At 45.0% G+C, this 57,671-nt stretch carries 46 protein-coding genes and 2 pseudogenes (1 of these 48 running past the window's edge); 14 read left to right on the plus strand and 34 right to left on the minus strand.

Going from position 1 to position 57,671, the window contains the following annotated elements; translation table 11 throughout:
• Positions 1-96: 96 nt before the first annotated feature.
• Positions 97-1,425, plus strand: a complete 1,329-nt coding sequence (locus ACE04G_RS11185; RefSeq protein WP_338539556.1) for an IS3 family transposase — start codon at positions 97-99, stop codon at positions 1,423-1,425.
• A gap of 64 nt (positions 1,426-1,489) precedes the next feature.
• Here the strand turns inward: ACE04G_RS11185 and ACE04G_RS11190 are convergent, their stop codons facing one another.
• From ACE04G_RS11190 to ACE04G_RS11200, 3 genes are all read right to left on the minus strand, one after another.
• Complete coding sequence (locus ACE04G_RS11190; protein ID WP_405131454.1) at positions 1,490-2,638, minus strand: S1C family serine protease; 1,149 nt, start codon at positions 2,636-2,638, stop codon at positions 1,490-1,492.
• Positions 2,639-2,652: 14 nt separating this feature from the next.
• On the minus strand, positions 2,653-3,897 hold the full coding sequence (locus ACE04G_RS11195) for an FxLYD domain-containing protein (RefSeq protein ID WP_486094441.1): 1,245 nt from the start codon (positions 3,895-3,897) through the stop codon (positions 2,653-2,655).
• 217 nt (positions 3,898-4,114) lie between these two features.
• Complete coding sequence (locus ACE04G_RS11200) at positions 4,115-4,531, minus strand: VOC family protein (RefSeq protein ID WP_237178160.1); 417 nt, start codon at positions 4,529-4,531, stop codon at positions 4,115-4,117.
• A gap of 380 nt (positions 4,532-4,911) precedes the next feature.
• On the opposite strand from ACE04G_RS11200, the gene ACE04G_RS11205 reads away from it, so the two are divergent.
• Complete coding sequence (locus ACE04G_RS11205) at positions 4,912-5,400, plus strand: SRPBCC domain-containing protein (RefSeq protein ID WP_339182056.1); 489 nt, start codon at positions 4,912-4,914, stop codon at positions 5,398-5,400.
• An 84-nt stretch (positions 5,401-5,484) separates the two neighbouring features.
• On the opposite strand, the gene pbp4 is transcribed toward ACE04G_RS11205, so the two are convergent.
• Positions 5,485-7,593: a penicillin-binding protein PBP4(5) gene (gene pbp4, locus ACE04G_RS11210; protein ID WP_221818785.1), complete on the minus strand. Its 2,109-nt coding sequence runs from the start codon at positions 7,591-7,593 to the stop codon at positions 5,485-5,487.
• Positions 7,594-7,770: 177 nt separating this feature from the next.
• On the opposite strand from pbp4, the gene ACE04G_RS11215 reads away from it, so the two are divergent.
• The gene (locus ACE04G_RS11215; RefSeq protein ID WP_047840578.1) at positions 7,771-8,175 is read left to right on the plus strand and encodes a CBS domain-containing protein; all 405 of its coding nucleotides are present in this window, start codon (positions 7,771-7,773) and stop codon (positions 8,173-8,175) included.
• Between the two features lie 100 nt (positions 8,176-8,275).
• Here the strand turns inward: ACE04G_RS11215 and ACE04G_RS11220 are convergent, their stop codons facing one another.
• From ACE04G_RS11220 to ACE04G_RS11250, 7 genes are all read right to left on the minus strand, one after another.
• Complete coding sequence (locus ACE04G_RS11220) at positions 8,276-8,716, minus strand: hypothetical protein (RefSeq protein ID WP_221818784.1); 441 nt, start codon at positions 8,714-8,716, stop codon at positions 8,276-8,278.
• Positions 8,713-9,162 (minus strand): hypothetical protein, encoded by a 450-nt coding sequence (locus tag ACE04G_RS11225; protein ID WP_449005129.1) that lies wholly within the window; start codon positions 9,160-9,162, stop codon positions 8,713-8,715. Before ACE04G_RS11225 ends, ACE04G_RS11220 begins: the two co-directional genes overlap by 4 nt.
• A 181-nt stretch (positions 9,163-9,343) precedes the next feature.
• Positions 9,344-9,559 (minus strand): GyrI-like domain-containing protein, encoded by a 216-nt coding sequence (locus ACE04G_RS11230; protein WP_313771402.1) that lies wholly within the window; start codon positions 9,557-9,559, stop codon positions 9,344-9,346.
• Between the two features lie 321 nt (positions 9,560-9,880).
• Entirely contained in the window at positions 9,881-10,948 is a 1,068-nt protein-coding gene (locus ACE04G_RS11235; RefSeq protein ID WP_449005130.1) for a hypothetical protein, read from the minus strand.
• On the minus strand, positions 10,945-11,820 hold the full coding sequence (locus ACE04G_RS11240) for an ABC transporter ATP-binding protein (protein ID WP_036668291.1): 876 nt from the start codon (positions 11,818-11,820) through the stop codon (positions 10,945-10,947). Before ACE04G_RS11240 ends, ACE04G_RS11235 begins: the two co-directional genes overlap by 4 nt.
• A complete protein-coding gene (locus ACE04G_RS11245; protein WP_449005131.1) occupies positions 11,801-12,649 on the minus strand; it encodes a hypothetical protein in 849 nt (282 codons plus the stop codon). The genes ACE04G_RS11240 and ACE04G_RS11245 overlap by 20 nt, the downstream gene beginning before the upstream one ends.
• A complete protein-coding gene (locus ACE04G_RS11250; protein ID WP_260632551.1) occupies positions 12,624-13,196 on the minus strand; it encodes an RNA polymerase sigma factor in 573 nt (190 codons plus the stop codon). Before ACE04G_RS11250 ends, ACE04G_RS11245 begins: the two co-directional genes overlap by 26 nt.
• Positions 13,197-13,371: 175 nt before the next feature.
• On the opposite strand from ACE04G_RS11250, the gene ACE04G_RS11255 reads away from it, so the two are divergent.
• The gene (locus ACE04G_RS11255) at positions 13,372-13,974 is read left to right on the plus strand and encodes a hypothetical protein (RefSeq protein ID WP_449005132.1); all 603 of its coding nucleotides are present in this window, start codon (positions 13,372-13,374) and stop codon (positions 13,972-13,974) included.
• 233 nt (positions 13,975-14,207) lie between these two features.
• Complete coding sequence (locus ACE04G_RS11260; RefSeq protein WP_449005133.1) at positions 14,208-16,451, plus strand: S-layer homology domain-containing protein; 2,244 nt, start codon at positions 14,208-14,210, stop codon at positions 16,449-16,451.
• A 144-nt stretch (positions 16,452-16,595) separates the two neighbouring features.
• Here ACE04G_RS11260 and ACE04G_RS11265 read toward each other — a convergent pair whose 3' ends face one another.
• From ACE04G_RS11265 to ACE04G_RS11275, 3 genes are all read right to left on the minus strand, one after another.
• Complete coding sequence (locus tag ACE04G_RS11265) at positions 16,596-17,582, minus strand: phosphotransferase enzyme family protein (RefSeq protein WP_339182034.1); 987 nt, start codon at positions 17,580-17,582, stop codon at positions 16,596-16,598.
• Between the two features lie 406 nt (positions 17,583-17,988).
• Complete coding sequence (locus ACE04G_RS11270) at positions 17,989-18,516, minus strand: hypothetical protein (protein WP_449005134.1); 528 nt, start codon at positions 18,514-18,516, stop codon at positions 17,989-17,991.
• A 4-nt stretch (positions 18,517-18,520) separates the two neighbouring features.
• The gene (locus ACE04G_RS11275) at positions 18,521-20,104 is read right to left on the minus strand and encodes a glycosyltransferase family 39 protein (protein ID WP_449005135.1); all 1,584 of its coding nucleotides are present in this window, start codon (positions 20,102-20,104) and stop codon (positions 18,521-18,523) included.
• 175 nt (positions 20,105-20,279) lie between these two features.
• Here ACE04G_RS11275 and ACE04G_RS11280 point away from each other — a divergent pair, with 175 nt between their 5' ends.
• Positions 20,280-21,731, plus strand: a complete 1,452-nt coding sequence (locus ACE04G_RS11280; protein ID WP_449005136.1) for a CAP domain-containing protein — start codon at positions 20,280-20,282, stop codon at positions 21,729-21,731.
• A gap of 144 nt (positions 21,732-21,875) precedes the next feature.
• Here ACE04G_RS11280 and ACE04G_RS11285 read toward each other — a convergent pair whose 3' ends face one another.
• Both ACE04G_RS11285 and ACE04G_RS11290 read right to left on the minus strand, forming a co-directional pair.
• On the minus strand, positions 21,876-22,406 hold the full coding sequence (locus ACE04G_RS11285; RefSeq protein WP_221818773.1) for a cysteine hydrolase family protein: 531 nt from the start codon (positions 22,404-22,406) through the stop codon (positions 21,876-21,878).
• A gap of 28 nt (positions 22,407-22,434) precedes the next feature.
• Positions 22,435-22,836, minus strand: coding sequence for an iron chaperone (locus ACE04G_RS11290; RefSeq protein ID WP_221818772.1), 402 nt, complete (start codon positions 22,834-22,836; stop codon positions 22,435-22,437).
• A 184-nt stretch (positions 22,837-23,020) separates the two neighbouring features.
• Between ACE04G_RS11290 and ACE04G_RS11295 the strand changes: the two genes are divergently transcribed.
• Both ACE04G_RS11295 and ACE04G_RS11300 read left to right on the plus strand, forming a co-directional pair.
• Positions 23,021-23,341, plus strand: coding sequence for an ArsR/SmtB family transcription factor (locus ACE04G_RS11295; RefSeq protein ID WP_017690570.1), 321 nt, complete (start codon positions 23,021-23,023; stop codon positions 23,339-23,341).
• Between the two features lie 99 nt (positions 23,342-23,440).
• A complete protein-coding gene (locus ACE04G_RS11300) occupies positions 23,441-24,523 on the plus strand; it encodes a Rossmann-fold NAD(P)-binding domain-containing protein (RefSeq protein WP_221818771.1) in 1,083 nt (360 codons plus the stop codon).
• Between the two features lie 116 nt (positions 24,524-24,639).
• Here the strand turns inward: ACE04G_RS11300 and ACE04G_RS11305 are convergent, their stop codons facing one another.
• Positions 24,640-25,302, minus strand: a complete 663-nt coding sequence (locus ACE04G_RS11305) for a M48 family metallopeptidase (protein WP_449005139.1) — start codon at positions 25,300-25,302, stop codon at positions 24,640-24,642.
• A gap of 153 nt (positions 25,303-25,455) precedes the next feature.
• Here ACE04G_RS11305 and ACE04G_RS11310 point away from each other — a divergent pair, with 153 nt between their 5' ends.
• Complete coding sequence (locus ACE04G_RS11310; protein WP_221818770.1) at positions 25,456-26,223, plus strand: GNAT family N-acetyltransferase; 768 nt, start codon at positions 25,456-25,458, stop codon at positions 26,221-26,223.
• Between the two features lie 111 nt (positions 26,224-26,334).
• Here the strand turns inward: ACE04G_RS11310 and ACE04G_RS11315 are convergent, their stop codons facing one another.
• Complete coding sequence (locus ACE04G_RS11315) at positions 26,335-28,713, minus strand: GH36-type glycosyl hydrolase domain-containing protein (RefSeq protein WP_221818769.1); 2,379 nt, start codon at positions 28,711-28,713, stop codon at positions 26,335-26,337.
• Positions 28,714-28,840: 127 nt separating this feature from the next.
• A pseudogene (locus ACE04G_RS11320) lies at positions 28,841-29,259 on the minus strand (ester cyclase).
• Between the two features lie 303 nt (positions 29,260-29,562).
• Between ACE04G_RS11320 and ACE04G_RS11325 the strand changes: the two are divergent.
• Positions 29,563-32,085: a transglutaminase domain-containing protein gene (locus ACE04G_RS11325; protein WP_339306871.1), complete on the plus strand. Its 2,523-nt coding sequence runs from the start codon at positions 29,563-29,565 to the stop codon at positions 32,083-32,085.
• A gap of 70 nt (positions 32,086-32,155) precedes the next feature.
• On the opposite strand, the gene ACE04G_RS11330 is transcribed toward ACE04G_RS11325, so the two are convergent.
• Both ACE04G_RS11330 and ACE04G_RS11335 read right to left on the minus strand, forming a co-directional pair.
• Positions 32,156-33,151, minus strand: coding sequence for a BtrH N-terminal domain-containing protein (locus ACE04G_RS11330; protein WP_221818767.1), 996 nt, complete (start codon positions 33,149-33,151; stop codon positions 32,156-32,158).
• 256 nt (positions 33,152-33,407) lie between these two features.
• Positions 33,408-34,310 (minus strand): SDR family oxidoreductase, encoded by a 903-nt coding sequence (locus ACE04G_RS11335; protein ID WP_017690578.1) that lies wholly within the window; start codon positions 34,308-34,310, stop codon positions 33,408-33,410.
• Between the two features lie 352 nt (positions 34,311-34,662).
• On the opposite strand from ACE04G_RS11335, the gene ACE04G_RS11340 reads away from it, so the two are divergent.
• Complete coding sequence (locus ACE04G_RS11340; RefSeq protein ID WP_221818766.1) at positions 34,663-35,667, plus strand: MerR family transcriptional regulator; 1,005 nt, start codon at positions 34,663-34,665, stop codon at positions 35,665-35,667.
• Positions 35,668-35,693: 26 nt separating this feature from the next.
• On the opposite strand, the gene ACE04G_RS11345 is transcribed toward ACE04G_RS11340, so the two are convergent.
• The 3 genes and pseudogenes from ACE04G_RS11345 to ACE04G_RS11355 all read right to left on the minus strand — a co-directional run bounded on the left by ACE04G_RS11345 (position 35,694) and on the right by ACE04G_RS11355 (position 41,934).
• The gene (locus ACE04G_RS11345; RefSeq protein WP_449005137.1) at positions 35,694-37,223 is read right to left on the minus strand and encodes an alpha/beta hydrolase family protein; all 1,530 of its coding nucleotides are present in this window, start codon (positions 37,221-37,223) and stop codon (positions 35,694-35,696) included.
• 198 nt (positions 37,224-37,421) lie between these two features.
• A pseudogene (locus ACE04G_RS11350) lies at positions 37,422-38,222 on the minus strand (amino acid permease); the annotation flags it as partial.
• Between the two features lie 193 nt (positions 38,223-38,415).
• Entirely contained in the window at positions 38,416-41,934 is a 3,519-nt protein-coding gene (locus ACE04G_RS11355; protein WP_486094444.1) for an S-layer homology domain-containing protein, read from the minus strand.
• Positions 41,935-42,227: 293 nt separating this feature from the next.
• Between ACE04G_RS11355 and ACE04G_RS11360 the strand changes: the two genes are divergently transcribed.
• Together ACE04G_RS11360 and ACE04G_RS11365 are read left to right on the plus strand one after the other, a co-directional pair.
• Complete coding sequence (locus ACE04G_RS11360; protein ID WP_017690584.1) at positions 42,228-42,593, plus strand: DUF6713 family protein; 366 nt, start codon at positions 42,228-42,230, stop codon at positions 42,591-42,593.
• Positions 42,594-42,665: 72 nt separating this feature from the next.
• Positions 42,666-43,658, plus strand: a complete 993-nt coding sequence (locus tag ACE04G_RS11365) for a DUF4003 family protein (RefSeq protein WP_449003590.1) — start codon at positions 42,666-42,668, stop codon at positions 43,656-43,658.
• Between the two features lie 113 nt (positions 43,659-43,771).
• On the opposite strand, the gene ACE04G_RS11370 is transcribed toward ACE04G_RS11365, so the two are convergent.
• The 3 genes from ACE04G_RS11370 to ACE04G_RS11380 form a co-directional block, all read right to left on the minus strand.
• Positions 43,772-44,761, minus strand: coding sequence for a phosphotransferase (locus ACE04G_RS11370; RefSeq protein ID WP_449003591.1), 990 nt, complete (start codon positions 44,759-44,761; stop codon positions 43,772-43,774).
• A gap of 164 nt (positions 44,762-44,925) precedes the next feature.
• Positions 44,926-46,701 (minus strand): SulP family inorganic anion transporter, encoded by a 1,776-nt coding sequence (locus tag ACE04G_RS11375; RefSeq protein WP_449003592.1) that lies wholly within the window; start codon positions 46,699-46,701, stop codon positions 44,926-44,928.
• Positions 46,702-46,867: 166 nt separating this feature from the next.
• Positions 46,868-47,197: an ArsR/SmtB family transcription factor gene (locus ACE04G_RS11380; RefSeq protein ID WP_017690603.1), complete on the minus strand. Its 330-nt coding sequence runs from the start codon at positions 47,195-47,197 to the stop codon at positions 46,868-46,870.
• Between the two features lie 197 nt (positions 47,198-47,394).
• On the opposite strand from ACE04G_RS11380, the gene ACE04G_RS11385 reads away from it, so the two are divergent.
• The gene (locus tag ACE04G_RS11385) at positions 47,395-48,339 is read left to right on the plus strand and encodes an alpha/beta hydrolase (RefSeq protein WP_449003593.1); all 945 of its coding nucleotides are present in this window, start codon (positions 47,395-47,397) and stop codon (positions 48,337-48,339) included.
• Between the two features lie 110 nt (positions 48,340-48,449).
• On the opposite strand, the gene ACE04G_RS11390 is transcribed toward ACE04G_RS11385, so the two are convergent.
• From ACE04G_RS11390 to ACE04G_RS11420, 7 genes are all read right to left on the minus strand, one after another.
• Positions 48,450-50,027: a glycoside hydrolase family 43 protein gene (locus ACE04G_RS11390; protein ID WP_339181992.1), complete on the minus strand. Its 1,578-nt coding sequence runs from the start codon at positions 50,025-50,027 to the stop codon at positions 48,450-48,452.
• Entirely contained in the window at positions 50,024-50,923 is a 900-nt protein-coding gene (locus ACE04G_RS11395) for a carbohydrate ABC transporter permease (protein ID WP_017690606.1), read from the minus strand. Before ACE04G_RS11395 ends, ACE04G_RS11390 begins: the two co-directional genes overlap by 4 nt.
• A gap of 15 nt (positions 50,924-50,938) precedes the next feature.
• Entirely contained in the window at positions 50,939-51,913 is a 975-nt protein-coding gene (locus ACE04G_RS11400) for an ABC transporter permease (protein WP_221818759.1), read from the minus strand.
• A 136-nt stretch (positions 51,914-52,049) separates the two neighbouring features.
• On the minus strand, positions 52,050-53,723 hold the full coding sequence (locus ACE04G_RS11405) for an extracellular solute-binding protein (RefSeq protein WP_260632549.1): 1,674 nt from the start codon (positions 53,721-53,723) through the stop codon (positions 52,050-52,052).
• A 175-nt stretch (positions 53,724-53,898) separates the two neighbouring features.
• The gene (locus tag ACE04G_RS11410; RefSeq protein WP_221818758.1) at positions 53,899-55,473 is read right to left on the minus strand and encodes a response regulator; all 1,575 of its coding nucleotides are present in this window, start codon (positions 55,471-55,473) and stop codon (positions 53,899-53,901) included.
• Between the two features lie 11 nt (positions 55,474-55,484).
• Positions 55,485-57,287 carry a cache domain-containing sensor histidine kinase gene (locus ACE04G_RS11415; protein ID WP_449003594.1) on the minus strand — a complete coding sequence of 601 codons (1,803 nt, stop codon included), beginning with the start codon at positions 57,285-57,287 and terminating at the stop codon, positions 55,485-55,487.
• Positions 57,288-57,486: 199 nt separating this feature from the next.
• Positions 57,487-57,671: the 3' end of a GNAT family N-acetyltransferase gene (locus ACE04G_RS11420; RefSeq protein ID WP_449003595.1), read on the minus strand. The gene runs 664 nt beyond the window's last position; only the last 185 of its 849 coding nucleotides appear in the window; its start codon lies off the right edge, out of view — the gene reads right to left on this strand; the stop codon is at positions 57,487-57,489.

The raw sequence follows: 57,671 nt of genomic DNA on the forward strand, positions 1-57,671 counted from the left end.
CTACACTGGTACCCATAGACTGGACACTTTGAAAAAAGGTGTGCGGACTGTGGGTACCTTTTTGTATACTGAAGAAGCAATGGAGGGGATTACATCGTGAGCAAGAAGCGATTCACAGAAGAAGAACGTGAACAGATATCAAAGAACAGATATGTAAGGAATGTTAGCGACAAAGCGATAACCTATGCAGATGAATTTAAGCAGTTATTCATTGACGAATATATGATGGGAAAGACACCTAGAGAGATCTTTGAAACTCATGGGTTTGATGTTACCGTAATTGGAATGAAACGAGTAGAACAATCTGCCGGACGTTGGAAAAAAGCCTATGACCTTGGAGGGATTATTGGGTTGTCTGACTCCCGAAAAGAAGCCTCGGGTCGCCCTTTACATAGAGAGTTATCGCAGGAAGAAATCATTGCAAAACAAGAAGCACGGATTCATCTACTCGAATCTCAAGTAGAACTGCTAAAAAAGCTAGATACGAAAGAAAGGTTGCTGGTAGCAAAGGGAATGAACCTAAGCAAGATTAAGTTGTTCGAGCTCATAAAGGAAGCCGTGGATCAAGGCTTGGAACGTATGACGGGATACCTCTGCTCATTGCTTAACGTATCTCGTTCGGGGTATTACAGCTACTTACAAGCTGCAGATTTACGTTTAGAGCGGGTCCGTTCGGATGCTGAGGCAGGGAAGCTGATTAAGAAGGCTTTCGAACGAAGGGGTTACAAGAAGGGCTCACGCTCCATCAAGATGATTCTTGAGCACGAGTTTGGTGTCATCTATAACCTAAAGAAAATCCGTAGATTGATGAAGAAATTTAACATCGTATGTCCGCACAGAAAAATCAACCCTTATAAACGCATGGCCAAAGCTACGCTGGAACACCGAACCTTACCCAATACTCTGCAGAGGGACTTCAAGAAGGGCATACCGGGTCTGGCCTTGCTTACGGATATCACGTACCTTCCATACGGCCGATCCGGGATGGCCTATTTGTCGACCATACTGGATGCCTCAACAAGTGAGGTCCTCTCTCACAATATATCCCATCGGCTGACATTAGACATTGCCACGGATACTGTTGACGCTCTCAAGAAACAGAAACGTCTAAAGCTCCAAAAGGATGCTTTCATCCACTCAGATCAGGGCAGCCATTATACCAGTCCCATCTATCAGGAGTTGTTAAAGAAGAATGGGTTAGGCCAGTCGATGTCCAGACGCGGGAACTGTTGGGACAATGCTCCCCAAGAATCGTTCTTCGGCCACATGAAGGACCATGTCGATCATCGTAGTTGCCGTTCCCTTCAAGAGTTAAAGCAAGAAATCGATCGTTACATTCGCTATTACAACAACCACAGATATCAATGGGGATTAAAAAAGATGACCCCTGTTCAATACAGGAATCATCTATTATTCGCCTCGTAAATCTTTAATGCCACTCTTTTTTTAGTGTCCTTGACACGGGGGCCAGATTACTCTCCCTCCACAATCATTTCACTTTTTTACCTTTACCATGCAATATTTTCAGTTGACCATTTTCATAACCCAACTGATACTCGACCCGATATTGCGATAGTATATATTCCCCATCTTTGCGTTCATTTGCTTTAATCATTGCCTTCACTTCCATCTCGTCATCGCCTTTATTAACTGAGGATACCTCACTGATGGTCACCTCACTTGTATTCAGATATCCTTCTCTGAACTTGGCATATGTTGTAGCACTCTGCCACTCGCTTCCGAGCAGTGCATAAGCGGTGACATAATCACTCAGATTAAGACTTGCATAAAAGTCCGTTACAATTCCTTCTGCTTGCAATGTCTTAGTGGCTGAACCCAAGTGAGTATCTCCAGCCGTCCGCACCGACGTTGTGCCAGAAGGATTTTTGGACCATGCCTGAACCTGCTTGAGCACACTAGTCATAGGAATACTGAATCCTATTCCCCCCTCCTGTTCCACGACCGCCGAATTAATGCCGATCACTTCACCAGTCTCCGCACTAATGAGTGGTCCACCACTGTTGCCATGGGTTATTGGTGCCGAGATCTGATAGAGGTTACTATAGATGTAAGGCGCTATTTCAAAGCTACGCCCCAACCCACTGATGATTCCGGTTGTTACGGTGTTCTCTAGCCCAAGTGGACTACCCAATGCCAGAATCTCGTCTCCGGTCTCAGCTTTGGATTTGGCGATGATTAACGGCTTAACTTTTTTCAAATCAGGAACCCTGACCACAGCTACGTCTGTTTCATCCCCAATACCAATAACCGTCCCCTTATATTCCTCATGGTTCAAGGTCCGAATAGTTACTTCATTCGCCCCCTCCACCACATGTGCATTGGTCACGACATCTCCCTGATCATTGTAGAGAAAACCGGAGCCCAGTCCGCTGTTACTCTCGATCGTTACGACTTTCTTCTGACTTTCTTCTATAATCTGTTTGCGTGTCTTCTTCACAGGTTGCTTGGAGGCAGTCGTGGCTGCCGCATTTTCCGTTTCCTTCGCGGCAACAACTGCCAGTCTGGGCCCATCCTGCAACTGATCTGCTGAATGCTGGTGTATCCAGAACACGCCCCCTGCTCCAGCACCAATGATAATAGCACTGGATATGATCATACTCCATGTTCGTTTGGTCATTCCAACCTGTCCTCCTATTCGAGATACCACGTTGCATTCACAACAGAGATTTCCGCTTCCTCGTACACACCATAATAATAGGTTTCAAAAAAACCTTCTTCCCCCACATCCAGCCATCTTGGATACACATCTGCATAAGTTTGGCCCAGATATATACCGTCTATATTATAAATATCAATCAACACTGTAATGGAAGAGATCGGACGAGTTGCATTATTGATCAATGAACCGCTAATATAAAGATCCCCGTACATATCAAGCGTCGCATCAACGTTCACGACACTTACTGCCGCCGTTCGATTCATCAGATCTTCTTCTGCAGCCTGTTGCTCCGCCAGTTGAATCCGATCCGCTTCCGCTTTTTCAAATGCCTTTTTTTCACTGAGCACCCGTTCACGATACGAAGTCAGTTTTTCATTTTCCGGCGCATAGGACAATCCCTGGTCGACCGTTTGTAACGCAATTGTGAAATTCTTTTGCTTTACCTGCTGTTCCGCCTCTTTATAACTTATGCTTGCGAGCTTGTCGACAATTTGCTTCTCTACTGTCTCAGCTTCCTTGCCTTTCAAGTCTGATATGGTGTCCAACTTCTCGGCTAGTGCCTCAATTGTTGTCAAACTGTCGATTTCCTTTTTCACCTTCAATACGGCCAGTGTTACCTTTCTGTTGTTTAATACCGCACGCACTTTGGCAAAAACAGGTTCTTCTCGCTCCATCAACGCTTTGACTACAGCCTGAATGGCCTTGTCTCCTGCGGACAGCTTTCCTGTCTTCAGACTTGTGGACGCCTCATCCAACTGGTTCATCAAGTTGAACGCCTTCGCCGTAATTTGCCGATCCTGTATAAGTGCATCATAGTTCGGTCGTTTCGTTAGAGCGCTGTCCAGCAGTTGGAGAGCCTCTTTATATTTCCCCTCTAGTGCAGCCTGTTCCGCCTGTTGGTGCAGTGATTTAACCTCTGCATTTATACCTGTTTCCTGCTTGTAATAATACGTTAGCAAAGCTCCTACAACTACTGCCAGAAGTATGGGAATAATCCAGCTAAATGCAAGGCCTTGACCCGTATTTCCCTGTTTGGAAGCTGGTTGCTGCTGACGGGACAACGAATCAATTGCTTTTTGCGTTCCTTTATCCAAGTCAATGGCTGTTTCTGCCCAGATCTGTTCCTCTGTAGAGCTTGTTTCTTTCAATTTGGTTCTACACTTTCTGCACGTGTTATCCGCCGGACTGTTTTTGGTCCCACATACATGACAATACACCCTGATCCCTCCACTTAAGAACATATGTATACTTCGCTTTCCCGGGGTTCGCCTATCGCATCAATTGCTAAAAAACACCAACATGAATCGATAATTATCATATAGCAAAAAGGAATATTACACCATATGTTCTGTAGATATCATGTTTAAACGAGTCATACTGGATGCAAAAAAACCTTCCTATTAATCTAGGAAGGCTCTAGTTATTTTCATTTTATTACTCCGAAGGAAAAGCGCTGAGATCCATATAGGAAACTTCCCACAGGTGATCATCCAGATCCTGAAAACTCCATCCATACATGAATCCGTGATCTTGTGGTTCGTTGGATGGCTTCGCTCCTGCATCGAGGGCAGCTTGTACAATCACATCTACCTGCTCACGGCTATCTACAGACAGGGCAACGATAACTTCGGTTGTATCGGCAGCATTGGAGATTTTTTTCGAAATGAAGGATTGGAAGCGTTCCTCCACCAGAAGCATGGCATAAATATTTTCCCCGATGATCATACAAGTAGCAGACTCGTCCGTAAAATTGGCGTCAAACTCAAATCCCACCTTGGTAAAAAACTCAACGGATTTCTTCAAATCTTGAACAGGTAAATTGACAAAAATCTGCTTAGCACGAATAGCCACCATGGATCACCTCGAACTCATAGAATAGATTCCACCTCAAAATAACACCTCGCGTATACGCTGTCAATTGAATATAATTAATGATATTCCAACTTGTGAGGTGACATGGATGTTGCTCCGAATGGTTCGAAGTAATTAGTCGTCGGGCTGGGTCAAAACGCGTACCAGCTATCAAGGGATACGTCTGTCCAATTTGATCCTATTCGCCCATGCACCCATCATTCCTGATTTCGGAAAGGTAGACACTGACTTCGAGCGATTCCAGCAGTTGGTGAAAGAACATCACGACGAAAAGGGCATTCGTACCAACTCGGCACGCTTTATGATTACTGCAAGGAAATAATGGCGAACTTTATCCTAAACCTATTGGAGGAAACACAATGTCAAATCAAGTTGAAATCTCTTATCGTTTCAATGCTCCACGTGAACTTGTGTTTAAGGCATTTACCGAATCAGAACATCTGCAGAACTGGTGGGGCCCAAAAGGTTGGACATTTACTGTTGCTAACTCAGATTTTCGTTCTGGCGGTGTCTTTCATTACAACCAGAAACCTGATGATGGCGACACCATGTGGGTTAAATTTGTGTACAGTGAGATTATTTCATCAGAGAAAATCGTGTACACCAGTTTCTTTTCTGATGAGAAAGGTGACACAGTCCGTGCGCCCTTTGACGAAAGCTGGCCTATGAAAACCCTGAATACTGTGCTGTTCAGCGAGTACGAAGGTGTAACAACCATTAAAATGATTGTTGCACCTGTATCTCCAACTGAGGAAGAAAATCAAACTTTTGAGGCTTCAAAAGAGATGGTACACACCGGATTTACTGGAACATTCCATCAATTAACCGAATACCTATCAAAGATATAAACCGTTTGATATAGCCTCAGACAAAAAAACACCGTCACCGGTGTTTTTTGTTATTTACAACTTCACTTTGTTTCTTCGCACACTTTATTCGTCTGCAAAGTTTACTTTATCCGCAATCTCCAACTTCTCCAAAAAAGGCTTTAATTTATCCACAACATAGTGGCTTCCACCTCGGCCGTTCACCTCTTCAATTACAGCGGATAACAGGAAGGTCGGAGAGTCAGTATCAAATACTACGAAGAATCCGTTTTCCTGCCCCTTCTCTCCCTTCTTTGCTTTCAGTTCCGCTGTTCCCGTCTTGCCCGCGAGTCCTCCAGGAATTGAATTCAAGGTATGGGCGGTGCCTCCCTGCCGGGAAACAACTTCTCCCAAAGCATCCTTAACCGTATTTGCGGCTTCCGGAGTAATGATTACCTCAGGGTCAGTGCTTTCTTTTCCCTCGATCAGAACAGGTTTCACTAGTTTCCCTTCATTAATAAAAGGTGTAAATGACGACGCCAGATGAATCGGGGACATCAACATCTCCCCTTGCCCGTAGGACGTATCAGCGAGTAACACCTCAGACGACAGATCCAGATGTGCTTCATTGGCATATTGGCTTGGCTTCAAATACAGTTCATCCAGTCCAAAGTTATCGCCAAAACCAAACTTCTGGATCCCATCAATAAACTTGGCGCTGCCCATCTCAATCGCTTCCATGGCAAAGTAAATATTGTCCGAGTATACTAGTGCATCGACCATATTAACTGGGGACAAACTCTTCACACGCTTGACATAATAACCACCCCAGCTATCGTCTTTACGCCATTGCAAGCCAGAGATATCATGGGTTTTGTCCGCTGTGGTCACCTTCTCCATCAGTCCTGCTGCGGCTGTAATGGCTTTGAAGGTTGATCCTGGTGCGTATCGGGTAGTGACTCTGTTGATAAAAGGAAGCTTCTCATTCGCCGAATAAGCATCCCACTCTGCCTGAGTAAGTCCTGTAACCATCTTGTTTGGGTTATAGGAAGGCGCACTGACCAACGCTAACAGGTTGCCGTCCGTCGGATTCATCAGAACCATCGCACCGGCGTCTCCTCCGCTGGATAATGTCTGATACAATTTCTTTTGCTGCTTGGAGCTAATCGTCAGCTGAACATTCTGTCCATCTACAGCATCCTTGCGAATAAGCTCGGAGCGGGAGTTACCGGATTCATCCGTGATTTCAATCAGACCTCCACGCTCACCGCGCAGCTGCTTCTCCATGGACTGCTCCAAACCTGCTTTCCCGATCCAATCCTCGGCGCGATAATACCCTTCCGTATCCTTATCCAGATCTTCCTTGGTGGCTTTGCGCACGTAACCAATCAGGTGCGCAGCCGCCTCGCCGAGTGGATAATAGCGGATTTCCTTGCTTTGCATCGTAACCCCGCTTAAAGATTCTGGTACGTCAAACTCCTCCGTTGAACCAATCGGGACAAAATACTCCGGCTTCACCCATGTCTGCGCAAGCGCCTTATGAATGGCATCTTCCGAAACCTGATAATGGTTCGCAATTCGGGCAATCATCTGGTCCGGGTTATCACCAAGTTTCTCAGGTACAATTCCCCATTCATTCATCGTGCCCTTGGTAGCGAGCGGCAAACCATCACGATCCACAATGTCTCCACGATCCGGGAACAGTGTCCTCACTCGTACCTTACTGCCCTTAACCATGTCATTCAGGATCAGCGAAGGCTGCCAGTTAATTTGCCAGTTTTTCCCTCCGTCCTCAAGCTCTTGTCGGACCAGTTTCAATGTATGCGTCTCACTGACTTCACCCAAAAAAGTTGTCAGTTGCAGGTTGTAATCCACCTCATACGTATCCGGGTTTTGTTTCTCTGTATCGGTCTTACTGCCATCGGAAGCCGTTTCGGCAACATCCACAGGTTTAACCTCCGCCTTGACGGTGGATACTTCCATACCCGAATAGATCGCATTGTATTTCTCAACAAATTGTTCCTTGTTCATGCCCGACTCTTGCAGCGAAGCAGGTGTCATCAAGGTGTACAACTGGTCAAATTCTTTTTTTTGCAGATGCTCTATGTACTGATTCACGGTAGTCTGGGGTTTGGCCTCTGCTTCTTTGTTGTTCTGCATGTATAGATACATTCCGATTCCACCTGCAAACAAGATGGGCAGCAGTCCGTACATTAATTTACGTTTGGATTTCATGGTTACATCACCTCTAATATACACTATAGATTTCCAGAGCCATTTAAACAATGAAACAAATCTGACGAATTTATCATTAAAAATAGCCGAAAGCTCACATAATATGTTTAAATAAGGAGAGTGAGATTACATACTAAAGCTTTTTTGCTATGCAAAAGGCTGAAAAGGAGCCCGATGATGGAAATCAGCTATTTTTTACTCCCCAAAGCCGAAGTGGCCTATATCAAGTCTACCGCTTCCATGAAAGATGCTATTGAGCAATTGGAATCGCAACACTACACCGCCATTCCCGTGATTGACCAGGATGGAAAATATGTTGCTACCCTGTCCGAAGGCGATTTGTTATGGAAAATGCGAAATACACCCGGATTGACTTTTGATACGATGGATCAGGTTCAGGTCCATGAGATTAACAATCGGGTATATAATGAATGTGTATTCATTGAGGCTGAAATGGAGGATATGCTGACACTTGCAGCAGACCAAAATTTTGTGCCCGTGGTGGATGTCGATCGTGTCTTCCTCGGTATTATCCGTCGTAAGGATATTATTGAATACTATACGCGTAACATTTCGGATTAGATGAAGCCAAACATCCCGTAATAATCGAAAGGGTACTCCAGTGGTGATATTTTGGCCAAACCGGGGTACCCTTTTTGTACATGGTATGGTCGGAATCACTCTACTTGCGCTTAGCCCGCTCTTCAATGTAATAACTCAACACGTCCCTCGGGCTTCCCTGAAATGCACGCTCTCTGCCGAACTCATACGCCTGATGCAAATACGAATACGCCTCGTTATGCTGTTCAAGTCTCATGCAGATCATGCCGAGATCGATCAACGGACTCGTATTTCTATCCGAACTCCGCGTACTTAACGATATCTCAGCCCACGGCTTCGCCAGTTCATACTGCTTCAGATCGATATGTGCATTCGCATGGCAGGATGCGATCCAGCTTGCAATCTCCCATTCCATCTTCGGCTCGGGCAACATGTCCCATGCCTGATCATAATAGATAAGTGCTTGTTCATGCTGCTGCGTCTCATCCAGTACATTACCGGCTTCTACCGTTTCTACAATTTGTCGCTCCAGTTCGGCATGTTCCGGTGTTAGATCTTTCATTGCACCGTCTCCTCCTTCAGGACGAAATACCATTCCAGAAAAGCATTGAAATCAGCCCACTGCGGCTCACTCTCGCCATTAAGAAAACGTTCGATGGATTCGCCCAGTTCCACCAGCACCACTTCTCCTGTCTGACGGTTGTAGAAAAATCCACCTTCACCTTCAAAACTGTCCAGTGGAATATATGCCTCGGGAAGTCCAAGTGTAAGCTGTGCTACATTCATGTCTTCCATATATACGGTGTTCTCCATAAACCAGCAGATCTGATACAACTCCTGATGCCTGCTGTAGAAAGTTGGTCCATCCTCTGCATGTAAATAAAATTGTGCGAACTCCGACTGAAAGTCGATCTCCAGCTTTTGCAATGCTTCTTCGTATGCTGCTGGAACATCTTCATGCCACCAGCCTTGCTCCTGGCAATGTTCAATCACTTTATTGGATAACATCGTAGGCCTCCTAATTCAATTTTGCTCATAATACATGTTCAAAAAGAGCGGTTTTCAGTACCAAGAAGATGGGATGACGGTAGAAATGGAGTAGCGGAGCGTAGGGAAACTACGTGAGCAACGGACAGTTCGGCTGAATGCCATATTCGATGCTGATGATGCCTCCAGGCATCCTTCGTAATCAAAAGCGGACTTTTTGAACAACTACAGGTATCCAGACTTGGGGAGGTGTGCCGTGACCTCTATACACTTCAAGTTCCGGAATCCCTGCATGCTTATATGTAGTGGAAGGAAACCACTCTGCCATAATATGGTGCCACAACCGTTGTATCGCCTCTGGCTTTAATTCATCCGCTTCAAATACAACCCAATGGGACGCGGGAAGTTCGATGGACACCAAACCTTCACAGATTCTCACCATCCACACAAGATAATGTTCGTTTGATTCCCACAAAGGTAAGGGACTGTTGTTCGATCACCTTATCATTCACATTCATTAGATGGACTCCTCTCCGAGAGCGAGATGGGGCACGGTTCTCCATGACCCATTCATGAAAGAATTGCTCCATACACGATATATACCTCCGAATGTCCTACAGATACTGTATCAAAAGAGTAAGTAGATTGGAAATAGTGCCAGTACTCCTGCAAATAAAAAAAGCCCGCAGTGATTGCGAACCTCATTTCCACAAAAAAAAGGAATTACTCATAGCTTCACTCAAGAAAACACTTCTCGGCCGTGGAATATACGATATGTGGCAAGTACAGTTGAAACCGTAATGAAAGCCATCACAACTATATATAAGGTTAAATAAGACATATTCAGTCCGAATAAGGAATAGTTTGTTGGTGTTTGATAAATCCCTGTTACCCGTATCATGGTACTTATCGAAAATTTTTCGACCCACTTTAATGACCCGGAATTTAAATTTAATACGTCAAAGGCCAAGTATGGCAGACCTACTATCACAGTATTCACAATTATAGCTATAAAGGATGTAGAACTGAGGACCGATACCAGTAAAACAATAGATGCAAAAACCAAGCTACCTGCTATATGAGTAAACAATTGAACTAAATAATATTGAAAGGCAGTAAAAGTATACGGTGAGAACTCATAATCAAAGCTGTAAACATACATGCCCACGCTCTGTATGGAAGTATTCGCCCCAGCCAGATTACCAAACCTTAACCAATATAAAATCAAGTTTACACCAGTAAATAAAACGGCACACATTACAACGTACAATATGGAAGCAATGCATTTTGCTGATACAAGCTTGCTTTTGCCTCTTTTGCTGCTGCGCAGTAATGATGCTGTACCTAGTGCATATTCTTCGGTAAATATTGGAGCCAGCCCTAGGAGAATCATAATCATCATAAAAACTACACCAAATTGATCAATGTATTCCAGTAAGTAGCCCCAAGGTTTATTATAATAAATTTCGGATACATTTACTGTACGCTCCATGATGTTGCCGCGATCATCATATCGTGTGCTGTTTTTAATCGTCTCTGGGGAAAAAAACACAATATCGTAGAAAGCACCATATTGGTATCTACTTTTTGTACTATCCCAAATGGAATCATATTGATTATGTGCGACTTTTACCTTCTCTGTTGTAATAACACCTTCATAAGGTTTGTAAAAGGCGGAACCATCCATTATCCCAGGATGCCTCCAAAATGAGTATACGACTAGAAAAACAATTAAAATAGACATTGCTATACCAATACTTTTACGCGTTATAATTTTATAAAACTCGAATTGAGTTAAACGAATCAAGACTTCGTCTCCTCTCCAAAATAATGCATATATACATCTTCAAGCCGAGGTGATTCTCGTACGGCTTGCGGGACAGGCTGTTCTTTGGCCAGTATTCTGGCTACGATTCCATCAGACTCATAAGACAAACCACTTACTTTGAAATGAGAGGTAAGATCAGCAAGTTGCTGCGGATTTAATTTCGCTTTCCATACGTTATTTTTCATCCGGTTCATAATCTCTTCCGGAGTATTATGGGCAATGAGCTGCCCTTCATTCAACAAAATCATCTCCTTACATGAAAACTCCAAATCAGAAATGATATGCGTAGATAACATTACAATACGATCTCTTCCCAGCTCGCCGATAATGTTACGAAATCGAATGCGCTCTTTGGGGTCCAATCCAGCTGTAGGTTCGTCAAGAATCAAAATTTGTGGATCATTCAACAAAGCTTGGGCAATTCCCAATCGCTGCTTCATTCCTTCGGAGAATGTGCGGATTTTATGTTGTGCTTGATTTTCAAGGCCCACCGTCACTAGCGTTTCCTGCACACGTGCTGAAGCTTGACTAATACCGATCCCTTTCAAAGAGCACATATACATGAGAAATTTATAAGCACTGAATCGGTTATAAAATCCAAATCGCTGGGGCATGTAGCCCAACAAACTTCGATAACGGTCTCCCATGTTTTGGATAGACTGCCCGTTCAACAAAATTTGTCCAGACGTGGGCTTGGAAATGTCTACAATCATGCGAAGCAATGTTGTCTTCCCTGCTCCATTCGGCCCAAGAAGACCGTAAACACCACCACTGGATAGTTCTAGTGAGACTTCTTTTACAGCCAACTTGTTCCTGTATTTCTTGGATACGTTATCCATGGTCAGTATCAAAGGAGTAACCTCTTTCTGTCTGTGATGTATATTTCCTTGCCATCTCATAGATCTGACTGATTAATAGTAAAACTCCGCATAGAGCCATTAATATAAGTACTGTGGGCTGGATCGATTGAAGCAGAGTCTTCAATTCGGGATTACTTAGTACAAGCCAAACCAGCGCGAACCATACAATTAAAAAGATACTGACGGCTGTCCCACCTCTGACACGTATCGCAAGCCATAGACTTGTACCTGCTGCGATCATAAGCTGTGTATACGAGAGGCCGATAGCAATCCATGATATGGAAACATCTTTTTCGCTTGATATAAGTAAATTAAGCAAAACAACAAACGCCATATTCCCAATAAGCACTACGATTAGACGGGTAAGCATCAGTTGCTGTGCCGTGATTTTGCAGGTCAGTTCAATTTCCATTAATCCTTGATCTCGACCTTTAAAAACTTCTAGCAAACCAAGTACAAATGGAACAGGAACTATAAAGAGCACACTCATGTACGGGTCTGTCGTACTGTGAGTACCTAGCCAATAGCCGAACAACAAGAGCATTGAACAAACTAACCAGTAAGATTTGTGGAAGACAGCGACCTCACCATAAACTAACTGGAACAATTCCTTAACTGAATTCCCAGATGATTTTTGTTTCAGGTGAGCATTCATGGGATCTGGCATATATGTATCCAGTATTCTAATTGTCTTGTCAATCTCCATCTCGGATGGAAATTCGACCGGATACTCATCCAGATATGAAGCAATTTCGTTGTACTCTTCTATTTCCAACTCTGTTACAGGATTCAGTTCATCTCCGTTTCCTCTGCTTTTCATCCCGTTCACCTCCCACAATAATCTCCTTTAATTTCGTTATCCCCAATCGAATGCGCGACTTCACGGTCGATTCGTTGGTTCCCGTAAGTTCAGCAACTTCCCTGATCTTCAATCCATTGTAATAGTTTAGAATGACTGCATCTCGCTGGTGATCAGGCAAACTTAATACTGCGCGCCTGACTTGCTCATTCTGAAATCGCTTATGAAAAATATTCCAAACATTCTGTTGTTCACTGGCAGGGAACGCATCCTCAGTTAATTCACTCTCTCTTTGTTGCTGCTTGAACTCCCGCCCACGATAATAATCTCTACAATGGTTCACTGCAATCTTCAGTAGCCAGTGACTGAATTGTCCTGTGTTCTGATACTTGTCCAAGGAATTCATCATTTTTACAAATACCTCTTGTGTTAGATCATAAGCAGTATGGTACTCTCCGGTTTTCCGGTAAACATAAGCAAATATCGACTTATAATGCCGTTTCACCAGTACTTCCATGGCAGCACGGCTACCTTCGCGAATCTCTTGAATAAGCTCTTCATCACTCAACGCTCCCTCACCCCCTCTACAAATAATTAACGAAATTTGGATAGTAAAAGATCAAAAGCATAGAAGTTTATTTTTCTGAATATAACAAAATCTCAAAAAATTAATACATTGACTCTGGTGCAACTTTATTCTTACTTGTTCGTCTAACTACTGACCAACAACTAAGGAGATGACTATGCGAATAACTTGCAGCCCTGGTTTCCCAGGAAGCATGATTGGATCGATTGATCTACAGCCATCGAAGTATTACAGCACACCATCCATGAACAGCAAGATCACAGATCATGTTGACCCCGAACTCATTACTATTCCCTATGTAGAAGATCCGGAATTCGGATTACACTTTGACGCCATGAAGGTTATGAACGGAACTTATAAAGATGAAATGCATGTAAGCTATGATGTGGAGTTTACGATTGATGTAGATAAAAAAGGTTATATTACACAATTCGAGCATACGTTCCAGCTGGAACGTTATTTGGATCTGGTGCGAACGCAGTCCTATAAAGTGATCAAGACAAACTGGCGCGGACAAACATTTCACGTGATGACATACAGTTACCTGGAGGAAGTCATTCATCCGAAAAATGTTCTTTTTAGATGTAACAATGCCGAGGATGTCTTCGTCGTGGCTGAACTTATGCCCCATCGTGTTGGTGGGATTGTAGTACAACCTAATAATCTTTATCTTCATTTCCGTGCATTAATCTCGGCACGAGATGATCTGTACCCATTAGATTATATGTGTGAGCCTGATTTCGACCTGAGTCTCGACTAAAAAGTAGATACATATGTAGAAAGAGCATAAGCTGCCCCGAATCAGCGGGGTGGCCTGTGCTCTTTTTTCAACAAATGAACCACTAACTTCCTAATTCCCCCCTCCTTCATACGCTCGGCCTTATGCTCCTATGCCTGGCTCTAAGCAAAACCAGCTGTAATGTCGATGAATATACCATAATGCTGAACTTGCATATGTTCTTCGTGCGTTCAGAAATGAGAGGGGTTGGAAACATGGTTTACCGGAAAAATAAAATGCATTCACTGTTCACTCTGCCGTTGGCAGGTTTACTGTTTCTGTTATGGGGTGCTCAAGCGTCACATGCAGAACAGGTCGACAGTTTGTTACCTGAGCGAAGTCAGCAGGAGATCGTTCAAAAGTGGAATCAGTGGATGATGAATGGCAATGATACATCTCCCCTGTATACAAAGACACCTTCGACAAGTGCTCCCTACTCTGCTGGTGTGGTAAGTGATGCCTATCTGGAGCAGGGGCTGAACGCAGCCAACTTTTATCGTTTTATCACGGGGCTACAGGGCGATCTAGTTCTTGATCCTACCTTGAATCGTCAAGCTCAGCATGGGGCTGTTGTGGTCTCCACGGGTGGATACCTGTCCCATTCTCCGAAACAGCCAGGGGATATGCCAAAGGATTTCTTTGACACAGGTTCAAAATCTGCCAGCAGCTCCAATCTGTACGTTACCAGCAGTGCCAAGAATAACGTCCTGACAAAAAGCATTCAGGCCTACATGGATGATTCAGATGCCTCCAATATTGATCGACTCGGCCATCGGCGCTGGATCTTGAGCCCACAACTGCAACGAATCGGTTTTGGACTCGCTACTCGTAGTGAAGCAGGCAAGACATATGATCAGTACTATAGTGCCATGCAGGTATTTGATAAAAGCAGAACGGGGGGAACTTCGTTTAACTACAGTCTGTTTCCGAATCAGGGAGCTTTTCCAATCGAAGCCTTTGGTAGTACACAGGCCTGGTCTGTTCAACTGAATACAGATGTATTCGCGAAACCATCACTGTCTGAGGTACAGGTCGAGATGACTCGAACTTCCGATCAACGTACATGGACCTTTAATGCCAAGAACCAGAACACTGGCTTTCCAACGGGTTATTTCAACGTGGACCCTGCGGATAAACAATGGTTTAATCAAGCCTATTTCAATGTAGAGACAGGTGGATATGGATATGGCTACGCCATCATCTTCCGTCCCGACGATGTGCAATTGTTAAAGAACGGCGATACGTTCAACATTCAAATTACAGGTCTGCAAAAGAAAAACGGTACAGCTGCGGAAATCTCATACTCCACACGTTTCTTCCATGTGGACGGTGTTCAAGATACAACACTTACCCGTATAACGCCAGAACAACCAAACCTGAAAGTCCGAGCAGGAGAACAGATTGATCTGCCTTCGATCACTGCCGTGAATGATAACGGAACATCCTATGTTCCACAGTCTAACGTTTCGTTCACCACGACGTCAGATCGCATTGCCATCAAGGATGGAAAAATCATTGGACTTCAGGCTGGTAAAGCCGAAATTCGGGTTCGTTTTGAAGGGAAAGAAGTGGTTGTCTCTGTTACGGTAACGGGAATCCCCCAATTAACTGATATCCGCACACATTGGGCGAAAGATGCCATTCAATGGGCCGTTCAACAGGAGATGGTCAGTGGATACGAGGATGGAACGTTCAAACCCAACAATCAGGTGAGTGAAGCCGAATTCCTCTCCATGTTGTTCAAGCTGTATGCGAATTCCCATGTCATTCAGAGCATCGATGCTGCAGAGGGACAAGCTATCAAAGGAAACATCTGGAGTGATCGTTATTATACCTATGCTTCCGCGTTGAATCTGAAGCTGGATGCCAGCAATCAGAATCCGAAGATGCGCAATCATGCCTTAAATCGAACAGAAGTAGCCGTAATCGTGGCGGGGCTTGGCGGTAAAAATTATACCCAGGATGAAGATGCCATCCGGTATCTGCTGAACATGGGATACTCTTCAGGCAAAACTGCAGCTACGGTGCAAGGTTATGCGGGACAAGAATCCTTGACCCGGGCAGAGGCCGTTGTTTTTCTCCAGAACCTGAAGGAAAAAGGCTTCGAATTATGGAGCAGACCGAAGAATGCAACTGAAGCTACCGAGAATGAAAAGAACGGCGGCCTACCGGATCAGACCATGAAAGCAGTATATTCTGCCGACCACACATTGGTCCTTCAAGGTACGCTCCCGGCGTATGCCAACCAGACGATGCCAATTAAAATTCATGGTCCTTCGCCTGCTGCAGAGCACATCCAAACCCAGCAGGTTACAACAGATGCCTATGGCAATTTTAAACTAACGGTAAGTAACCTTGATGCGAAGGAACTTAACCTCTATGTGGACGTACGCGAAGATTATTCCTACTGGATCAGTGTAGAAGCGGGGCGTACTGCGATAAGTGATTATACCGAGTAACATGTAAAAACCAGCTTAGGAATTCTACATTGAATTCCCAAGCTGGTTTGTTTGTTATGAGGACTGATTCTGGTATGAGTCATGACATACGTTCAATATTAAGTGTTCAAAGTATTGGTGGATATAACTTTTTATGTGTAGACTTTAAATTGGATGATTGAATTGCTCTGCCTTTTCTGTCATCTTCCTCTCCAACCTCGCTCTTAGTCCGCTCATCCACTCTGGCTCATGTGACCACTGCTCTGCAACAGATCGAAGCATACGCACATAGCCGTACAAGTTGGCAAAACGGCGACAAGCGGGGAACATACTCTCCAGATCATAACGTTCTCCTGTCTTCGACCAATACCCGTTCAGGAACAATTGTTTCTTCACTTCCCATTGCTCAGGCTCGATTTCCTCACGTAAACTATCCAGACTCTGTTCCACGTCCATCGCGTACCAGTGATACATCGAGTCATCAAAATCAATGGCATAACAAGACTTGCTTCCTTCGTCATAGAAGACATTGTCCGGTTCAAAATCGTAGTGGATGAGTCCGAAATTTTGCTGGGTCATCGGTAAAATCGCAAAATATGTTCGGAGGAACTCCACCTCGTTCAGAGCAGCCCTTTCACCAGGAAAAACCTTCAGGATCTCCTGCATCCAATCCAAAACATCCGTATAGGTCCAGCGTTTCTCCTTTTGCTCAGGCATGAATGTACGTGATAAATGATGCAGCTCACCCAACGCCTGACCATAGCTGTACAGGATGGTGTCATTCAAATCAATACTTCCTAACTGCGATCCGGGTACTCGTTTGAATACGGAAGCATAGTACGTTCCCCATGGGGTGTGAGCCTCTACAAGTTCTGTCCCTGAATGAGAAGGTACAGCCTCCATGGCTCCATACTGATTCGTTCGAAGATAACGGAGGAACTCCAATTCCGCGCTAAGGTTGATTAGATTTTTCTCCTCTACCGGAGCAAATCGAAGTAATCTCACTTCCCCCTGATCTCTGAACGGATACACGGCATTGGAGGATATACGATAATACTGAAACATATCCAGCGACTCAGGATCATAGTTCCAATTCTTTAAAATCATCTCGGCAAGATCATTATTTTGAAATAAATATTTTAAATTTAACATGGGCATTTCTCCTTTTTGGTCGTTTCATGTGCATTGCTTGTAGGCAACGAATGCCTATTTTTGCGCGCAAAAAGCCGCAGGCTATGCCTGCGGCTTTTAAAAATTCTGAGTGTATGAGAAATTTGCACAAGCAAATAAACCTCGCATACGCCAGAAAAATTGAGCAGTTATATCCCTATATATCGGCAAATCTCAGATCGGACTGGGGAACTGGATGTGTCCCACACTGTATCTGAATGGTCTGCCGGAATTATTCAGTTCATGCTTACCTTCATTGTAGTAATAGAACATACCATCTTAGACCGTCGTTTCATGACGCTCACTCCCTTCAAAAAACCAGTTGTTACCATAATAGCCGATAAGCCAAATGTAAGCAATTACAAAATGACGATAATCCCATCATTTTTTACTGGACAACCCTCACCCGTTCCACCGTCTCGGTGTTGTCCTTATACCACACCATCACGATGTTTTCTTTTTGAAGATCAGACACTTGAATGGACGAATTCGCACGTGGGCTGGAATTGCCAGAACTCGGCGTTCCCATGCCTTCAGTGATAGTAACATCATCAATTATATTCAATCTCATCTCCATTCCGGTATCCTTCCACTCCATGCTTGGAGATGAGGTATCCTGCACCTCAAGTAACGCCAGCGTAACTGTGTTTCCATTCACGGAGATGACTCTTCCATTAATGTCGGCATTCATCATCCCCTGCGTCATGCCCGGACTGCCTGTTCGATCATTCATGCCCGCGGTGCCTCTTCCACCTCTCGGTGTTCCACCATTCGGCATACCGCCACCGTTCATGCCTTGCACAGAACTGGTCTTAGTAATATTCTGGGCAGTTATCACATCACAGCCCGTAAGCATAACCGAGCAACCCAGCAAAAGGAGTATTGTAACCGATGTGAAATATTTATTTTTTCGCATATAATCACCTTTTTCTCAGGGAATATCTCTCCAAGGTACCTTTACGGTGGAGTATGAAATCATACGTATCTTTGAACCCCATATAGGACAGCACAACCAACAGCGGATATACAGGGTAGATGTATCTGGACTTAATCTCCCAGAGAATATAAAATCCAATGAATCCGAGAATGACCAGGATTATTGAGACTTCATCATACTGTTTACGACGAATTCCTCCGACCAACCGGATGAAAATAAAACAGTACATCAAAAAATTCATCACATATACAATCCAGAGCAAACTTGTCCGATAAACCGAATCCCCTTGCAACAGTTCTGTTATCGCATTGGTATAACTATAGGAGCCTGCGATTCCACCTACCCTTCCTCTTCCTGCACTCAAGGAACTTTCATTGCCAATTCCGTAGCGGTCCATCTGGTACGTCCCTTCGGTCCAGGTCCATATAATCTTTTTGTAATACATCTGTACCAAATCACTCACACTTGCTTCAGACAGCTTGTTGCCAATCTCTTGTTTAAATAAAGCTGTGCTCTCAGCCTTACTGTAGTTGGCCTGTCTCTGATAGATCTGATAACTCTCCATATTGTCCCAGAAGCCAAAACGCTCCAGATTAATCCCCATATTCAACCACATATAGACTGGTGCAGCATTCTCTCCGACAGGTTCGCTCACAGCACCCGAGGATTGAAGAACCGCATTCTGAGTCCAGGTTGGTACATTAAACAACATAGCTAGCACACCGATGGAAATGACAACTTTCTTCGCTCCAATACTCCGCATATTCAGCAGAATATATATGATGGCAGCAATTAGCACGATCACGCCGATGCTTCGGAAGTAGTTGCCCATCGCGAGAAAAACGGCGGCAATGACAATTGTTTTCCAAGACTTTTCACGTACAAAACGAATAACAAAGTATAAACAAGATGTCAGAAATGCTGTAGCAATCACATCGTTATAGATCAGGTTGTTTAGGAACAGGGAAGGCAGGTACGTTGCTGCAAAGATCAACACACCGTAATCACGTTCCGTGGATCTGTCATTCACTTGTTTATAAATAAGATAAATCATGAACGTTGTTAACGTTGAAAACAAAATATTAAATAGTTTGATGACCAGATAGTTGTCTGGAAACAGGTACAGCAACGTCTTCAAGTACAAAACAATCGAGTAGTTAAACGGGAACATGTGCAGATAACCACCCGTTTCAAACGAAGAGTAGTCTTGGTCATACAGCATGTTCATAGCAAGTGAAAGAACGGTCTGTGAATCATCGGTGGGCACTCTCGGAAATACAAAAATGATGATGACCTGAATGACCAGAGAACATAACAGCACAATCGGAATGACAACCTTCGGGCTGTATTTGTTCAGTTTCAGACATAGAGCATATAACCCGACACCTGAACCAAGAAGCAAAAGAATGACCGGGAGAAAAATACTCCACTGCTGCATGCCCAAAATGGGATTGTCCCCATACAAGGCGTAATTGTACTGTGCCCGAACCAACAAGGACGAAGAAATAAACACCGCAACAAACACGAGCAAAATGAGATAAAACGACTTATGCAGCACCTTAGACATGCAAAAACTCCTTTTCGAATACAGGATTCCGTGAGTATTATAAAGGCTCTGGCTGAAAAATCGCTGAATTCGAACAAACAATTCAATTCATAAATCTAACGAATTATCCCTCTAATGTCGATAATATACATCGAATACATAATATTAATATTTTTAACTAAAAGGAGATCAGAAGATGGTTATTCAAAAAAGGTACATCCGCTCGTTACTCTCTCTTCCTCTGGCAGGCCTGTTATTCCTGCTGCTCGGAACCCAGCAGATCGCTGCGGCCCCTGTCGACAGTTTGCTGCCTGAGCGAAGTGAACAGGAAATCAGTCAGAAATGGACGCAATGGATGAGTAGTAAGGACCAGACAGCCACTTTCACACAGAACCCCTCGACCAAGGCACCTTACGTTGCTGGTGTAGTAAGTGATTCCTCATTGAAACAGGCTCTAGGTGCAGCGAACTTCTATCGTTATCTATCCGGGTTAGAGGGCGATCTTGTCCTGGACGCTGCACTCAATCGTCAAGCCCAACATGGAGCAGTTGTTGTTTCTACCGGAGAATTGACCCACTTCCCGGTTCGTCCGGCAGATATGCCGAAAGACTTCTTTGATCTGGGAGCCAAGTCGACTTCAAGCTCCAACCTGTACGCTTCCTATACTGCTGCCGGCAACCTTGCAGTCAAAAGCGTTGAAGCATATATGGATGATTCCGATGCCAGCAACATTGCAGCACTCGGCCATCGCCGCTGGATTTTGAGTCCGCAACTGAAGAAGGTTGGCTTCGGGATTGCATCCCGGGACAACAAAAACTATGCAAGCCATTTCAGTACCATGCAGGTTATGGATACAAGCCGTTCAGGAAAACTCAATTACAATTACAACTTGTATCCAAACAAAGGGGCATTCCCGATTGAGGCATTCCATGTGTCTCAAGCCTGGTCTGCACAGCTGAACCCGGACGTCTTCGCAAAGCCTTCCAATTCCGAGGTACAAGTGGAGATCGTCCGTTCATCAGATCAGAAAACTTGGGTATTGGGATCTAAAACCCCGGTTAGCAGTGATCCTGCAAAGGCCTTTTTCAATGTAAATACTGATGGTTATGGGTATAACTATGCTGTCATTTTCCGCCCGGATAATTTGAAATCCTTGAAGGCAGGCGACACATTCAACGTTCGTATTACAGGTTTGAAAAGGAAAGACGGGGCCAAAGCAGAAATTTCATACCAGACTCGTTTCTTCTCAGTTAGCAATCCTTCACAAGAGCCTGTGACTGATCCACAGAATCCTGGGACAGAACCACAAGACCCTGGAACAGAGCCACAAAAACCGGATACGGGGAACGAAGATTATCTCGATAATCATCTGATGCAGTTCGAATATACAGCGGCTCGTACGCTGAAAGTACGGGGAACACTCGCGGCTTATGCGAATAAAACGTTCTCTTTCCAAATCCACGGTCCTTCTCCAGAAGAAAAACATATTCGTACGGAAACGGTGAAGCTGGATGCTAACGGTCGATTCAGTCTGACGGTTCCTAATCTGGGCGTGTCTCATCTGACCATCTATTTGCAAGTGGACCCAAGTTTCATGTACTTCATTCCTACAGCAAGTAATTCAAACGTCACCTATTCCTTTGAATAGAAGTGAAGGAAGAGAATAGGAACAGAACGAAGTACAGTGTAGTAACGACCAAAGTAAAATCTAAAAACACAAACAGTCGAATGCGTAGGCATCCGACTGTTTTTTGGTTTATGATATGAGCTTTTGAGAGATTGAACTCAAGAATTAAGTATACTGTTCCTTGAATTCATTCATGTATAGAACCTCAATACAACCTGACCAATTCAGAATCGAACCGATAAAATCCTGTATGTCTAATCCCTTCATTTCATACGTTTCTGCTGTATTTACTGTACCCGCCGCATCTTCAATCAGGGTTACTTTAAACCCCTCATGTTCAGCATTAATCGCTGTAAACAGACAACAATACTCCATGTTGAATCCAACAATGAATACATGTTGAATCTGATGATCCAGCAGCCACTTTATCAGTTCCGTATTACTGAACGCACTCGGTTTACTTTTCTCAAGAATAGGATGTTCATTGGTATCAACTACAATCTCCAAATTGGCACTTTTCTCATAATATAGAGAGGATTCTTCATTGTCCTGGTCCAGATGTTTGGTAAACACAATAGGCCAGTTCATCTTTTCAAAAATGGTAATAACAGACTGAATCTTTGCAATTGTAACAGATACATCCCTCAGACTTGTAAGCCCATGCTGCACATCAAGTACAATTAACCCTTTATTCACCCGCTATCTCCTTCCATAGACAGGCCTTTCAGCCTCCAGCGCTACCTTTTTTGCGTTTTTTTTCTGACGCGATCTCCACATTTTCTTTCACCCGATACTCCACAATCCGGCGGATCAGATCCTCCGGCAATGGCTGGTCCAGCGGAAACTGGACAGATCCCTTAGCCCCTTTGTACTTGGAGAGTTCCTCCTTGAACGCCAGAATCCCCGTGGGAGCAGGGTAAAACCCAATATGATGCTGGTATGCGGCAAAATGAACCAGATTCCCATGCTGTGCATACGTGGGCATCTTGTAACTGATCTTCTCTTCGGCGTTCGGAGCCGCTTCACGAATAATCTGTCTTAACGCCTGTAATCTCACCTGTACATCAGGTGCAAACTCCGAGATATATTCATCTACCAGCACCGAATAATGGTTACTCTCAGCCATCTTGGACTCCTTCCACCACGGATACATCAATGGATTCGTGGTACGGGCATATTTGCTTATATTGTACTTCAAATGGACAAACGGAACAGCTATTTTCCTGCAACTTGGAATGTTAAATTTGATTTTTAAGTGAACTAAGCCTTATAATACGTTTAAACAATTAAACATTATAACGGAGTGAGCCATGAACGAATCGATGGGTAACCAAAAAGTTATTGATATTTTCGAGAATCTAAGTCCTTATCTTCAAGGTTTGGGAGACCCCGTTCGCCAGCGAATCATATCGCTGCTCATTGATCAAGAGAGCATGAACGTATCGCAGATTGCAGAGCATGTCCCCATGTCACGCCCTACGGTCTCTCATCATTTGAAAATATTGCGTCAATCCGGACTGTTATCGGTTCAGAAAAAAGGTACGGAGATGTATTACAAGCTGGAATTCAACGATGCGATCGAATTGCTCAAACAGCTCGTTCATCTCGTAGAAGTGGAATGTCAGAGCTAGCGCGTACCGCGCTGGTGAACCGCATTCCTTTTCTTCACTCTATTATGTTCAATAGTTTAAACATATAAGTACATAAACATATCAACGGAGGTTTATCGAATGAATAGAAAAAGAGTTCTTATCGCTGGAGGTTATGGTGCTGTAGGTGCACAGCTTGCCCGCATTTTGCATGACAGGCATCCTGATCTGGAATTGGTATTGGGAGGTCGTTCTGCGGGTAAAGCAGCACCTTTTCCATCCAATCGTGTCCAAACGGTTGTTGTTGATACCAATGCAGACGATCCACTGATTCACGCAGGAGAGAATATATCGTTAATCATTAATGCAGTGAACGATCTGGATGATCGGCTACTGGTATCGGCAGTGCGGAGGAGAATCCCACTCATCGATATAACACGCTGGACTGAGGTGTTCAATCAAGCGATCCGTACAATAGAGCAGGAAGAGCTTCATGCTCCGGTAGTGCTGTCCTCTGGATGGATGGCAGGAACGGCGTCACTCTTTGCCATGATACTTTCTAACTCTCTGCAACATGTCGAAGTAAACATTCATGCCCTATGGTCGCTGCGGGATAAGGCCGGCCCTGATTCGGCAGCCTTCATGGACCGGATGAGTATTCCTTTTCAGATAACCGAATCCAATACACATCGACTCGTCTATCCCATGACAGATCCGATCAAAGTTCATTTCCCGAACGGGTATACGACTCCATGTTACAGATTGGATACACCCGATCACGTCACATTACCTCATACCAGTCATATTGATTCATCCAGCTTCCGCATTGCATTCGATAGTAAAGTATCTACCTATGCACTCACGGGACTGGTTAAAACTGGAGTCTGGAAGATGATCAGCGGTGAACGTTTCAAGCCATTCCGGCGAAAGTTGCTCTATAATCCAGGAACTGGAAGTGCACATCATCTGGTCATTCAATTGAAAGGGCTGGATGCAAAAGGAAACGACGTTAAACGAACGATGACAGTCTCTGACCCACTCGGTCAGACCCACATGACTGCACTCGGCGCTGCGGTGCAAGCCGAGAAGATACTGATGATGCCAACGGACAAGCCTATGGCTCCAGGCATCTATTATCCTGAGCATCTATTCGATGATCGAATGGATATGGATGCGGTTACTCATTTTTTCAAACAATACGGCGTTCAAGTAACCCACTCCTGATCCAGACATAACCAAAAATCCGCGAAGCCGCTCACTGCAAACAGTGGGACCTTCGCGGATTTCACAAATTATAATGGAGGTATCTATCGTGTCCAAGTGAAAGCTTGGGTCTGGAATTACAACGTCATGGCTCGACCATTGCGCATCAGATAATCTTCTTTTGTTTTGTAATCCGGCATGATACTGCCAATACGCCGCCAGAAAGAGCGATCATGATTCATGTGGTGAATATGGCAAAGTTCATGAATGATGACATAATCGATCACTTCCAGTGGCGCCATCGCCAGGCGATAATTGAACGTAAGTTTTTTGTCCCAGCTGCAACTGCCCCACTTGGTGGGAGAATCTACGATCTCTACTGACTTCGGCTTCACCTTCAACTCCTGCTGATAACGTCCAATGCGCTCCCCAATCATGCGTTTACACTCGGCAAAATAAAACTTCTTCAGATTCGCTCGCAGCTCTTCTTCTGTCAGACCCTCTACAGGGATTAATTCATGCAGTGCATGCTCCTTGCCAAAAAGCAGAAACTTTCCCTTGCCCTCATCTTCGTATTCCTTGGCTTGAGGACCATCGAGCGCCCGCTGCATCAGAGCGGATTTCTTCAAAATCACATCCCCGTGCTGCTCTACAAGTTGCCGGATCATGTCTTCACTGGTACCATTGGGTGCTTTGATTGTTACCATATAAGGTAAGTCCATCGTGATTGAAACTTTCTTGCGTTTGCCATATTCAATATGACAGTTAATACTGTGATTATTTAATTCTATAGTTAGCATAATGCGCTCCGCTTCTGAAGTTATTCTTTCAACCAAATCAAATTGTATACCATCTCCGGCTATAATGCATACTGTTCGACGATATATCTATCCTTATTGTATTTTTATACATTATTATGTATTATTATTTAATCATAAAATCGGAGGTTGGATATGACGCATACCATAGATTCAGAACACAAAACCATTGAAGAACTATCGCTTAACCACTGGCAACCCTTGTCCACCTTATTATATGACGGCTGGGTACTGCGTTTTGCCAAAGGATACACCAAACGTGCCAACTCCGTTCAACCGATCCACTACTCCACGCTAGATGTGCATGAAAAGATAGAGGAATGTGAGCGCATCTATGCTTCCAATCAGTTAAATACCATATTTAAAATCACGCCGTTTATTCAGCCGGATCATCTCGATCAACTTTTGCAAGACAAAGGGTATGCTGTAGTGGATCTCACCCACCTCCAGACTCGGAGTCTGGAACATATCAAAGAGCCTGAGCACCATGCTGTACAGATTGACGAGCAGTTGACCGCAACGTGGCTGGATCATTTTTGCAGGCTAAATCAGGTGAATGATCTGCAACGGGAAACGACCAAATTAATGTTGGACAATATCCGGACAAAGGTAGGTTTCATTTCGCTGTTGATCGACGGGCAAGTCGTCGCTTGTGGGTTCGGTGTAATTGAACGTGGCTACATTGGATTATATGACATCATTACAGACGCTAACTTCCGAAATCGTGGGCTTGCTGAACAGATGATCCTTCATCTCCTCCATTGGGCAAAAAGACAGGGCGCTACCTCCAGTTACCTGCAAGTGGTTGCGAATAATGCACCTGCCTTGAAGCTTTACGCCAAGCTGGGTTATTCCGAGATTTATAGCTATTGGTACCGAGTCAAAGAATCGAGCGAGTCCTGATCAAGCTGAAATTAAAAACTGCCCTCCTTCTATGAAGGAAAGGCAGTTTTTAATTTGCTTCGTGGTTGTTCAAAACTCTTCACATCGTTCAGCATTACTCCTTGCGCTTTTCTACAATGGCAGCTTCACCAGCACCTCATATTTCACGCCGGCTTGTATGTTCTTGATGATATCGCCTTCAATTCGTTGACCGTCAACATGCACTTCAATCGCTTGGACAGCTGCATCCTTCTTCATGTTCACGTTCAGCTCAGCCCCGCGGAACAACCGTGTAACCGACGCCTCGCTCCAATCCTCAGGCAGTTGTGGACGCACTTGAAGTCCTTGTGCATGACCTTGCAGTCCGAACAGGCCATCGATCAGGCAACGATACACCCAAGGCACCGTGCCGGTGTTGAACAGATGACTGGAACGCCCGGCTGTACGTGGGAATTGATGATAGGCTCCACGATAATAATTTGGGATAAATACAGGTAGCTGACCCCGTTGGAGAATATCCTCGGCATCGGGCCCCGGAATCATTTTACGCAGCAGACGATACGCCTTCTCCTTCTCGCCCACCAGGTACAACGCATAAATATAGAAAGCCGCCGCGTGATTGTACACTGCACCATTCTCTGCACTTCCGGGATGTTTCTGCGTAACACGTCCTACATCCTCCCGCATGGCTGTAAAGGACGGCGCAAGCTTTTCGACACCATATGGCGTCTCCAATTGTTCCTCTACGGCACGGATTAACTTCTCCTGTTTCTCCTGATCCGCAGCACCGCTCATAAGTGCCCAGCTCTGAGGATTGATATAGATGCGTCCTTCCACGTCTTTGCTTACACCAAACACGACGTTATCATCTGTAATTCCGCGGGCATACCAGTCTCCATCCCACAGATACTCATTGGCTACCGCATTGGTCTGATTGGCTTCCTGACGGAATTCCGCTGCAACCTCGGCATGCCCTGCCTGTTCACCAATATCTGCCCACACATTGAACGCATATGCCGTCGCAATGGTCAGCCAGCCGGATACGCCTTTGCCTTTGTATCCCACCATGTTCATCGGATCACACCAGTCACCCTGATTGATATAGTTCAACCCACGCGCATCACGCTCATGGATCAACCAGCGCATTGCAAGATTCATATGCTCCAGTACGGTAACCTTCTGTTCACTGTCTGTAAAAGCAACCTGTTCCTCCAAAATGCTATAGTCATTCGTTTCATCCAAATAGGTCTTCATACAGACCGGAAGCCAGATGCAGTGATCGGTATGAGGAACCTGGTTAATATATTTCAGTTCTGCGTCCGGGTGCAAAATAATGCCATCTGGCATGGCGCCGCTTATATGCTGCTGAGAGAGAGCGGTCAAGAACGCAGCCCGCGCAATCTGCGGCTGAATGTAACTCATGCCCATGTTGTCCTGCAAATAATTCCGCGTCTGCGGATCAGTTGTCAGACGATTCGTTTTGCCATGATAATACATCTGGCGAGGCAACCAGTGATTCACGACATTATCTAACCAGCTGTCCGGTGTCTCAATCTGGATGTTCCCTTGCCCTTCTGCAATATATTCAGCATATTCCTGCTCGGCTGCGGTGAAACCATCCTGTCCTGCCTCATTCTGCTTCACAAAATAATGCTGACGAATGCCCTCAATCTCTGTCTCATCATGAGCCGGGCCAAAAATAAATCGATATGCCTGCTCCGCTCCCGCTTCCAACTCTACTCTGTATTGCAATACGGCCACTGGTGTCTCATAACGTGCATCTCCACCAGCGAGTGTCTCCGACTGAAGGGCAGAAGGATTATGAAGTCCGCCTTCGCCTTCAAAGCTCTCATGATTCACTTCCCACGCGGTCGGCTGGTGATCTGCAAGCAGATAGGTTTTGTCGCTGTAGTTTTTGATTTTGCTATAATCCTGATATTTCTGATACGGCGTAACCGCCGAGCAGACAATGCCCTGCAAATCTTCCACATATGAACCGGACTGGTTCATCCATGACATATAGCCAACCGTATAATACGGGTAGATACTAAGCTTGCGTTTTCTCGAAGACAGATTGGTTACCTTCACACGCCACAGCTCCATGACCTCTTCCTTCGGCAGACGCAGGGACATCTCGATGCAAATGTCGTCTTGGACGACTTTCCAATGAATATCGTGTTTGCCTACGGCGAACGTATAGCTATCCGCTTGCTTGCGAACCGGTTCATACGGAGCGGAGAAGATTTCGCCACTTACTTCATCTTTAATGTAGACAAACCGTCCCGGATGGTGTGCATAATATGGCTGCTCCGGTTGCATAAACGTCTTCGCTTCCAGGTTGGGCGCATACGAGTATTTAGCAGGTTCGGGCTGCATGAATTGGGCCACCGCGTACCCCCGGCAATTCACATGAATCATCATCTTTTCATTCCAAAGGAATCCGGATGCCTTCGGTAAACTTGTAGGGCTTGTTAGTTCAACATATTGATTATCTTCCGTTGCTTTAATCATCACTGAACCTCACTTTCAGATAATAGTCAAAAGACAGAAAACGTTTTAGGTAACTTGTATACAACTTTGTCCATTATAACACGGGAACGCTTACAAAGAACTGAAAACTAAAAAAGAGCTGAGAAACTCAGCTCCGATTACGTTCCAATTGTCTCTCGATGCCCAACCTGTCGATCTGTATCCAATACTCTGCAATTCGTTCGTTTTCCACTCGATATACCGCACTGGCAATTTCAATCACCGGGAGGTTCGTTGGACTGTATCCGTCCACTTTGCCGATATGGGTTCCCGTTTGTCTCCAGCGCACATAGACTTTATCGCCTTGCGTCAGCAACTCCTGAATTTCGAGTGAAAACTCCCCGTAAGCTTCGATCATTTCTCGGACATGATCCGCATAATCGGAAGGGGTTCGGGTCACTGTGACCTCTTCTTCAGATATCACTTGATGGGCATTACCTGTTCCGCCATCACTTTGTTTGCATAATCAGGATTTCGGCCTGATCGGACCTCTTCAAAAAAGGTTCTGACAATCTTTTCTGCTGTCATACGCCACCCCAGCCTCCTCAGATTATTCTGTTATATATATAAATATGTAGTAACTCTTGTATTTTAACATGGTCCCCTCGCTACATAATTACAACTGTTCTATTGTTCTACAGGACTTAAAACCTACCATATCGCCTTGACAATGCGTCAATATGACCATAAACTAGCAAAGGATATTAGGAAATTAATAGGAGGTTTGTCCGTTAAGAGGTTCGAGTAAGGGTTTTAACCATATCTGATAATCTTTCGGTGTGTAGAAACGTAGCATTAGAACAACTCAGAAAAACAAGAAAGCGGTGTATCATGAAACGTCTATTTTTCATTATGTTTGCACTCACCCTGTTACTGGCTGGATGCCAGAGTACTGAACAGGAGAGTAGTCCGTCCGAAAATAACCCTACAGAAGTAGTAGAAGGTTCTACCATTTTAAGTTTGAAGCAGAAATACGGCTCTGAATCGGAACAAGCGATCATGCCGATGTACAATGTAGCTCAGGATGAAGAATTTACGTTCAATTTTAAAGCAGATTTAGGAAAATCTAATTGGTCCCTGAGAGATACCATATCCGTACATACCGATATTAAAGCACTCAAAGCAAGTGAAGTACCTTTATTATCAGATATTCATGACAATAGTATTTCTATTAGACCTCTTGGATGGGGCGTTTTAAGTTCAGATTCCATGATGAACAGGGGCCAAAGTTCTTGGGGTGGTGCCCCCATTTATTACATTCGTCTGAATTATGATCCTGACGCAGAGAACATGACGTTGCTCGATGAACCCATCATTATTCCGTTTACAGTGAAGTCAGAGTTACCTGTACCTAACCTAAGATACGAAATTGACAAAGATAGACGGTTCAAGTTGGTCTGGGACAAGGTTGAAGGTGCCACAGAATATAAAATTTATAAACGTTCTGACCTAACCAACTTCGATACAAATGTACCTCTAACTGGCGCAGAGGACGCGTTCAGTAATAGTCTGCCTTTAGATATTGCGGTAACGACAGAGACGTCTTTCAATGATTTTTTGAGAGACGGAAAAGGCGGGCTAGGCACTTATAATGAAATGATAACTACCACTCAGAACCATGGTATACGAGGAGAATATTACGTCACTGCAATCGGCGGAGGCAAAGAATCCAATTTTAGCAGAGGTGTCCCTACAGCTCCGCTTGCTTCCCAGTTGCCAACATCTCTGAAAGAACAATTGTATAGGGAGAAATTAAAGAATATAGATGTACTTCCTCAGAAAGCAACAGTTGAGTACAATGACGGCTCTCTAGCTCGTGAAACCATTGTCTATGATACCAAAAGCGTAGAAATTTCAGAGTTCAATGAAACGAATATTCCTTTTCATATTAAAGGAACAGCTCTGAAAAGTTACGTGCGTGTAGAAAATGTGACCCAAGCAGACCTGGACAGACTTGCTCAGCAAACCGTAGCCGATTCCAGCAACGGACTGGTGGAACCAAAGAATGACACACCTTACGTTCCTGCACCTGATGTGCCAACGATCATCAACAATCATGATGCACCTGAGTCTGCAACGGAAACAGAGGAAGCACCGGCTTCGGAAACTTCAACTCCAGAGTCTACAACCGATACTGGAACGTCAGAAGATGCAACTGATCCTCTATCTACTGAGGCTTCCGATGATACTTCTGATAATTCTTCAGATATGGCTTCTGAAGAAGCTTCCAATGAAGCACCTGCTCCAGCTCCCGAAGCTGAAGAAGACAACCTGGTAGATGAACAGAAATCCAATACACAGCAAAATGTAGAACAAGGTAATCAGGAAACCGTGCCTCAGCCTGCTACAGGTGATGCAATGATCAATGCAGATTCCGCATTGGAAGAAGTGTTAGCCAAAAACATGATTGCGGCACAAGATAAAATTTCGTTGAAAGCTTTTCCCGAAGCTCAAAATTTCTCGACACTCTCGGATGTTGTTCTGAAAGTGATGTACCAGAATCCATTGATTCTTGGTGTGGAAGGTTTCGAATACAACTATGGTACACTTACCCTTTCCATTTATTACAATGAATCGGCTAGTGGAATCCAGAAGAAGCAAGATGAGATTATTGCCAAAGCAAACGAAGTGGTGGCTTCCATTATCAAGAATGGTATGAACGAAGACGAGAAACGGAAAGCCATCTACGATTATCTGAACGATAACGCGAAGTATGATGATGCAGCGCTGGAAAATGCGGAGCAAAACAACTTCAAAAATGTCGATCCACAGTTTAATGACTCGTTCACCACATACGGTATTCTGGTCAAAGGAGTTGGGGTATGTGCCAGCTATGCTTCCGTTTACAAATTGCTCTCCGATCTCTCGGGATTGGAAAGCATCGTTGTAACGGGCGCTTCCAGCGGCGTTCCACATGCATGGAACAAGGTCAAAATCGGGAACGAATGGTTCCATGTCGATGCCACCAACAACCTGACGAACTCCGGCATCCCGTATTTCCTGTACAATGCCAATGATGAGACTGCTGCAAGTCAGAAAACGATAGCGGATCAAGATTATTGGCTTGATTCCGAGCTCACGATGTTTAATGGCGAGAGCGATGCCAATGATTATTATGTGCAGAATGATCTCGAAGTCGCGTCCATTAATGAGTACAAAACCAAGGCTGAGAGTGAACTCAAAAAAGGAGAGAACCGGGTCATTCTCCGTTTCGCCTCACCTGTTGACTCTGATGAGCTGATGACAGCTGCCGGTGAAGCCCTCGCTGCAGTGGATGAAGCGCTTCTGAATACAGCACAATTAGCCACGCTAGGCAGTTATGCCATTCTGGACCCGAAACCAGAGCAGAAGTAACTTAGTTACACAGGAATCCCCCTTGCTTTCTAACAAGCAAAGGGGATTTTTTGTCTATTATTAGATGACTTCAAGCCATTGATTTAACCTGTTGCAATCTGGTAATAAAAGAAGAAATAAATGCTTTTTCTTTCATGAGATTCTGTTGCAGCCTCTCACTTATTTTACTAAGTGTACTTGCATCACGCGTTATATTGTATTTCAGAACTATATTTCTCAATTTAAAGTAGTCCTGTTTCAGAATAGTGCTTAATTCCATGAAGGTTGCATCTCGTTCAATGATTGATTTCTCCATTAAGTAAGATAAACGTAACTCCATTAATAGCTTATGTTCATACAAGAGATGAAAGACTCGTGAATCCAACGCTTCTCCAACTAGGGCTGCCTGCTCAATGTCGGTAAAGATACGTTGAATGGCTTTCATTCCAAAATCGTATTTCTGATCTCTCACTAAGTCATATGTCTCGCTTGAATTAAGATAGTTTTCCATCGCCGTTATCATTTGCTCCACATGAATTGCATAATTGATATTCTGGATAGGCTTAAGAAATCTCACTTCTGTCCAAAAACTGTATTCGTTAGACATGGCCCAGTAGCCTTTCTCAAGTTCATCCAGACTGCATGCGGTTTGTATGAATTTACCATCATCTAGATTATCAGCAATGTATATCAAATTTTGATCCAGGTCATACCCGTACACCAACAATTCATGCATAAGATGTTCTTTCTGATAATAGTCTGTACACGCAATGTAGTATCTATCTGCATAAATATATAGATAATATCCCATATCTATCGCTTCTGTAATCACTTGCTTAAGTGATGTTCCCCATTTGCTAATCACAATTTCTTGTGGCAGGTTGTAAAAGGAAATTCCCGGACAGGTACTTAGCAGAAACTGATGAGAATCAAACGAAAAAATTCCCCATCCATGTGCATACCTGATTTGTATAAAGTTATTGAAAATCCATGGCCATAAATCTTCGTTCATAACGGATGTTAATGTCCCATACGATGTGTACGTGCTTATGACAGGGTCACCTAGTTTAAGTACATTCTTGGCCATTACAGAATTCCTCCTTCGATTCCTAGGCATAGTATATTGATCTGAACAGATTCATTGTATAAGCAACGCACTCTCAGAGCTGGGAGCGAAGAACATGTTCTTGAATATATTACCATGTACCTTTCCTATTTTATATAAGAACGCTTTCATATATAAAAATATTTTATTTCTCTCATCTTAATGACAAAAAAGAGGATACCGCCCCCCAATATGGAGACCGTATCCTCTTATACAATGATCGGATTACCTAAGATATTTAAGGACTAACCGTACCGCCATTTGCATTCAATGTCTCGCCACTCACATAGCTGGATTCCTGGCTTGCCAGGAACACAAATGCCGGAGCCATCTCGGCAGGTTGTCCTGCCCGACCTAGCGGTGTATTGGAGCCGAAATCAGCCAGCTTCTCGACTGGTTGTCCACCCACGACCTGGAGCGGTGTCCATACCGGTCCTGGTGCAACAACATTGACACGGATCCCTTTGCTACCCACCTGTTGTGCCAGCGCTTTGCTGAACGTGTTAATGGATGCCTTCGTTGTCGCATAATCCAGCAGGATTGGCGAAGGTTTGTACGCCTGAATCGATGATGTGTTGATAATGGAGCTGCCCGGCTTCATGTGTTTCACAGCTGCTTTGCAGAGCCAGAACATGGAATACACATTTGTTTTGAACGTTGCATCGAATTGCTCGGTAGTCAGATCCGCAATCTGCTCCACAAACTGCTGTTTACCTGCCACGTTAGCTAGGATATCAATCCCGCCAAGCTCTTTTACCGCAGACTCAATAAGTTCTTCACAGTATTTCTCATCCTTCAGGTCACCTGGCATCGTAATTGCTTTGCGACCGGCTTCCTCAATCAGCTTCACAACTTCCTGCGCATCCGCTTCCTCTTCCGGCAGATAAGCCAGAACAACATCTGCACCTTCACGGGCAAACGCAATTGCTGCCGCCCGACCAATTCCGCTGTCGGCTCCGGTCACAACTGCTTTGCGTCCCGTTAATCGTCCGCTGCCTTTATAACTTTTCTCACCCGCATCGGGAACAGGGGTCATCTCACGCTGGAGCCCCGGCTCATCCTGCTGCTGTTTCCACTCCGGTGTAGCCTTCGGATATTGGGTCGTTGGATCTTGCATGGTGTGCTGGTCTTGATTAGCCATGTTCAATTTCCTCCTTGGTTATTTACATTGATCACTACGATCACAGAATAACCTTCCGATCGCTGTTATCCCCAGATTTTTTTCTCTCCCTTATATAAGGTGAAAATCCGGTGATAGCGTATGCTTCCGATGTAGCTTTCTTTCAGAAAGCTTTTAGGCGAGCACTCCGTTTCTTCAGATTATTCCTGTGCTCTTCGTTATCATGTAAATATTAAATTTATTATCAGAAGTTGTTTGCGTAAAAGTTGCACTCTTTCCTTTGTAACCGAGATGGGTGGAATTTAAACTGGACCTGCTACATTTCCTTGGCAACTATTCCGGTATTGAATCTCCAGTGACTGGAGGTTGTATAATGAATCATGAGGTGATCTCGTTGAACTCAAATAAAGAACCCTATTCCATCGGTGAAGCAGCCAAACTGATCGGTTCCACGGTGAAAACGATCCGTTATTACGATGAGATTGAACTGTTACAGCCCTCCAGTCATACGGAAGGTGGGCATCGACTCTATACAACGCAAGACCTGTGGCAACTCGAACTCATTACAACACTACGTTATCTGAATTTCAGCATACCGGATATTCGAAAGCTCATGTCTGGTGAACTCGCGGTATCACAGGCATTGGATCTGCAGATTGAAGCCTTGGAAACCCAGATCGGCACGATGAATTCCATGCTCTCTGTTTTACACCAAGCGAGGCAGCATGAAGAAGAAACTTCACTGCGCTCGGAACAGTCTCTCACTTATATCTCCAGTCTGGTAGAATCTCTGACGGCGAATGCGAGTAAGCGAAAACAATTCGTTGCTGCCAAGGTGGATGAATCCCATCTGCTGGACAGCATTCCGCAGGATTGGAGAGTGTCGTTCCTGCACTTTTTCGACAAATACATGATGAAAGATACCAAACTGACGGCTCAGCAAACACTGGCCTGGAAGGAAATTCAGGAACTGATCAATGATCCGGCCTATTGGGCCGATCTGGCTCAGTTGGAGGTTCCATTCTTCATTATGGCGAATCAGCCACAAGTCGAAGCGGATGTCTGGGTGAAGAAAATGGAAGCAATTCGCATTCGCACTGCCGAAGCGCTGGACAAACGTTGGGCCATCGGTAGCCCTGCTGTGCAAAGCATGGTGTGGGACTTTGTGTTGATGTATGCAAGTGTCGAGCATGCCGAAACACCCGAAGTATTTTTCAGTAAACAGGCCCGATATATGCTGGACTCTGTGACCGATCGCATTCTGCGTTTTAACAAGCTGTGCAAGGTGATGAATCCCGAATGGAGCCAGATTGTAGATGGCATTAACCTGTTGCAGGAGGGCATGCGGTTACGATTAAAACAAATGGAAGAAGACTGAGCTTCAGTCTCCTTCCATTTGTACGTTTAGCCTTTTTTCAACGAATAGGATTCGTGCTCTCCAACTTCCTTGTCCATATGGAGCGCTTGCCCTTTCAAGTAGTGGTTGAAGAAATCAATCGTTGTATCGTTGACCAATTGTTGTGTCGCCCGCGCATCTACACCTTGCGTCCATTCGAGCAGTGGAGAGATCAGGTAGAGGTCGGAGAAACTCAGATGTTTGGTGTTGGTCAACTCCATCCAGTAGTTCCCTCCTACGGTTACCGGCTCATAGCGCTCGTACACTTCCTCGTAGTATTTCTCGGCTTCCGGACGGGTCGTGCCCATCGCAGCAATCTCTTCATCACTCATCACACTTGTACCTGCAACGGTTGAGTCTGCACTCATCATCAGGAACGGCTTGCCCACGCCTTCCGCAGGGATACGTTTCTCGCCAAACAATACACCATCCATATTCATGCCTGCTTTCACACGCGGATCATCCATTAACATCTGTACTGTCGTTGCTCCGCCAAATGAATGCCCAAACATGCCGATGTTGTCCAGATCCATATGTCCTGTAAAGCGTCCACTCGGGTCTCCCTCAGCCAACTTCTCCACCTCATCCAGTACAAACTGTGCATCCTTCACCCATGTCTCATTCAACTTGTCCATGTAACTGAACTGCAGCTGCTCAAAGCCTTCTTTCCCTTCGGATTCAAACTGCGCCACACGTCCATCCGGAAATACAGACACCAGACTGCTATACGTGTGATTGATGCCTACGACAATGTAACCTTGACTGACCAGCTGCTCAACCTGGAACGTATTCTGATTTTCATAGCCATGCAGACCATGAGAGAAAAGAACAACCGGATACTTGGCTTCGGCATCAGACAACTGAGCTTCCTGAATCGCATGTGTTTTGACCTGACTCAGACTGGAAAATAAAAGCTTTGGCAGTTTCAGCACTTCATTGAAGGCTGTCCCGTAGATCTCCGGCTTATTAACATAAGGAACTGCTGCGACCTCTACATCTGGATTCGTTGGATACCAGATCTGTACCATCAGCTCCCGTTGATCACCAGCTGTTCTCGTCATAATTTCCTCCCGACTGCTGTCTGTCCAATCGTAGGATACCGTCCCGATTCCATAAGGACCTGCTGGCTTGGCAAACGAAAACACCGGGAACAGCAGTGGCAAGCCAATGCTCACAATAGCGTATACCAGCACCAGAAGAGACGTTGCAATGATTCGAACACGCCCGAATTTGCCCGCCACAGGTGATGTCGAAGCAGATGCCCCGGAACCTTTGCTGTTCAGCGAGGTTACACCTGACTGTTGCTGGCGTCTTGCCTTTGTAAATAACACAACCAGTGGAACCAACGTGAGCAGATACGCCGGAATCATCGGCCAACGAAGTCCTTCGACCACACCATGGATGATCAACAGCACACCCGATATGACGAATCCACCCCATACCATTTTCCGAAAATGTTGACTCTGTCTCCCAATCCCGATTAACCCCACGAACATAAGCAGGTTGAAAATAAGATAAATCCATTCTACTGTCCTCATAAGATGTATGCCCCCTTGTCTGCCTCCAATCTTAAAACCTCCAGTTACAGGAGATTCAAGTATGAATTTTGCGGATAAAAAAATGCACTCCTGAATGACACTGAATCACCCGCAGGTTCTCCATTGTATTCAAGGAATGCACGTATGAAATTACGATCTAAGTTGATTTTTGAATATTAGACTAGCGATCTTCGCCACCATCTCGTTGCCCCAACACTTTCTGAATCGGAACTGGCTGAATGCCAGCGCGAACCATGGAACCATACCCGGAAGAACACTTGCACTGTAGACCTCGTTCCAAGGGTACAGAGTTACGATAACAAATATGGCACCAACGTAGAAAATAAGAATACGCCACACGATATTTTTGATCGCTTTACGCAAGATGTATTTCGGATTCTCCGCTTCGCCTGCTGTAATACCAACCATCTCTACCCCTTGAAACGACAGCCCGATTGGCTGTCCTCCGTTCCCCCAACCGAAGAAGATCAGACCTGTTCCGATTTTACGATCATCGCCACAATAGCCGTCACTTTGATCATCGCAAACCAGAATTCAAATTCCCCATAGAACTTCACCGCCGCCAGATTTGCCGCCGCAATGATGAGCACCCCAGCAAGTGCAGGTAGCCACTGCGGAAATTTCCGGGAACCAATACCCCACATAGATGCCAATCGCCGTAACTTCCGCCATACCCACCGTAACCCACAGAAACTAGTAGCCCCAGGCTGTCAGGAATCCGGCAAGCGGACTAATATATTTGTGAGCAAATGTTGTAAACGAACCCGTGACCGGCTCCTGAATCAACATTTCCCCCATAATGCGCATGACAAAAAAGATAACGATACCCGCCAATAAATAAGCCAGCAGCACGGATGGACCTGCCCATTTGATCGTACTCGCCGATCCCATGAACAAACCAACGCCGATTGTACCTCCGAGTGCAATCAGCTCTACATGGCGGGGCTTTAGCCCTCTAGATAGTTGCTTTGACTCCAAACGATTTCCCCCATTTCACACTCACATTAACGCAATGCAGAATTACTTCACCAAGTTGTACGAGATGTGCCGCAGAAATACAACAAGGAATATGAGGAAACGCAAGCAAAACAGAATTTCCACATAATAAAGGAGGCCTCCTCCTCATGCCGTCACCTGACATGATTAGGATAACCCCCGATGATTTTTGCAATCAGATTAATCCTGATTTTTGGAGAAGTCGCTCAACAATTGTAGCCACCTCAGCCCTTGTAATATGTGCCTTGGGTGCGAGCTTACTATCACTTCTACCTGAGAAAATACCCGCTTGTATGCTTTCAGCTATACCCTTGTTTGCCCATACAGACGAGTCTGATATATCGATATACTTTTGAAGCTCGGTTGATCCGGATTGAACGGGAAGCTTTTCTTTTAGCCCTGTAATGTCCATGGCTCTTGCAATAATATTCATGGCCTGCTCTCGTGTGATTTTGTCGTCAGGACGGAACGTTCCATCTCTGAAGCCATCTAGTAATTGATATTCATAGGCCGTATTGATTGCGCGACTGTACCATGCATCGGCAGCTACGTCCGAGAATACGTTCTTGGATGAATCCAATTTCAATCCCAAGCCACGAACCAATACCACTGCAAATTCAGCCCGGGTAATATCTCGTTCTGGGGTGAACATACCTTCGCCTGTCCCTTTCATCACCATGCGAGAACCCATATCATTCACTTCGGCTTTAGCCCAGTGAGTTTGCATATCCTGGAATTCGATCGGATTCCATACAATGGAGTACGTACTGTTGGATAGACTGTTCACCTTGGCATAATAATTCGCATCATTAACAATGACTTGAGTCGGTACGTGACGAACTGATCCATCCGTGTCGATGACTATACCTGTCGTTATTCGGTTGGGATCTACTCCCTCAGGAATCGCAATCGTTCGTTCAACATACGCGTTGAAATTAGAGATGTTAATCGTCTGGTTACCGTAAATACCGCGCAATTCAAAATTATGCGATGGGGCAACCAGTGTAAACCTGTTTTTTTCAGCTGTATCTGCTACTACCCTCAGCATCTCTGATCCAGGAGCCGAAATCTCAATCTGAATCTGAATATCTTTGAGATTAATCGACTGCCCCAGTTGATTGGACAACGCTTGGATATTGATTTGTTGAGAAGGTAATGTGTAGGTCGCAGAAGGCGTTTGAATTTTCAGAGTTGCGTTTTTATCCTCCATGTTCTTGATCATCTGACCATTAAGTTCCCCAATGACAACATCAGATTGTGTATTTAGCAGAATGGTGACCGTAGCCCCATTTCCTTCTACGGAGAGCTTTTCATCCAGTTTCACGGAATCTACCGTTACTGTGGTTACACTTTGACTATTTCGCTCACTTGAAGTTGCTGATCCTATGTTTTCCACTTTCCCGTTGACCATTACATCCACACCTGAATTTCCTGGGTTCGGAACTTGAGTTCCTGATGTAGGTGGCTGACTCGGAGTCGTATTGCCTCCACTACCGCCAGTACTTCCTCCTCCGCCACCGGTATTGCCGCCATTACCTGTTGGTGCCAACGGGATGATCGTATTGGATAGTAACGAAGACTCACTACCTCCTGCTTGGTTCTTTGCTTTCACTGTAAACGTATAGCTCGTTCCGTTGGTTAATCCCGTGATGATTATTGGGCTACGTGTTCCAGTCACGACTCTATTATCTGGTAGAACATTCACCTCATATGCCGTTACGGCACTTCCTCCATTGTCTGCTGGAGGATTAAAGCTAAGGGTAGCCTGTCCGTTACCAGCGACTGCTATTACGGATGATGGTGCTTCTGGAACCGTTAATGGAGTTGCACTTGCCACATTAGACTCCGCACTCAAGCCACCCAATCCTCCTGCTTTCACCATAAAGAAATAAGTGGTTCCATTAATCAGATTTTCCACACGATAATTCCCATCCGTCACGGTGGTGATGGCGTTACTGCTAAATTGACCGGATACTGTTGATAAATAAACTTCGTAATATGTCGCTCCCGGCACGTTACTCCAAGTCAGCTGAGCCTGACGATCTCCAGGGGTTACTACCAAATCCTGAGGATTGGCCGGCGCATTTGGCAAGTTGATCGCTTGAACAACTTGGAATGTCTGGTCCAGCATATTGTCCGCAGATATAAGAACCGTCGCAGTATAAGTGCTTGCTGGCAAACCATCCTTAACCATTACCGTGAAGCTGGTTTCAGCCCCTGGGTTAAGGGTAGACACTGTAGGTTGTGTTACTTCAAAATCCGACCCGCTCGCCCCACCAGATGCTACCTCCAAGTTAGTCAATGTACCCGTACCGATATTTTTCACGGTAATGGTTAATGTTTCTTGACTACCCGAGGCATAGCCCTGAATCAATGCTGCTGGGGTTTGATCCGAAATATTCTCAATGATATACGTTAGTGCTGGTTGAATGGCAACTACAGCAACATTGCTCGTCGTCGTTGCGGTCTTCGTCCCATTTACACCATTGTTGGTGTTGGTCACGACCGCATAATAGTAGATCGTTCCCGCACTTGTGGTTGGCACTGCATATGTTGAGCCTGTTGCCGCATTGATTGGCGTGCCGCCTGTGGTGCTGTTAGTTTCGTTGCTATACCACTGGTAGCTTAACGTTCCTCCATCACTGACTGTAGCCCCTACGCTCAGCGTTGGACTACTCGCCCCCTCGTCAACTGTTGCACCGACTGGCTGTGTGTTAATCGTTGGCACTGTTGCATGAACCAGCGCTTTTACCGTTACTTGTGCCACATTGCTCGTAGCGGTTGCGGTCTTCGTTCCATTTACGCCATTGTTGGTGTTAGTCACGATCGCGTAATAGTAGGTCGTTCCTGCATTCGTAATTGGCGCATCATACGTTGGGCTTGTTGCCCCATTGATCAACATGCCACCCGTGGTGCTATTGGTAGCGTTGCTATACCACTGGTAGCTTAACGTTCCTCCATCACTGACTGTAGCCCCTACGCTCAGCGTTGGACTACTCGCCCCCTCGTCAACTGTCGCACCGACTGGCTGTGTGTTAATTGTTGGCGCTGAAGCAGAAACGATGGCATCATCAAGCACAATGTCATTAATACCATGCCAACTACCTTTATCAGTTGAATATAAAAGAATCATATCCACATTATCGAAGTCTTCATTTAATAAAACATGTTTAGAGTGATAATCTGCAATTACTTCGTCATTTTGAAATGAATGGGTAGCAACCAACGCGCCATCCCGATACCCTTCAACTTTAATATTTATTGGTCCTTCACCCCAGTTTGAATAGAAGAATCCGTTAATTTGAAACTCAGATGCATCACTCGTTCTAATCCCCATTCCTTTCCAACCATAATTAATGTCCGTTTCATAAGTAGTCAGAAAAGGAAACCAACCATCTACCTCTGTATTTGCATAGATGAGAGTTCCCGGCATCATTGTTCCACTAACATCACTAATATTGTAAAATTGAAAAACCTTTTCAGGGATATTTATTGAGCCACCATCGCCATCTTCAGCAATTCCATCAGCCCAGACACTACTATCAGTTGTAGAAAACGTTACTGTTGTTGGGGCCGCTGCTGATGCAGTTCCCAACCATTGACTCCCGATAAATCCATTGGCTACAACTAATGTAAGGCATAAAAGCATGAATGAAACTTTCTTGAACATGATCACTGAACTGTTAATGGTCATCAGTTCCTTCCTCATTGTGGAGTAGCTACTGTCTAAAGCAACGCTTATCTGATCAGCCTCCCATGATTCAAAATACCTATCAATTGACATTATTCGACACTTCACAGCAAAATCCTTTAGCACATTAAACAATGAAAATATTTATTTTTTTGAAACAGCCTCTAAAACTACGATCAAGCATTCATTAATTCTCTCCCGAAATTTTCTCTGACAATAGGTATGCCTGAAACCATCAAAGGGCTATTTCGTATTATTATCTTGATCATATTACATTGAAAAATGGGAGACTTTACATGCCTGACTTTTTACTGGTTTTATTTTTGTTTAACCTGTCTCTCTTTCTGCTTCACGAAATGGATGCCATCCGGCGGTCCGAGTGGAAATTGTTCATGGTGTTAAAAGATATGGAAGATGATAAGGCCTATAGGTATTTCACTTGGATTCACCTGCCAATGTATACCATCATTCTCTCTCTTCTTTTTAGCTCATATCAGACCATTACATTTTGGGTGCTGGATATTTTTTTCATCATACATACCGTATTACACTTCTTTTTCGAAAAACATCCTCGAAATGAATTTAAAAACGGGTTCTCCAGATCATTGATCTACCCTATGGGAATAATCGCTTTAATTCATTTGATATTCCTAATCATCTAATCTGTTTACACCGACGGAATGAAGGAAGCTGGAACGGTATTGTAGAATAACAGTGAATATGGAGGTGTGCCTATGCAGCAGCATCATGCAGAACGAGTTGAATTATTTGTTTCCAACACCCAGATCATCAAGAAATCGTTCAAATGGCAACATGCGATGATGCACCGTCTGGCTGCCCTGCTCTATGCAGCGGAGAATAAAACAGCGGATGGGGAAGCCATTCGTCAAAGCCATGAGTTGATTAAGCAAAACACAAAACTCTTCTCTGCTTTTAGAGGTAATTCGGCCGTTAGCATTGCTGCCATGCTCTCCCTTACAACGGATGAAGAGACGAGACTGGCAGACACCTTGCATGTCTATGACTTGATGAAAGAGATCAAATTCCGCAACTCTGATTATCTGGTTATTGCTGCCTATCAGATCGCTACTCAGACATCACCTGACCTGTTTCAACCTACGGTGGAGCGGGCCAAATTATTTTATGACGGCATGAAAGCAGAGCATCGTTTCCTCACTGGACAGGATGACTACATTTTCGCTGCCATGTTAGCCCTTTCCGATCTCGAAGTAGATACCGGTGTGGCACGCATGGAACAACTTTATGGCGAATTAAAACCGGAGTTCTCTTCCAGAAACAGTGTGCAGGCATTAACACAGGTCCTGGTTCTTGGAGAGGATATCCCGGATGCAGGTGCTCGTGTGATTGCCTTAAATGAAGCTTTTCGTAAAAGGGATCTTCGAATGGACAAAACGTATACGTTACCATCTCTCGGGATACTCTCCCTGTTGCCCTCGGACAGAGACTCTTTAGTGGATGAAGTCGCGGAAACAAATGACTGGTTACGGACTCAAAAAGGCTTCGGTGCCTGGTCAATCGACAAACAGGAGTTGCTCCTGTTCTCGTCTGCTCTGGTAGCCATTCAACATGTGGAGAATCTGCGCAACGGTGTGCTTACGACAGCAATTTCAACCAGTATCACAAACATTATTATTGCCCAGCAGGCCGCCATGGCCGCAGCTGCCACAGCATCGGCTGCTGCCGCTTCTTCAGCATCATCGAACTAATAAGTGACCCTGTTACCTTCAATATAAGATGAAAAAGACCCTCCCGAGTTCAAGTTGACTCGGAAGGGTCTTAAAACATTCAAACCTACACCTAAAATAATATTCATCATTTGCTAGGATATAATCCCCGTATCCCGGAACTCTTCCACGAAACTATCCAGCCAATCCGAACCATAGTCCAGCGCACCCATATCACTCTCAATAAAAGCAACATCTAATCCCATCACCCAGAATCGGCGAGCAACAATAAATAGATCAACCGCCTGCTCATCTTCGGCAGAGAAGCTTCTGACTGAACGATATCCTGCCATTAGCGCATCCCATAATACTGCTTTTCGCTCATCAGACTGCCTTTTTCGAACTTTCACTTGAGCTAAATCGTAAGCACGCCAGCCTTTGGCTGCCCACTCGAAGTCATAATGGATGAACTGATGTTCCTGTTGAAACACATTGTTATTCCCATGCATATCGCCATGGCACAGACCAAAGTCCAGGTCTTGTCTGGAAGTGGCAACGATGCGTTCTTTTAATGTTGTGGCAAACGTATGGAGAAATGCTGCTGCTTCATTGTTCTCACCGATAAAGTGAATAATTCGCTCAAGAGGTTCGTCAATAAGTAACTTCAGATCCAGCTCATATCGTGGCAGCTCCATGTTCACCTGATCCATAGCCTCATGCAATTCAGCGGCAGATTGGCCAAAGGCGTAACAAGACTCCTCATCCTCCAGGTTGTTCTCCGTACCTTCAATATACCGAAACATTACAGCAACCCGCTTGCCTTCCGCAGCCTCCAACACCGTATATCCCGTATGATCTTTCTTCTCGATGTATTCTCCAATGTCGGTATGTTCCGCAGAACCTAGAACGTTCTTCAATTGAGACAATAACGAAAGCTCATACTGAACATCTGCCTCCGTAATTTCAGTGCGGTAGATACGAAGAATGTACATGCCACTGGACGTGCGAACCCGGTAGGTATCATTCAATCCTCTGAGCCAAAACAAACATTCTTCCCATGTTCCAATGTCATAGTGATTCCTCAATGCAGATTCCAGGTACCTGGGGTTAAGCACTGAACGTAAAGCAGTCGGTTGAATAGACATATGGTTGCTCCTTCGGTTTAATATGATTATTTCTCATCTGATGGACGATGTAATCCTTCACCTATCAACCTATAACATAGTATATTTTTCGTTTATTTTCCAGAATATATATTTTAATGAGTAATACTTTTTGGACTCCTATAGTTCCATCTCTCATCAGCAGGTTAGATAGGGCTATTTACATTGACTCGCTTTCCAGGTTTCAACAGGCTATTACACGCTGGGTCGATGCCAGCGCTCGACAATGCAGCACATTCACGAAAGGCAAAATGTTTGCACCCCCTGCATTTCTGAACATCCAGATGTACTAATGCATAATTGATGGCTTCACCCGTGTGCTCAAACATATGATCCGAACCAATCCGTTCAATCAATCCTGTTCTCTTCAGCATCTCCAGAGGTTGCGCCTGAGTGCCTGAAAGTAAAACCCTGCCCCCGGATCTCTCTATATGTTTGACAACACGGGCCAGATTGGATTCACCTGTCGTATCCATAAAAGGCACCTTGCCCATGCGCAACAGCAGAGTACCTGGTCGACGATGAATCGAATCCATGACCGACTTCTCGAACATATCCGCTGCGCCGAAAAAAAGTGGCCCTTCAATTGTATAGAGGCTTATTTGCGGACAGTCATGTCCTTCCCGAACCATGTGGGCCATGACTTTCTCATGTTTATGATCGGGATCAGGCAGTACTTTGGTAACCTTCAACATCTCACTCATCCGTTTAACAAATAAAAGGACCGCCAGAATCAACCCCACCTCTACAGCCGTTGTTAAACTTGTAAATATGGTCAGCAAAAAGGTAATCAGCAGCACGAGTGAATCACTCGTTTGGGTTTTCATGACATGTATGAAGGATCTCCGTTCACTCATATTCCAGGCAACCAGCATGAGAACGGGAGCCATACTGGCAAGAGGAATGTGGGATGCATATGGCGCAAAGAGAACAAGTACCAGCAAAACCACCACACCGTGAATCACGCCAGACCATGGCGATACTGCGCCGGATTTGATATTTGTTGCTGTACGTGCAATCGCTCCTGTTGCAGGAATACCACCAAATAACGGCGTCACCATATTAGCAATCCCCTGCCCAATCAACTCTCGATTGCTGTTATGCCGACTTCCGGTCATGCCATCGGCAACAACTGCGGATAGCAGCGATTCAATTCCACCCAGCATGGCGATGACAAAAGCGGGTTGCAGCAAGTTCACGATACGCTCCCAAGTGATCTCAGGCACATGAAACTGAGGCAAGGTGTTAGGTATAGCGCCAAAGGACGAACCAATTGTAGCCACCTGCCCTTCAAAAAAGAACGCCGCGACTACCGTCGAAAGAACCAGCCCTACCAGTGATGCAGGCACCTTTGGTGCAAACCTGGGCACAAGCAGAAGAACAGCCAGACAGATTCCAGCTGTAAGCACACTGTATATATTAATCGTCGAGATATGCATCCCGATTTCTTTCATATTGGACCAGAAATCCTCGTGTTTCTCGATGCCTCGAAGTCCCAGAAAGTTCGTTATTTGTCCGCTAAAAATAATGACGGCAATCCCTGCCGTAAAACCGATAGTCACCGGCTTTGGAATAAACTTAATTAATGCCCCAAGCTTGAATACGCCCATAAGTACAAGCATCAAACCGGCCATCATTCCGGCGATCAGCAGATTCTCATATCCATACTGCATCACAATGGCAAAGAGGATCGGAATGAATGCCCCCGTTGGCCCGCCAATCTGGAACTTGGACCCACCCAGCAAGGAAATGAGAATCCCGGCGATTACTGTGGTATACAATCCATACTCCGGTTTGACCCCGGAAGCGATGGCAAACGCCATACCGAGTGGAATCGCAATGATACCCACAATCAGTCCTGATAACAGATCTTTGCGAAAAGCGGCAGCATTGTACCCTGCATATCTCCCCATCCATTTCATGCACAAAAACCTTCTTTTCTTCATATATTTGAATATTTGAATATATTTAAAAGATTACTCCCCTGCATACGTCCTGTCAATCGGATTACGCACAATCCCAGCAGGAACTTAACACAAAAAAACAAGAACCTCCGGTGATTACACCCAGTTGCTCTTGTTTATTGTGTCAGGACTCTTTACGAATATCTTCCAGCATGGAAATGGCATCAACCAGATGATTGTCAAAAATCTGTTTGGTGACTGCCAACAGGTCCTTAATCAGCGGATCACGCAGCGAATAGGTGACGGTTGTCCCTTCTTTGATTCCGTGGACAACGTTTTTGCTGCGCAATACAGCCAGTTGCTGTGAAACGGCAGAGCCTTCCGATCCCAGAATGCTTTGCAGTTCATTCACGTTTTTGGCTCCTTCACTCAGCAGCTCCAGAATCTGAATTCGCATCGGGTGTGCCAACGCTTTGAAAAAATCCGCTTTAAACTGTTGTATGCTCTGATTCATACGCTATGCCCCTTCAATCGAACTTTTGAAGATGCAAATATCATAACATAGAACGGGTACCATGCTTTACTCTAACCGTAAACGGTTTTTTAATATAAAAGTTAAGATTGACCTTGAAGTACACTTCAACCTTTATACTTTACTTATAGTCTCCACAGATCGTATATCTGAACTCCATCAGGAAGGGTGATTCCTTAATGAACATGTATATCCATAATCACAAACGCTCGTTAACGAGCTTTCTATTCGAGAAATATATCGGAACGTTAGATACCAAGAAAACTTTTTCAACACGCGAGCTTACCCGCAAACACCTGGATCATATGGGCTTGGAAAACATTAAACCTTATACCTTGGGTAAAACAAAACTGTCATCTTCCATTAAAGATCGCTCCCATGAAGACATGCAGGTGTTTACCTTAAACGATCAGCATTCCCGTGAACAGAAGGTCATTCTCTACATTCATGGCGGGGCGCATACACACCAGCCGCTGTCTTTACATTGGAAATTCATGGACCATATGGCTCAGGCCCTGAATGCCAAAGTTGTTGCTCCCATCTATCCAAAGGTTCCGCATTTTAACTATCAGCACACATATCCGAAACTGCTTAATCTATACCGGGATCTGCTTGCCTCCGTGGACGACCCGGCACAACTCACCATTATGGGGGATTCCGCAGGCGGGAACATATCCCTGGCCTTGGCCCATTATCTGAAGATGCATGATCTCCCGCAGCCCAAAGATATCATCTTGTTATCACCTTGTGTGGATATGGTGCTGGACAATCCGGTCATATTCGATTACGAGACCCGCGACACTATGCTCGCTGTGGAAGGGTATGATGTCATCCGGCGGATCTGGGCAGCTGACAAACCGTTGAACGATCCGTTAATCAGTCCAATCTACGGAGATTTCGCCGGTCTGGGCAAAATTAGCATCTTTATCGGAACCCACGAGGGTTTGTTTCCTGATAATATGAAGCTCGACAGACTTCTGACGGATCAAAGAATCGATCATCAAACGTACGTTTACCCCAAAATGAACCATGTCTTTGTCCTCTATCCGATTCCGGAAGCCAGGGATGCGCAGCGTAAAATAGTTAACATCATAAAAAGCTCAGCACATGAAGCTGAACAATAGACTGTAAATGCCTCCCCATAGCCCTTTCGCAAAAAGAACGAAAAAAAGCTCAATCCCTGGACTACCGCCACCGGATTGAGCTTTCTTGCTGTTATTCTGTCATCTAAATATTATTTATATGAACCATATTCAAACCAGTCAAAGTCTGCTACCTGATCGGAAGAAGTACCGTTGCTGCTGCTGAACATTCCGATACAACAGCCAACAAAGCCACCGGCTACTTCGGTGCTCAGGCTGCTTGTATCCACCTGTTCCGCCACCAGATGATACCGACTTCCATCCGTGCTGTAATAGAAGTTGAGTTGCTGACCTGTCGCAGCCAGTTTGATATACACTCGCGATACTTCATCATCCAGCGCGATTTGCGCAATGTGGCTATCCTGACCATCTATAACGGTCACCACACGCAGCACCTGCTGATTCTCGACCAGAGCACGCTCAATCCGTACGTGATACTGATCGTTCTGAATGACGACAAGACCAGCCGTTTCGTTTGCATTTCCGGGCACAAATTCCATCGCTGTAGCTGCGACATAATCCATATGCCTTTGACGCAGACAAACAAAGCTGGAATTTTCTTTTTCCTTCAATGTTTGCGGTTTCAGCTTCAGTCGCAAGTATCCTTTTCGTTCGGTTAATGAATAGAGATCCTCCTGAGGATTGCGCAGGAACATCCATTGTAAACCCAGACGATCGCTGTCAAAATGGTCAAAACGCAGTTGTGGCTCCACCGGAACAGGCTTCAAATCCAACGTGCCCTGCTCCTCCAGGATGCCGCGGCCCTCATTGACAACAGGCCATCCGTCCTCCCAAACAACAGAAGCAAGGAACGTCTCCCGCCCCAGGTTGCTATAGCTCCCTCCATATGGACGCGAAGCAAGCATGACCATGAACCATTGACCGTTCGCAGCCTGCACCAAGTCGGCATGTCCTACATTAACAACAGGGTAACGCTTACCCAAATGGCGATGTGTAATGATTGGATTATTCGGATTCCCGACGTATCCTTCGGTCAAACTTTTGCTACGAGCAATGGTCACCGCATGGTTTGGCCCTGTGCCTCCCTCTGCAATCAATAAATAGTAATATTCATCGATCTTATACAGATGCGGACCTTCCGGCCAGATAACATCCACCATCGCCCCGCGCCACAGAACGTAACTGTCTCCCACCAGCTTCATACTGCCCAGATCAAGCTCTCTCAGCCAAACTTCCCAATTGCCATTATAACGAACTCCCTCAGAGCAAGGACGTGTACCTAGGTAATACGCTTTGCCGTCATCGAAAAAAATCGTAGGATCTATGCCTTCTGCGCCTTCAATAAAATAAGGATCAGACCATGGCCCAGCCGGGTCGGTAGCGGTTACAATAAAATTGCCGCCATGTGATACATTGGTTGTAATCATATAGAAGGTGCCTTCATGATACCGAAGCGTTGGAGCGAATATCCCTTGTGAATGGCCTGCTCCCTGAAGATTTAATTGCGAAGGGCGGTCCAGCACATTGCCAATCTGTTTCCAATTCACTAGATCACGGCTCTGAAAGATCGGAACGCCAGGAAAATAGGCAAATGTGGATGTCACCAGATAAAAATCTTCACCCACCCGGCAGACGGATGGATCTGGATAAAACCCGGGCATAATCGGATTATCAAACGTGCATTGTTCGACTTGATTTGCATTTTTCATTCTTTTACCCCTCCAATGGTTAGTCCAGTCACAAAGTATTTTTGCAAGAACGGATACAGTAAAACGATCGGCATTGCCGTCACAACCGTGATGGCTGCCCGAATGGACACAGGCGTCACCATGTTGGTTACATTTTTGAATGAATCCACGTTGACGGTTCCCCCCTGTGAGGTCGCAGAGGATAACAATTTCATCAGCTCATACTGCAAGGTGGTCAAATTCCGATTTCCCGCCGTGTACAACATGGAGTCAAACCAGGAGTTCCACTGACCTACAGCAATAAACAGTGCAACCGTAGCCAGAACCGGCTTGGATAGCGGAAGCACGATACGCATGAAAATCCTAAAATCTCCGGCTCCATCCATCTTCGCGGATTCAATTAATCCCTCCGACAGTCCCTGAATGTAGGTACGAATGACGATCATGTTGAACACCCCGATCAAGCCGGGAATAATGTATACCCAGAAGCTGTTCAGCAGCCCCACTTGTTTGATCAGCATGTATCCCGGAATTAAGCCCCCGCTGAAATACATCGTCATGACAAACAGCGTCGTGACCAATTTGTTAAACATGTACTCTTTGCGGCTCAGTACATAGGCCAGCATGGCTGTACAGAACAGCTGTACAACCGTTCCCACCACGGTTCTGGCAACCGAAACAAATGCGGCTTGCGTCAGATTCGGATTCTGGAATACGGAGACGTAATTTTGCAGCGTCCATTCCCTCGGCCAGAGATAGATCCCCCCGCGAATCGTATCCAGCCCGTTATTGAAAGATACGGCAATGGTGTTTAAAAAAGGATATAACGTAACAACCATGACAAGCAACATAAATATGCCATTGGTGATGGAAAAAATAGAGTCTCCCAAGCTTCGTTTTCTACTAAATCTCTTCACAGCTCTGCCCCCTTATCATATCAATCGCTCTTCACCAAGAGACTTGGCAATCCCGTTGGCGATAAATATGAGCACCAGACTGACCACACTTTTGAAAATGCCTGCTGCGGTGGCAAGTGAGTAGTTGCCGAGATTAATCCCGTATTTCAAAACAAAAATGTCGATCGTCTCGGATACATCCTGCACAAGTCCGTTCCCCAACAAGTATTGAATCTCAAAACCTGCGTTCAGTACGTTACCAACGTTGATGATGAGCAGGATAATAATCGTTGGTTTGATGCTTGGAAGCGTGACATTGAACATTTTACGAAACCGTCCGGCTCCGTCGATGGAAGCTGCCTCGTACAGGCTCGGATTAATCGACGCCATGGCCGCCAGATAAATAATCGTGCCCCAGCCAATTTCCTTCCACATGCTGGACAGACCTACAATCCCCCAGAAGTATTTGGGTTCGGCAAAAAAATTGATCGGTGCATCAATCAGGCCCAATTTCGTCAACAGCACATTCACTATTCCTGTTTCGGTTGACAATACATTCGCAACGATACCTGTTACGATGATCCACGACAGGAAATGTGGCAGATAGGAAACCGTCTGTACCACGCGTTTGAACAATACCATTCGCAGTTCATTCAATAAGAGCGCCAGACCAATTGAGCCGACAAATCCCAGAAACAGACTGATCAGGCTCATCGCCAGCGTATTGCGAATAACACGTAAAAAGGTAGGGTCCGTGAATAACGTTCGGAAATGTTCCACTCCCACCCAATCCTGCTCCATAAAACCAATGCCCGGTCTATAATTCTGAAACGCCATCAACCAGCCCCATAATGGTCCATACGCAAAAATAGCGATAAACGCAATAAACGGAAATGACATCCACATTAATTGTCGCTGACTTTTCATTCTGGAAAGGTTATACCCGATCCAGCTTGTTCCCGCTGGGATATGGCTGGTTTTTAACGAAGGCTGCAACTCCTTTTTGGCCATGTTTTTTCTCTCCTTGCTTACGAGTTTATCTATATCACCCAGTCTGGGTGAATCGATTCCATTCCTATCCAATCTCCCAATCTAGCGTGTAAGAAAGGCTACGGGGTTCCCCATAGCCTTTCTGTGTGACAGGCCTTTATCCCCACAGTTCCATGCGTCTGCGGACTTCTTCCGTCAGCGCATCTTCATACGCTTTAATATCTGCACTTTCCTTAAGCGTGGCTTGATATTCTTCCCAAGCCTTATCAAATTCGGATGGTGAAGTCATAATCACTTTTGGCAACCATTTGCGTTTTACATCGTCCATTTTCTGTCTGGCGATGGTCTCCGGTTTATTTGGTTCAAAATTATAGGTATAGATTGGGAACCACGGTTCATTTTCCTCCGCAGGCTCAAGGAAGTCGGTAAATTTCGTGAATCCGTAGGCCTTCAACACTTTTTTGTCGATGTCATTCAATGTGGCAAGGTACTCCTCCGGCTGCTCCTTAGGGTCAAGGGCATTCTTCCCGTCAGCGGTCATGCCCTCATGATGCGGGAAATAGACCAATGGGCTTCCCGTGTTCGCCAGTACCCAGTCCGGATCTTTGGAATTCGCACGTTGCTCCTCATTTCTGGAGAACACGCCTTTGTCATCGACTTGATAATCCACGCCTTCCTGTCCCCAGGTTCTCAATACTTCCATCTCAGGGTCCAACAGATCATTAATATATTGAAGTGCTCCCTCGATATCCTCGCAGCTCTTTGTAATAGCCAAGCCACCATTCACATTAAGGATTGGATTGTTCTGATAGCGCCCTTTAACATCCTCGGAGAGTGTAATGGACAACGGTACATAGGTTTTGTCATACAATTTTTGCTTCACGAGTGATGCCTCGGCGTCAAGGAACTGCCATCCTTGATCCACCATGCCCAGCACACGTCCGGTTGAAATTTTGGAGATATATTGATCATAGTTTGCTGTGAAGGTTTCGTTATCGACCAGGCCTTGATGATATACCTCATTAATTTTCTTGAAATATGCCTTTGCTTCCGGAATGGTATTATAGTTTTTGGCCGTCAGCGTTTCTTTATCAACGATGGCTGCGCCTTCGTTCGGATAACCAGCCATGAAGAGCGGAGGGTTCTCCAGTGCGAAATAACGCCAGTCATAGGAGATAATTTCAAATCCAATTGTTGGCTGACCATCAACGGTCGGGTGAGCTGCTTTATACCGTTCAATCAAGTCGAAGTATTGGTCAAGCGTTTTAATTGTCGGATAATTATCCCACTCCAGTACGGCCTTCTGAATCCAGAATGCTTCTCCGTCATGGGATACTTTCATCGACTTTTCTTGTATATTTCCGAATTGAGGAATGAAGTAGATATGTCCATCCGTCGTATTTTTCATCTTCTTCCAGTCTTCGCCCAGGTAATTTTTGATGTTTGGATATTTATCGATGTAATCCTCAAGTGGTACTAACGCCCCTGCTGCTACCAGTTGCTGAGTACCATCACTCCCATCGATAAAATCGGGATATTCGCCGCCTGCAATGAGTACGCCAATCCGCTCTTTGGCTGTTTGGCCCGTAAGCCAGTCCATCGTGACTCTGACGCCTGTTTTCTCCTCAATGGCCTTTAACACCCGATTATCGTCAGGCGCAATTTTTCCCGGTACGGCAAAAAATGCGGAAAATTGTTTCAATTCCCTTCCATCTGCTGTCTTTTCCCCTTTCGAGGATGATCCCGTTGTACATCCAGTGAGTGCGATGACCAGTATTAAAGCTAACAGAGCACTATACTTGATTCTTTTTCTAACATCCTTTTTCATCATGACCCCTCCATCGATTATATTGACAGAAGCTTTTTGGAAAGCGCTTTCCAAAGGCTGACTTAAAATTATCATGCTTCCATGCCCCTCTCAACGGGATAAACTATAGATGGAATCCCACTAATTCCAGCATCTGCGAAAAAAAATATCCCGCCGCTCCGTCAAGGAGTGCAGGATGTTAATCAAGAGAGTACGCAGCATGGGCACTTTTACGATATTGTGCAGGAGTCTCCCCCATGAGTTTCTCGAACCGGCTAATAAAGTAATCGGAATCCCGATATCCCACCATTGTTGCGATTTCGTATACTCTTTGATCTGTTCTGCGCAACAGCCGGGCGGCTTCCTCAATACGCAATTGATTCAAATAATCACTGAAGCTGATCGAGAAATGCTTTTTGAAAATCTGACCCAGATACGCACTATTCATGTAAAACTGCTCCCCGAGCAATTTCAGACTGATATTTTCTCTGTAATGCTCGTGAATGAAGGCCTCAATTTTGGCTAATACGCCCATCGCATTCGACTTTTGCTGCTCCTTCAGTTTCTCTGCGCACATGAGCGAGAATTCGCATAAATGTTCAATGTTTTCCTCCATCGATAACATCGCGTAGTTCACCTTCAGAAAAGTCGATTCCATCAACCCGGAATCTGGAGTAACCGTATCGTTGTTCACGAGATCCAGCAAAGTGTATGCCAGATAATGCAAGTGGATGCGGACAATACCAGGCTCGATTCGCTCATCCAGAAAAAATTGAAAAATCGCCTTTGCATGACTGTATAACTCATCCGTCTGCTGTTCCTCAATAGACTTGACTAGCCCATCAAACAATTGTTTTTCGAACTGTCCCGGCCGATTAACAAATAAGGTCGTATCCATAAGTTCGAAGTAATAAATGGGCCTGCAAGTGGTGAAGAAACGTAAGCTTTTCATTATGCCGCAAGATTGATAAGACTCGTGCAGCGCCTCCAACTCATGTACTTCCTTCCCGACATAACAAGCAATAGCCGCCTCTTGACCATGGATCAGATCGGCATGTAATCGGGTCAAATATTGCTCCAAGGTCACTGCCTCACGGTTCACCATCAGGTCCGTAACCATGAGCAGAACCGCATTTTTATCACCTGTGAAGGGCTTCAAAATTTGTCCCGGCAAGGGCTTGCCCACCCACGCCTCAACCCGAGCGCACCAATCCGTTCCCTGTTCTGGACCGGCTTCCGCCTCAATCAGGATGCAACGCAGTATGCCGGCATCTTGATAGTGGGACTGCAGACTCGTAACAGCATCCTCCTCAGCCACCCCAAGCAAGATTGACTGCATATGCTGAGCCATAATAATCCGATCTTTTTTTTGCTGATATCGCTTCTCTTCCGTCCGCGCATTAAATGCGCTCCTGAACTCCTCAAGCACCTGAACCAGTTCGGTCTTCACAATAGGCTTGAGAATGTAGTCATCCACCTGGTATTTAATCGCCTGCTTGGCATATCCGAACTCATAGAATCCACTTAGAAGAATCAGCTTGATGTCACCGTTATATTGCTCGTACAAAGTTTTGGCAAGCTGCATTCCGTCCATTTCCGGCATCTTAATGTCGGAAATCACCAGATCGGGCTGCATAGCGCGTATACACTCCAATGCCTGCATGCCATTGGAAGCCTGACCGCAAATCTGAAATCCGTAAGACTCCCAATCAATTAACAATAGAAGTCCTTGGCGAATAAATGGCTCATCGTCCACAATCAGCACGTTGATCATATCCTCGCTCCTTATTCTTGAGATGCCTGCATAAGAGGAATTCGAATGCCAATCGTTGTTCCCTTCCCCTTTTCACTGAATATGTGCACCTGAACGAAATCATCAAAATACATCCGCAGCCGAATATATGCATTCATCATACCAATGCTGCTAAGCTCGCTCATCCGATCCATACTCGGGTCTTGCATCATTTTGCGGAGCGAGGCCAGCTTGTCCTGATCCATACCGACTCCGGTATCTCGAATGGAAATGTACAGTTCATCACTTCGAATCTCGAATAATACCTCCACGACCCCATCATTCGACGTCCCCTCAATGCCATGGATACAAGCATTCTCCACAAAGGTGAGAACGGTTAGCTTGGGTATCATCATGGCAGCAATGGATTCGTCTGTGATCCGGATTGCAAATTGCAACTTTTCACCAAAGCGATACTGCTGGATACTCAGATAACTCTCCACAAAATTGATTTCCTCTGCAATTGTAATCAGATCATCGCCCCAATTGATCGTCTGACGTAACAGCAGTGCCAGTTTATGAATGACATCGGAGGTTTCAAGCTCGTCCTTAATCAAACTCCGCATACGGATCGTTTCAAGCGTGTTGAACATGAAATGGGGATTCACCTGACTCTGAAGGGCTTTCAGCTCCGCCTGTTTCTTGGATAGCTCAAGGGCTTGCCGCTCCACCTGGCCCTTAAACACAATCTCAATCAGGTTCTTGATCTTGATGACCATCATGTTATAACTATGGGTCAGGCTGCCGATCTCGTCCTTGCCCACAGGTCCCGATATCACCTCAAATTTCTCATGCTTCACTTGATCCAGGTGCTTCGCTATCCGATCAACTCTGATGACCAATGATCTGGATATCAACCAGATTAGCAGTGTCGGCACCAACAGATTAAGAATGATTAGTAAAGTCAAATTAAGCTTGGAATTAACAATCTCCGACAGAACGTCCAATTTCTCCGTGCTGACGACAATCTGCCAATCCTCGGATACGACGGGGATCGATTGCATCGATTGAACAGGGTCAATTGGACTGTTTGCAATCAGATTAAACGGCTTGCGCGTCTGATTCATTTTTGAATCGTTCGAGAAAATGACCCTGCCATCCGAAACGACATACACCTTCCCATTGGCTCCCTCATTTTTAAGCGATTTGTTGATGAAAGCGTAGTCCAGATCAACCTTTAACACCTTTTCAACCTGCTGCTCCCCAAAGTAATCCAGCTTACGAATAATGCTTACTTTGCGTCCTCCCTGACTTTGCGACATCTCCGCCTGTTGTTTGTCAAAATACGAATAGATCATGATATGGTCGCTCGTTTTCATCAGCGCTTGATACCAATCACTTTTCTTCACCTCTTCATCCAGCTTAATAAAGTTTCCTCCATTGACGAAGGTATCATTGCCAACATAAAACGTGATTTGATTCACCTGCTGGTAGCTGTAATAGTACCTGACCAGATTGTTGTTGCTAAGCATATCATAGTAGGCAGAGTAATAGTCTTCCTGATCGCGATACTTGAACTCCATGAACCGGTTCAGCGTTCCATCGGTATAGAGAAAATTGGACACATACAAGCTATTGTCTATACTGTTCCGCAGGTTGAACTTGATCCTTTGCTGCATTTCATTGAATCGGCTATGCTCCTTCTCTTCAATGTTACCTTTGATGCTTTGGTAAAACACGGTATTTGTGACCAGGACCGGGACCAGCACACAAAAAATGAACAATATGTACAACTTGGTTTTGAGACTCCAATCATCCAGAAACTGAATACGCTTACAGTATGTCTTTCGGCTCATGTTATGTCTTTGTCTCCTCTAACCATGTCATATATCAACATTATTATAACGAGTACAGGATGGGTTGGATACTGCAATCCAGGATTTCCGGGAAGCCTTTAATCAACCTCCCGTTCAACTGGCCCAACAAGACAGACGCTAACATATCACATATTTTCGTTTGAACCCGATCTGACCTTACGCCGAAACAGCGATCACGTTATAATTTCAAGAGCATTTCGTACTGGCCCACATGATATGCAAAACCTGATTTGACCAGGAGGAAATCTTGCATCGGTTTCAGATGAGACTCCACATTGAGGACACTGATTCTAGAAGCTTCTGTGCGTTGGACCATCTCTGTCAGGATGCTGCTTGCAATACCTTTGCCCCGGTAATTTTGGT

The organism is Paenibacillus sp. AGC31 (genome assembly GCF_057334655.1).

Coding starts and splice junctions, on each gene's coding strand:
- ACE04G_RS11315 (WP_221818769.1), bottom strand. CDS start 28,713: ATGATTAAAGCAACGGAAGATAATCAATATGTTGAACTAACAAGCCCT.
- ACE04G_RS11275 (WP_449005135.1), bottom strand. CDS start 20,104: ATGTCTAAGGTGCTGCATAAGTCGTTTTATCTCATTTTGCTCGTGTTT.
- ACE04G_RS11400 (WP_221818759.1), bottom strand. CDS start 51,913: ATGGCCAAAAAGGAGTTGCAGCCTTCGTTAAAAACCAGCCATATCCCA.
- ACE04G_RS11385 (WP_449003593.1), top strand. CDS start 47,395: ATGAACATGTATATCCATAATCACAAACGCTCGTTAACGAGCTTTCTA.
- ACE04G_RS11245 (WP_449005131.1), bottom strand. CDS start 12,649: ATGAAAAGCAGAGGAAACGGAGATGAACTGAATCCTGTAACAGAGTTG.
- ACE04G_RS11355 (WP_486094444.1), bottom strand. CDS start 41,934: ATGACCATTAACAGTTCAGTGATCATGTTCAAGAAAGTTTCATTCATG.
- ACE04G_RS11300 (WP_221818771.1), top strand. CDS start 23,441: ATGAATAGAAAAAGAGTTCTTATCGCTGGAGGTTATGGTGCTGTAGGT.
- ACE04G_RS11225 (WP_449005129.1), bottom strand. CDS start 9,162: ATGTTATCCAATAAAGTGATTGAACATTGCCAGGAGCAAGGCTGGTGG.
- ACE04G_RS11405 (WP_260632549.1), bottom strand. CDS start 53,723: ATGATGAAAAAGGATGTTAGAAAAAGAATCAAGTATAGTGCTCTGTTA.
- ACE04G_RS11340 (WP_221818766.1), top strand. CDS start 34,663: ATGAATCATGAGGTGATCTCGTTGAACTCAAATAAAGAACCCTATTCC.
- ACE04G_RS11295 (WP_017690570.1), top strand. CDS start 23,021: ATGAACGAATCGATGGGTAACCAAAAAGTTATTGATATTTTCGAGAAT.
- ACE04G_RS11335 (WP_017690578.1), bottom strand. CDS start 34,310: ATGGCTAATCAAGACCAGCACACCATGCAAGATCCAACGACCCAATAT.
- ACE04G_RS11270 (WP_449005134.1), bottom strand. CDS start 18,516: ATGCGAAAAAATAAATATTTCACATCGGTTACAATACTCCTTTTGCTG.
- ACE04G_RS11325 (WP_339306871.1), top strand. CDS start 29,563: ATGAAACGTCTATTTTTCATTATGTTTGCACTCACCCTGTTACTGGCT.
- ACE04G_RS11345 (WP_449005137.1), bottom strand. CDS start 37,223: ATGAGGACAGTAGAATGGATTTATCTTATTTTCAACCTGCTTATGTTC.
- ACE04G_RS11265 (WP_339182034.1), bottom strand. CDS start 17,582: ATGTTAAATTTAAAATATTTATTTCAAAATAATGATCTTGCCGAGATG.
- ACE04G_RS11380 (WP_017690603.1), bottom strand. CDS start 47,197: ATGAATCAGAGCATACAACAGTTTAAAGCGGATTTTTTCAAAGCGTTG.
- ACE04G_RS11370 (WP_449003591.1), bottom strand. CDS start 44,761: ATGTCTATTCAACCGACTGCTTTACGTTCAGTGCTTAACCCCAGGTAC.
- ACE04G_RS11415 (WP_449003594.1), bottom strand. CDS start 57,287: ATGAGCCGAAAGACATACTGTAAGCGTATTCAGTTTCTGGATGATTGG.
- ACE04G_RS11220 (WP_221818784.1), bottom strand. CDS start 8,716: ATGAAAGATCTAACACCGGAACATGCCGAACTGGAGCGACAAATTGTA.
- ACE04G_RS11365 (WP_449003590.1), top strand. CDS start 42,666: ATGCAGCAGCATCATGCAGAACGAGTTGAATTATTTGTTTCCAACACC.
- ACE04G_RS11410 (WP_221818758.1), bottom strand. CDS start 55,473: ATGATCAACGTGCTGATTGTGGACGATGAGCCATTTATTCGCCAAGGA.
- ACE04G_RS11305 (WP_449005139.1), bottom strand. CDS start 25,302: ATGCTAACTATAGAATTAAATAATCACAGTATTAACTGTCATATTGAA.
- ACE04G_RS11390 (WP_339181992.1), bottom strand. CDS start 50,027: ATGAAAAATGCAAATCAAGTCGAACAATGCACGTTTGATAATCCGATT.
- ACE04G_RS11190 (WP_405131454.1), bottom strand. CDS start 2,638: ATGACCAAACGAACATGGAGTATGATCATATCCAGTGCTATTATCATT.
- ACE04G_RS11255 (WP_449005132.1), top strand. CDS start 13,372: ATGCGAATAACTTGCAGCCCTGGTTTCCCAGGAAGCATGATTGGATCG.
- ACE04G_RS11280 (WP_449005136.1), top strand. CDS start 20,280: ATGGTTATTCAAAAAAGGTACATCCGCTCGTTACTCTCTCTTCCTCTG.
- ACE04G_RS11215 (WP_047840578.1), top strand. CDS start 7,771: ATGGAAATCAGCTATTTTTTACTCCCCAAAGCCGAAGTGGCCTATATC.
- ACE04G_RS11205 (WP_339182056.1), top strand. CDS start 4,912: ATGTCAAATCAAGTTGAAATCTCTTATCGTTTCAATGCTCCACGTGAA.
- ACE04G_RS11310 (WP_221818770.1), top strand. CDS start 25,456: ATGACGCATACCATAGATTCAGAACACAAAACCATTGAAGAACTATCG.
- ACE04G_RS11360 (WP_017690584.1), top strand. CDS start 42,228: ATGCCTGACTTTTTACTGGTTTTATTTTTGTTTAACCTGTCTCTCTTT.
- ACE04G_RS11290 (WP_221818772.1), bottom strand. CDS start 22,836: ATGGCTGAGAGTAACCATTATTCGGTGCTGGTAGATGAATATATCTCG.
- ACE04G_RS11330 (WP_221818767.1), bottom strand. CDS start 33,151: ATGGCCAAGAATGTACTTAAACTAGGTGACCCTGTCATAAGCACGTAC.
- ACE04G_RS11375 (WP_449003592.1), bottom strand. CDS start 46,701: ATGAAATGGATGGGGAGATATGCAGGGTACAATGCTGCCGCTTTTCGC.
- pbp4 (WP_221818785.1), bottom strand. CDS start 7,593: ATGAAATCCAAACGTAAATTAATGTACGGACTGCTGCCCATCTTGTTT.
- ACE04G_RS11260 (WP_449005133.1), top strand. CDS start 14,208: ATGGTTTACCGGAAAAATAAAATGCATTCACTGTTCACTCTGCCGTTG.